Annotated in this window: 56 protein-coding genes (1 of these 56 only partly in view); 36 read left to right on the forward strand and 20 right to left on the reverse strand. The window is 63.6% G+C overall.

Going from position 1 to position 56,428, the window contains the following annotated elements; translation table 11 throughout:
- The 5 genes from JJ959_RS01235 to JJ959_RS01255 all read right to left on the reverse strand — a co-directional run.
- Nucleotides 1-1,189 carry the 5' portion of a pentapeptide repeat-containing protein gene (locus tag JJ959_RS01235; RefSeq protein ID WP_366816892.1) on the reverse strand. The gene continues 50 nt to the left of window position 1, outside the view, so the window shows 1,189 of its 1,239 coding nt (coding positions 1-1,189); the start codon lies at nt 1,187-1,189; the stop codon falls past the left edge of the window.
- Between the two features lie 126 nt (nt 1,190-1,315).
- A complete protein-coding gene (locus JJ959_RS01240; RefSeq protein ID WP_292879441.1) occupies nt 1,316-1,978 on the reverse strand; it encodes an aspartate/glutamate racemase family protein in 663 nt (220 codons plus the stop codon).
- A gap of 4 nt (nt 1,979-1,982) precedes the next feature.
- Nucleotides 1,983-4,649, reverse strand: coding sequence for an aminopeptidase N (pepN, locus tag JJ959_RS01245; protein ID WP_292879442.1), 2,667 nt, complete (start codon nt 4,647-4,649; stop codon nt 1,983-1,985).
- Nucleotides 4,650-4,686: 37 nt separating this feature from the next.
- Nucleotides 4,687-5,457, reverse strand: coding sequence for an SDR family oxidoreductase (locus JJ959_RS01250; RefSeq protein WP_292879443.1), 771 nt, complete (start codon nt 5,455-5,457; stop codon nt 4,687-4,689).
- Nucleotides 5,458-5,670: 213 nt separating this feature from the next.
- On the reverse strand, nt 5,671-6,054 hold the full coding sequence (locus JJ959_RS01255) for a GcrA family cell cycle regulator (protein ID WP_292879444.1): 384 nt from the start codon (nt 6,052-6,054) through the stop codon (nt 5,671-5,673).
- Nucleotides 6,055-6,363: 309 nt separating this feature from the next.
- Between JJ959_RS01255 and JJ959_RS01260 the strand changes: the two genes are divergently transcribed.
- Nucleotides 6,364-7,308 carry a UDP-glucuronic acid decarboxylase family protein gene (locus JJ959_RS01260; RefSeq protein WP_292879445.1) on the forward strand — a complete coding sequence of 315 codons (945 nt, stop codon included), beginning with the start codon at nt 6,364-6,366 and terminating at the stop codon, nt 7,306-7,308.
- A gap of 19 nt (nt 7,309-7,327) precedes the next feature.
- Here JJ959_RS01260 and JJ959_RS01265 read toward each other — a convergent pair whose 3' ends face one another.
- The 3 genes from JJ959_RS01265 to JJ959_RS01275 all read right to left on the reverse strand — a co-directional run bounded on the left by JJ959_RS01265 (nt 7,328) and on the right by JJ959_RS01275 (nt 11,053).
- Entirely contained in the window at nt 7,328-9,040 is a 1,713-nt protein-coding gene (locus JJ959_RS01265) for an AAA family ATPase (protein WP_292879446.1), read from the reverse strand.
- Nucleotides 9,041-9,140: 100 nt separating this feature from the next.
- Nucleotides 9,141-10,301, reverse strand: coding sequence for an acyl-CoA dehydrogenase family protein (locus JJ959_RS01270; RefSeq protein ID WP_292879447.1), 1,161 nt, complete (start codon nt 10,299-10,301; stop codon nt 9,141-9,143).
- Between the two features lie 41 nt (nt 10,302-10,342).
- Nucleotides 10,343-11,053, reverse strand: a complete 711-nt coding sequence (locus JJ959_RS01275; protein ID WP_292879448.1) for a nitroreductase — start codon at nt 11,051-11,053, stop codon at nt 10,343-10,345.
- 28 nt (nt 11,054-11,081) lie between these two features.
- On the opposite strand from JJ959_RS01275, the gene JJ959_RS01280 reads away from it, so the two are divergent.
- The 7 genes from JJ959_RS01280 (at nt 11,082) to JJ959_RS01310 (ending at nt 17,791) form a co-directional block, all read left to right on the forward strand.
- Nucleotides 11,082-12,293 carry a CoA transferase gene (locus JJ959_RS01280; protein ID WP_292879449.1) on the forward strand — a complete coding sequence of 404 codons (1,212 nt, stop codon included), beginning with the start codon at nt 11,082-11,084 and terminating at the stop codon, nt 12,291-12,293.
- 77 nt (nt 12,294-12,370) lie between these two features.
- Nucleotides 12,371-13,288 carry a MoxR family ATPase gene (locus JJ959_RS01285; protein WP_292879450.1) on the forward strand — a complete coding sequence of 306 codons (918 nt, stop codon included), beginning with the start codon at nt 12,371-12,373 and terminating at the stop codon, nt 13,286-13,288.
- A gap of 4 nt (nt 13,289-13,292) precedes the next feature.
- Nucleotides 13,293-14,612 (forward strand): VWA domain-containing protein, encoded by a 1,320-nt coding sequence (locus JJ959_RS01290; RefSeq protein ID WP_292879451.1) that lies wholly within the window; start codon nt 13,293-13,295, stop codon nt 14,610-14,612.
- Between the two features lie 36 nt (nt 14,613-14,648).
- The gene (locus JJ959_RS01295; protein WP_193180306.1) at nt 14,649-14,990 is read left to right on the forward strand and encodes an XdhC family protein; all 342 of its coding nucleotides are present in this window, start codon (nt 14,649-14,651) and stop codon (nt 14,988-14,990) included.
- 1 nt (nt 14,991) lies between these two features.
- Nucleotides 14,992-15,699, forward strand: coding sequence for an XdhC family protein (locus tag JJ959_RS01300; protein ID WP_292879452.1), 708 nt, complete (start codon nt 14,992-14,994; stop codon nt 15,697-15,699).
- A 9-nt stretch (nt 15,700-15,708) separates the two neighbouring features.
- Nucleotides 15,709-17,355 carry a molybdopterin-binding/glycosyltransferase family 2 protein gene (locus JJ959_RS01305; RefSeq protein ID WP_292879453.1) on the forward strand — a complete coding sequence of 549 codons (1,647 nt, stop codon included), beginning with the start codon at nt 15,709-15,711 and terminating at the stop codon, nt 17,353-17,355.
- A gap of 1 nt (nt 17,356) precedes the next feature.
- Entirely contained in the window at nt 17,357-17,791 is a 435-nt protein-coding gene (locus JJ959_RS01310; RefSeq protein WP_292879454.1) for an iron-sulfur cluster assembly scaffold protein, read from the forward strand.
- A gap of 8 nt (nt 17,792-17,799) precedes the next feature.
- On the opposite strand, the gene JJ959_RS01315 is transcribed toward JJ959_RS01310, so the two are convergent.
- Nucleotides 17,800-18,237 (reverse strand): flagellar basal body rod C-terminal domain-containing protein, encoded by a 438-nt coding sequence (locus JJ959_RS01315; protein WP_292879455.1) that lies wholly within the window; start codon nt 18,235-18,237, stop codon nt 17,800-17,802.
- Between the two features lie 80 nt (nt 18,238-18,317).
- Between JJ959_RS01315 and JJ959_RS01320 the strand changes: the two genes are divergently transcribed.
- The gene (locus JJ959_RS01320; RefSeq protein WP_292879456.1) at nt 18,318-19,172 is read left to right on the forward strand and encodes a hypothetical protein; all 855 of its coding nucleotides are present in this window, start codon (nt 18,318-18,320) and stop codon (nt 19,170-19,172) included.
- An 8-nt stretch (nt 19,173-19,180) separates the two neighbouring features.
- Here JJ959_RS01320 and JJ959_RS01325 read toward each other — a convergent pair whose 3' ends face one another.
- Nucleotides 19,181-20,275: a putative metalloprotease CJM1_0395 family protein gene (locus JJ959_RS01325; RefSeq protein ID WP_292879457.1), complete on the reverse strand. Its 1,095-nt coding sequence runs from the start codon at nt 20,273-20,275 to the stop codon at nt 19,181-19,183.
- Nucleotides 20,276-20,492: 217 nt separating this feature from the next.
- Here JJ959_RS01325 and JJ959_RS01330 point away from each other — a divergent pair, with 217 nt between their 5' ends.
- Nucleotides 20,493-21,716: a multidrug effflux MFS transporter gene (locus JJ959_RS01330; RefSeq protein ID WP_292879458.1), complete on the forward strand. Its 1,224-nt coding sequence runs from the start codon at nt 20,493-20,495 to the stop codon at nt 21,714-21,716.
- Nucleotides 21,709-22,293, forward strand: a complete 585-nt coding sequence (locus JJ959_RS01335) for a pyridoxamine 5'-phosphate oxidase family protein (RefSeq protein WP_292879459.1) — start codon at nt 21,709-21,711, stop codon at nt 22,291-22,293. Before JJ959_RS01330 ends, JJ959_RS01335 begins: the two co-directional genes overlap by 8 nt.
- A gap of 12 nt (nt 22,294-22,305) precedes the next feature.
- On the opposite strand, the gene JJ959_RS01340 is transcribed toward JJ959_RS01335, so the two are convergent.
- The gene (locus tag JJ959_RS01340; RefSeq protein WP_292879460.1) at nt 22,306-22,650 is read right to left on the reverse strand and encodes a DOPA 4,5-dioxygenase family protein; all 345 of its coding nucleotides are present in this window, start codon (nt 22,648-22,650) and stop codon (nt 22,306-22,308) included.
- 36 nt (nt 22,651-22,686) lie between these two features.
- On the opposite strand from JJ959_RS01340, the gene JJ959_RS01345 reads away from it, so the two are divergent.
- Complete coding sequence (locus JJ959_RS01345) at nt 22,687-23,436, forward strand: PAS domain-containing protein (RefSeq protein ID WP_292879461.1); 750 nt, start codon at nt 22,687-22,689, stop codon at nt 23,434-23,436.
- Between the two features lie 5 nt (nt 23,437-23,441).
- On the opposite strand, the gene JJ959_RS01350 is transcribed toward JJ959_RS01345, so the two are convergent.
- Complete coding sequence (locus tag JJ959_RS01350) at nt 23,442-24,776, reverse strand: sodium-dependent transporter (RefSeq protein WP_292879462.1); 1,335 nt, start codon at nt 24,774-24,776, stop codon at nt 23,442-23,444.
- Nucleotides 24,776-25,687 (reverse strand): transcriptional regulator GcvA, encoded by a 912-nt coding sequence (locus JJ959_RS01355; RefSeq protein WP_292879463.1) that lies wholly within the window; start codon nt 25,685-25,687, stop codon nt 24,776-24,778. Before JJ959_RS01355 ends, JJ959_RS01350 begins: the two co-directional genes overlap by 1 nt.
- Nucleotides 25,688-25,815: 128 nt before the next feature.
- Between JJ959_RS01355 and JJ959_RS01360 the strand changes: the two genes are divergently transcribed.
- Nucleotides 25,816-26,064 carry a DUF1127 domain-containing protein gene (locus JJ959_RS01360; RefSeq protein WP_292879464.1) on the forward strand — a complete coding sequence of 83 codons (249 nt, stop codon included), beginning with the start codon at nt 25,816-25,818 and terminating at the stop codon, nt 26,062-26,064.
- A 40-nt stretch (nt 26,065-26,104) separates the two neighbouring features.
- Here the strand turns inward: JJ959_RS01360 and paaE are convergent, their stop codons facing one another.
- Genes paaE through paaA form a run of 5 tightly spaced genes read right to left on the reverse strand, consistent with a single transcriptional unit; the run spans nt 26,105 to nt 29,814 of the window.
- Nucleotides 26,105-27,202, reverse strand: coding sequence for a 1,2-phenylacetyl-CoA epoxidase subunit PaaE (paaE, locus tag JJ959_RS01365; RefSeq protein ID WP_292879465.1), 1,098 nt, complete (start codon nt 27,200-27,202; stop codon nt 26,105-26,107).
- Between the two features lie 13 nt (nt 27,203-27,215).
- Nucleotides 27,216-27,722 (reverse strand): 1,2-phenylacetyl-CoA epoxidase subunit PaaD, encoded by a 507-nt coding sequence (paaD, locus tag JJ959_RS01370; protein ID WP_292879466.1) that lies wholly within the window; start codon nt 27,720-27,722, stop codon nt 27,216-27,218.
- A 9-nt stretch (nt 27,723-27,731) separates the two neighbouring features.
- Nucleotides 27,732-28,499, reverse strand: coding sequence for a 1,2-phenylacetyl-CoA epoxidase subunit PaaC (gene paaC / locus JJ959_RS01375; RefSeq protein ID WP_292879467.1), 768 nt, complete (start codon nt 28,497-28,499; stop codon nt 27,732-27,734).
- A gap of 24 nt (nt 28,500-28,523) precedes the next feature.
- Nucleotides 28,524-28,814, reverse strand: coding sequence for a 1,2-phenylacetyl-CoA epoxidase subunit PaaB (paaB, locus tag JJ959_RS01380; RefSeq protein WP_292879468.1), 291 nt, complete (start codon nt 28,812-28,814; stop codon nt 28,524-28,526).
- Between the two features lie 19 nt (nt 28,815-28,833).
- Complete coding sequence (gene paaA, locus JJ959_RS01385) at nt 28,834-29,814, reverse strand: 1,2-phenylacetyl-CoA epoxidase subunit PaaA (protein ID WP_292879469.1); 981 nt, start codon at nt 29,812-29,814, stop codon at nt 28,834-28,836.
- 113 nt (nt 29,815-29,927) lie between these two features.
- On the opposite strand from paaA, the gene paaI reads away from it, so the two are divergent.
- From paaI to JJ959_RS01420, 7 genes are all read left to right on the forward strand, one after another.
- Nucleotides 29,928-30,398 (forward strand): hydroxyphenylacetyl-CoA thioesterase PaaI, encoded by a 471-nt coding sequence (gene paaI, locus JJ959_RS01390; RefSeq protein ID WP_292879470.1) that lies wholly within the window; start codon nt 29,928-29,930, stop codon nt 30,396-30,398.
- The gene (locus tag JJ959_RS01395) at nt 30,395-31,345 is read left to right on the forward strand and encodes a PaaX family transcriptional regulator C-terminal domain-containing protein (RefSeq protein ID WP_292879471.1); all 951 of its coding nucleotides are present in this window, start codon (nt 30,395-30,397) and stop codon (nt 31,343-31,345) included. The genes paaI and JJ959_RS01395 overlap by 4 nt, the downstream gene beginning before the upstream one ends.
- A 205-nt stretch (nt 31,346-31,550) precedes the next feature.
- On the forward strand, nt 31,551-31,748 hold the full coding sequence (locus tag JJ959_RS01400; RefSeq protein ID WP_292879472.1) for a hypothetical protein: 198 nt from the start codon (nt 31,551-31,553) through the stop codon (nt 31,746-31,748).
- A gap of 93 nt (nt 31,749-31,841) precedes the next feature.
- Nucleotides 31,842-33,932, forward strand: coding sequence for a hydantoinase/oxoprolinase family protein (locus JJ959_RS01405; protein ID WP_292879473.1), 2,091 nt, complete (start codon nt 31,842-31,844; stop codon nt 33,930-33,932).
- 12 nt (nt 33,933-33,944) lie between these two features.
- On the forward strand, nt 33,945-35,669 hold the full coding sequence (locus tag JJ959_RS01410; RefSeq protein WP_292879474.1) for a hydantoinase B/oxoprolinase family protein: 1,725 nt from the start codon (nt 33,945-33,947) through the stop codon (nt 35,667-35,669).
- A gap of 14 nt (nt 35,670-35,683) precedes the next feature.
- The gene (locus JJ959_RS01415; protein WP_292879475.1) at nt 35,684-36,469 is read left to right on the forward strand and encodes an ATP-binding cassette domain-containing protein; all 786 of its coding nucleotides are present in this window, start codon (nt 35,684-35,686) and stop codon (nt 36,467-36,469) included.
- A 109-nt stretch (nt 36,470-36,578) separates the two neighbouring features.
- A complete protein-coding gene (locus JJ959_RS01420) occupies nt 36,579-37,316 on the forward strand; it encodes a Crp/Fnr family transcriptional regulator (protein WP_292879476.1) in 738 nt (245 codons plus the stop codon).
- 6 nt (nt 37,317-37,322) lie between these two features.
- On the opposite strand, the gene JJ959_RS01425 is transcribed toward JJ959_RS01420, so the two are convergent.
- Nucleotides 37,323-38,702, reverse strand: a complete 1,380-nt coding sequence (locus JJ959_RS01425) for an MmgE/PrpD family protein (RefSeq protein WP_292879477.1) — start codon at nt 38,700-38,702, stop codon at nt 37,323-37,325.
- A 115-nt stretch (nt 38,703-38,817) separates the two neighbouring features.
- Between JJ959_RS01425 and JJ959_RS01430 the strand changes: the two genes are divergently transcribed.
- From JJ959_RS01430 to JJ959_RS01485, 12 genes are all read left to right on the forward strand, one after another.
- The gene (locus tag JJ959_RS01430) at nt 38,818-40,377 is read left to right on the forward strand and encodes a bifunctional aminoglycoside phosphotransferase/ATP-binding protein (RefSeq protein WP_292879478.1); all 1,560 of its coding nucleotides are present in this window, start codon (nt 38,818-38,820) and stop codon (nt 40,375-40,377) included.
- Between the two features lie 72 nt (nt 40,378-40,449).
- The gene (locus JJ959_RS01435; RefSeq protein ID WP_292879479.1) at nt 40,450-41,049 is read left to right on the forward strand and encodes a hemerythrin domain-containing protein; all 600 of its coding nucleotides are present in this window, start codon (nt 40,450-40,452) and stop codon (nt 41,047-41,049) included.
- Between the two features lie 36 nt (nt 41,050-41,085).
- On the forward strand, nt 41,086-42,474 hold the full coding sequence (gene hemN, locus JJ959_RS01440) for an oxygen-independent coproporphyrinogen III oxidase (RefSeq protein WP_292879480.1): 1,389 nt from the start codon (nt 41,086-41,088) through the stop codon (nt 42,472-42,474).
- A gap of 465 nt (nt 42,475-42,939) precedes the next feature.
- A complete protein-coding gene (gene ccoN, locus JJ959_RS01445; RefSeq protein ID WP_292879572.1) occupies nt 42,940-44,379 on the forward strand; it encodes a cytochrome-c oxidase, cbb3-type subunit I in 1,440 nt (479 codons plus the stop codon).
- Nucleotides 44,380-44,382: 3 nt separating this feature from the next.
- Nucleotides 44,383-45,117: a cytochrome-c oxidase, cbb3-type subunit II gene (gene ccoO, locus JJ959_RS01450; protein WP_292879481.1), complete on the forward strand. Its 735-nt coding sequence runs from the start codon at nt 44,383-44,385 to the stop codon at nt 45,115-45,117.
- Nucleotides 45,118-45,126: 9 nt separating this feature from the next.
- Entirely contained in the window at nt 45,127-45,276 is a 150-nt protein-coding gene (locus JJ959_RS01455) for a cbb3-type cytochrome c oxidase subunit 3 (protein WP_292879482.1), read from the forward strand.
- A 2-nt stretch (nt 45,277-45,278) separates the two neighbouring features.
- Entirely contained in the window at nt 45,279-46,148 is an 870-nt protein-coding gene (gene ccoP, locus JJ959_RS01460) for a cytochrome-c oxidase, cbb3-type subunit III (RefSeq protein ID WP_292879483.1), read from the forward strand.
- 105 nt (nt 46,149-46,253) lie between these two features.
- On the forward strand, nt 46,254-47,744 hold the full coding sequence (ccoG, locus tag JJ959_RS01465; protein WP_292879484.1) for a cytochrome c oxidase accessory protein CcoG: 1,491 nt from the start codon (nt 46,254-46,256) through the stop codon (nt 47,742-47,744).
- Nucleotides 47,741-48,256 carry a FixH family protein gene (locus JJ959_RS01470; RefSeq protein ID WP_292879485.1) on the forward strand — a complete coding sequence of 172 codons (516 nt, stop codon included), beginning with the start codon at nt 47,741-47,743 and terminating at the stop codon, nt 48,254-48,256. The genes ccoG and JJ959_RS01470 overlap by 4 nt, the downstream gene beginning before the upstream one ends.
- A gap of 8 nt (nt 48,257-48,264) precedes the next feature.
- Nucleotides 48,265-50,553 carry a heavy metal translocating P-type ATPase gene (locus JJ959_RS01475; protein ID WP_292879486.1) on the forward strand — a complete coding sequence of 763 codons (2,289 nt, stop codon included), beginning with the start codon at nt 48,265-48,267 and terminating at the stop codon, nt 50,551-50,553.
- Nucleotides 50,550-50,687, forward strand: a complete 138-nt coding sequence (gene ccoS, locus JJ959_RS01480; protein ID WP_193180239.1) for a cbb3-type cytochrome oxidase assembly protein CcoS — start codon at nt 50,550-50,552, stop codon at nt 50,685-50,687. The genes JJ959_RS01475 and ccoS overlap by 4 nt, the downstream gene beginning before the upstream one ends.
- Nucleotides 50,688-50,761: 74 nt before the next feature.
- A complete protein-coding gene (locus tag JJ959_RS01485; RefSeq protein ID WP_292879487.1) occupies nt 50,762-51,604 on the forward strand; it encodes a hypothetical protein in 843 nt (280 codons plus the stop codon).
- A 13-nt stretch (nt 51,605-51,617) separates the two neighbouring features.
- Here the strand turns inward: JJ959_RS01485 and JJ959_RS01490 are convergent, their stop codons facing one another.
- Nucleotides 51,618-52,397, reverse strand: coding sequence for a DUF2189 domain-containing protein (locus tag JJ959_RS01490; protein WP_292879488.1), 780 nt, complete (start codon nt 52,395-52,397; stop codon nt 51,618-51,620).
- Between the two features lie 198 nt (nt 52,398-52,595).
- Here JJ959_RS01490 and JJ959_RS01495 point away from each other — a divergent pair, with 198 nt between their 5' ends.
- The 4 genes from JJ959_RS01495 (at nt 52,596) to JJ959_RS01510 (ending at nt 56,350) form a co-directional block, all read left to right on the forward strand.
- Entirely contained in the window at nt 52,596-52,895 is a 300-nt protein-coding gene (locus tag JJ959_RS01495; RefSeq protein WP_292879489.1) for a hypothetical protein, read from the forward strand.
- Nucleotides 52,896-53,007: 112 nt separating this feature from the next.
- Nucleotides 53,008-54,483 (forward strand): ABC transporter substrate-binding protein, encoded by a 1,476-nt coding sequence (locus tag JJ959_RS01500; protein WP_292879490.1) that lies wholly within the window; start codon nt 53,008-53,010, stop codon nt 54,481-54,483.
- A gap of 24 nt (nt 54,484-54,507) precedes the next feature.
- Nucleotides 54,508-55,464: an ABC transporter permease gene (locus JJ959_RS01505; RefSeq protein ID WP_292879491.1), complete on the forward strand. Its 957-nt coding sequence runs from the start codon at nt 54,508-54,510 to the stop codon at nt 55,462-55,464.
- Entirely contained in the window at nt 55,457-56,350 is an 894-nt protein-coding gene (locus tag JJ959_RS01510) for an ABC transporter permease (protein WP_292879492.1), read from the forward strand. Before JJ959_RS01505 ends, JJ959_RS01510 begins: the two co-directional genes overlap by 8 nt.
- Nucleotides 56,351-56,428 lie beyond the last annotated feature (78 nt).

The raw sequence follows: 56,428 nt of genomic DNA on the forward strand, positions 1-56,428 counted from the left end.
CTTTGTCTCCGGCATCGAAAATCGCGCCGTCGGTGATTGAAGTCTCGAACGACACGCCGTCCAGACGCGCACCGTCGAAATTTGTTTTCGAACAGATCGTCTTCTCGAAGATCGCGCCGTTGAGTGTCGCCGGGAAGCGCACGACGCGCCGATCGCCACGGGTGCTGAGCACGTTCACATAACCGAGATCCGCGCTGGCGATGTTTGCCGCCGTCAGATCGGCGTTCATCAGAATGACGCCGCGCATGTCGGCATTCATGAAGTTCGTATTCTTCAGATTGGCGCCGGTGAAATCCGCCATGGTGAGGAACGAGCTGCCGAAATTGCACTTCTCGAGATTTGCGCCGGTGAATTTGGCGACGCTCAGATCCGCGTTTCGAAAATCGAGCCCGGCCATGTTGGCGCCAGAGAAGTCCGCCTGCTCGCCCTCTTTTCCGTCGGTCGCCAGCCATTTCATGTGTTTCTGGACCTTGACCTTGAGGCCGTCCTCGAGATCCCGGATGCCGAGGAAGACCCGGCAATTATCGAGCCGGGCACCTTTCATGTCGCAGACCGAAACATCGACGTTGCGCAGCACGGCACCTTCGAGGTCGGCACCCCTGAGGCTGGCCCCCTTGAGATTCGTCCCGGCCATCACGGCATTCTTCATGCGCGCGAGCTCGAGATTGGCCCCTTCGAGGTCGGCGCCGGAAAGATTGACCGCGACCAGTTCTGCCTCGGACATGTTGCTGTTCCGGAGCGATGCGCCTTCCATGTTCGCTTCGGTCAGGTTCGAGCGCGAGAAGTTCGACTTGTCGAGCACCGCGTCTGACATGTCGACGCTTTGCGTGCGCTTCATCCCGGCATCGCGGATATCGCCCGGACGCATGTCGGCTTCGCGGAAATCAGACCCGCCGAGACGGGCCCCGGTGAACTTGGCGCCGCGGAGATCGGCACGAAAGAAGTTCGAACCCGCGAGATTGGCCCGGCGCATCACCGCTCCGAACAAATCCGCTCCGGAAAAATCACCGCGCACAAAGGCGGCACCCGTCATGTCTACACCGGACAACAGGGCATTGTGTAACTTGGCGTTGGGCGCGCGCAGCCCCTTGAGGCTTGCATTTCGTAAATCCGCACGCTTGCAGCCGGGCACACCATCAAGGTAGCCCCGATGGAGGACGATTATTTCTTTAAGCGCTGCTTCATCCATCGAGTTAAAGTTCCGGCACGGCCCCAAGTAAATCTATACCAGAGGGTCATTGAGCGTTCATTTTTCCGATTTATCAAGCACTAAAGATTACAATAGCGCTCTCATTTAAATCGAATTGTATTGATTTCATGAGGATTTTATCAGCGTATTGGTTAACGCATTGCTAACCGCTGCCTGAGTGGGGTCGATAACAGGTATCAATAGCTCTTCTTCGAGCGCCTGGCGGTAGCGCGCCATTCCGGCACATCCAAGCACTACGGCCTGGGCCCCGTCCTTGTCCCTGAGCTCCCTCCCCGTCTCGACGAGGCGCGCATATGCCCTGTCCTCGTCCGAGAGTTCGACGACGCCGAGGCCGAGCGCCCGTTCACCGGCCAGCCGGGACTCAAACCCGAGTGCCCGGATGTAACGCATATGCCTCGGGATCGAACGATCGAGAATAGCGATCACACCGAACTTCTCGCGAATGCTCATGGCCCGGAGCATCCCTGACTCGGCGATCCCGAATACCGGCTTGTCCGTCGCCTCGCGCGCGGCATGGATCCCCGGATCTGAATAACAGGCAATGACGAAGGCCGACGCGCTGTTCGCCCGGCGGGCAACGATCTCGCGGACCTGGACCGCGGCCAGATCCGCATCTGCCTGGCTTTCGACGCCGGGCGGGCCGTCCGGATTGGTCAGGCAGTCGATCTCCGGTCCCCCCGGGACACGGAGTCCGTCGAGCGCATCGCTCATCGATTTTGTGACGGCTTCGGTGCTGTTCGGATTGATGACGACGATCGGATCGCTCATGAAATTACCCTTCTTCCCCAAGGCCTTTGGCAACGAGTTCGGTAACGTCGGGCGACAGGCCCGGATGGCGCCGGATGCGCGCGAGACACTCCCGCATCATGCGCTGACGCGCTTCGTCATAGCGCTTCCAGCGGGTCAGCGGCGCCACGAGCCGCGCCGCGACCTGCGGGTTGAGCCCGTCGAGACGAATGATCTGGTCGGCAAGGAAGCTGTAGCCGGAGCCATCGGCGGCATGGAAATGAACCGGGTTGCCGGTCGCGAAGGCGCCGATGACGGCGCGCACCCTGTTTGGCGTGCCCAAATCGAACTTCGGATGCTGCAGCAGCCCCTTGACGGTTTCCAGCGTGCCCGGCAGCGCACTCGTCGCAGAGAGCATGAACCATTTGTCGAGCACGAGGGGCGTGCCGATCCAACGGTCATGGAAGGCGGCCAACGCCGTCTCACGCTCGGAGCATTCGACATTGTTCAAAGCCTGCAGCGCGGCCATGGACTCCGTCATCGTCGTGGCCGCGGAGGCCTGATTTGCGGCGAGCGTGCGCGCGGCGCTCTCTCCGCTTGCCACGAGATACCCGAGCGCAAGCGCCTTCAGGGCGCGCGTCCCCATGGCTTCGGTCGACATGTCGTCCGGAGCATAGGCACCCGACAGCCGGTCGTAGATCGTCCGAAAGAGCGCCGTGTGACGAAGACCGACTTCACGGCGCGCCGCATCCCGCGCCGCGTGAATGGCGTCCGGGTCCGCCGGAAGCATGGCGTCGGCCAGAACCGTCTCCCCCGGCAGCGTCAGGAGTTCGGCTGCGAAAGCCGGCTCGATCGCGGGATCGTTCAGAATCTCTCCCACTGCATCGAGGAAATCATCGTCGAGCACCGCTCCGCCGGTACCGTTCTCTGCCGCGTCGATCACGGCCCGGGTCAGATAGCTCTGCCCGGCATCCCAGCGCGCGAACGGATCGTCGTCGTGGCGGAAAAGGAAGCAGTCTTCGACGGCATTGCGGCTCGAGCGCAGTCTTACAGGGGCGGAGAACCCGCGCAGCAAAGACGGGACCGGCCGCTCGGCCACGTTCTCGAAGACAAACTCCTGCTCTTCGACACTGACGGGCAGCACGCGCGCGGCCGGTGCCGCACCGCTGTTGTCGCCACGCAGTTCCAGCGGCAGGGTCCGTCCATCCACCCCGAGCAGAGCCATCGAAAGCGGGATCAGCATCGGTTTTTTGTTTGGTTGTCCCGGCGTCGGCGGCAGGATCTGGCGCACTTTCAGCCGCGCGGTTCTTGACGACGGGTCGTGTTCCAGGGCGACCTCCAGCTCCGGCGTTCCGGACTGGCTGTACCACAGCCGGAACTGGCCAAGATCGACGCCGCTCGCGTCTTCCATGGCGGCGACGAAATCCTCGCATCGGACCGCCTCACCGTCATGACGCTCGAAATAGAGATCCATGCCCTTGCGGAAGGCGTCGGCCCCCAGCAGTTCGTGGATCATCCGGATCACCTCCGCGCCCTTCTCGTAGATCGTCACCGTGTAGAAGTTGTTGATCTCGAGATAGCTTTCGGGGCGCACCGGATGCGCGGTCGGTCCCGCATCCTCGGGGAATTGGACAGTACGCAGCAGACGCGCATCGGCGACGCGCTTCACGCCGCGGGAATGAGTGTCGGACGTGAATTCCTGATCGCGGAAGACGGTCAGCCCTTCTTTCAGGCTGAGCTGGAACCAGTCGCGGCAGGTCACCCGGTTGCCGGTCCAGTTGTGGAAATACTCGTGCGCGACGATGCCTTCGAGGCGTTCGTAATCGGCATCCGTTGCGGTCTCGGGGTCGGCCAGCACGAACTTGCTGTTGAAGATGTTCAACCCCTTGTTTTCCATCGCCCCCATGTTGAAATGGCTGACGGCCACGATCATGAAGAGATCGAGATCGTATTCGAGACCGAACCGCTCCTCGTCCCATTTCATCGAGCGCTTCAGGCTGTCCATCGTATGGCCGGTCAGACGCTCGTTGCCGTGCTCGACATAGATCCGGAGTTCGACATCGCGGCCGGACATGGTCCGGAAGCTGTCGCGCACGCAGGCGAGGTCTCCCGCGACAGCGGCAAAGAGATAGGACGGCTTCGGGAAGGGGTCGTTCCAGACCGCGAAATGCCGTCCGCCGTCGAGCGAACCGGACCCGACGAGATTGCCGTTGGAAAGCAGCACCGGAAAACGCTCCGCATCCGCCTCGAGGCGCGTCGTATAGACCGCCATGACGTCCGGGCGGTCCGGGAAATAGGTGATCCGCCGGAACCCTTCCGCTTCGCACTGGGTGCAATACATCCCTTCCGACATGTAGAGTCCTTCGAGCGCCGTGTTCTTTTCGGGCTCGATCACCGTGACAATCTCCAGCGTAAAGGCGTCCGGGACGCCGGAGAGATAGAGCTTGTCGCCCTCGACGCGGTAACCGCTCTCGGGGACGGCCGCGCCGGCAAGCGCCACGGAGAGCAGACGCAGCTCGTTGCCATCAAGTTCGAGCACGTCCGAAGTATCGTTCGACGCCGGATTGCGCCGCCCCTTCAGCACGCTCGTGACTTTGGTTTCGCCGTCGTGGAGATCGAAATCGAGATCGACCGTGTCGATCAGAAAGACTGGCGGCGCGTAGTCGGCAAGGCGTTTCACTTGAGGTCCGGCGGCGTTCTCGACGCGTGTCATGTCAGCTCCAGGTCTTGCGGGATCTCGGTCGGGCGGATCAGTTGGCCATCCAGCCGCCATCGACCATCAGGTTCTCTCCGGTAATATAGGTTGCCTCGTCGCTCGCGAGAAACAGCACCGCGTTGGCGACGTCGAGCGGCCGGCCGAGGCGCGGCCAGGGTGTGCGGGCCTCTGAATAGGCGAGGATATCGGGATCTACGGCCCGCCCGGTCTTGCCGGTAAGGATCTTGCCGGGGGCGACGGCGTTGCAGACGATCCCCTCGGCAGCGTAATCGCCTGCGATCTGCCGCGTCATGTAGACGACGGCCGCCTTTCCGGTGCCGTAGGCGAGATCGTGCGGCGACCGGACCATGCCATGCTGCGACGAGATATTGACGATACGGCCACGCACCCCATCGCGTGCCGGCTGCGTCAGCATCTGCTGCACGGCCCGCTTGCAGCCGAAGAATACACCCTTCGCGTTGACGCTCATCACCAGGTCCCACTCTTCCTCGCTGGTTTCCAGCAGAGGTTTGCCGACCCCGATCGCCGCGTTGTTCACCATGATGTCGAGCGCGCCGAACCTTGTGACCGCGGCGCCGACCGCGGCATCGACAGACGCCCAATCGGCGACATCCAGTTCCGCGAATTCGGCGCTGCCCCCGGCGCTCCGGATGAGATCCAGCGTCTTCTCTCCACCCTCGCGCGGCTGATCGGTCCGGTCCGCCACGATCACGTTCGCGCCCTCTTCGGCGAAACGGATCGCGATCGCCTTTCCGATACCGGACGCAGCGCCGGTCACAATGGCGGTTCTGTCTTTCAGTCGCATCTGCTGCTCCGGAAGGTCTGTGCCGGGAACCGGCAGGAGTGAGTGCTGATTTGGGACGGACGCCCCTCGTTCATCGAACAATAGAGAGGGGGCGGGATTTGGCAATATGCGCCCTGTCGCTTGCCCGGCACGGATATGGGGCGACGCCGGAAACAGCGAAGGGGGCCGCGGCTTCCCGCGGCCCCCTCCGGTTATCGTGACACGCCGGCCGGATCAGGCGGCCGCGGTATCCCGCATGTTGGTGTAGGCGACCGCGCAATGGGTCGTGCAATAGGGGCGGCCCGGCAACACGCTGTCGCCGCAGAATTTGAAGTCCGGAGACTTCGGATCGCCGATGGGCCAGGAGCATTTGTTCCGGTCCCATTCCTGCGCCGCGAGCGGCGAAACCTTGCGCTTCTTCGGCTCGACAGGCTTGTCGGAACGCACGATCGGCGACTGCCGCTTCGGCAACCCCATCCGATGCACCTTGCCGACGACGGCATTCCGCGAAACCCCGAGTTCGTTCCCGATCTGCGTGATCGACAATCCGTCGGCCCAGAGCTGCTTGAGCTGTTCCAGACGGTCCTCGGTCCACGCGCTGACTGCGCTTTCGGCCATTCTGCCCTCCAAGTCTGACATAATGCCGGCACTTTTCCGGTTTGAAACGGCGCGTCTCCCGGTTGAAAAGAGACGCAATATGTTGTGCCGACTTGAGTTGAGCCTACTCCTTGTTGTGGTTTCAGTTCAAGCTCCTTGCGAGAAAACTTAACGATTCGCGCCGATTCAAAGGGTTACGGCAAAGCGCTCTCAGCCAACTCAAGCTCAAGCCGGCCGCGCCTCTCCGCACAGCCCCATTTGCACCCGGTTCCGGATGAGGTATGCAGAATTTCGAGAGAATGTTGGCACTGAAGGATCGGCGGCCACCCCATGCAGACAGTTCCAAAACGCGTCCTGGTTACCGGAGGTGCCGGCTTTCTCGGCTCCCATCTCTGCGAGCGGCTGCTGGAGCGCGGTGACGACGTTCTTTGCGTCGATAATTTCTATACGGGTATGCGGCACAACGTGGCCCATCTGCTCGATCACGCAAATTTCGAGCTGATGCGGCACGACATCACCTTCCCGCTCTATGTCGAGGTCGACGAGATCTACAACCTCGCCTGCCCGGCCTCCCCCATCCACTACCAGCGCGATCCGGTACAGACGACCAAGACCAGCGTGATCGGCGCGATCAACGTCCTCGGACTTGCCAAGCGGGTGAAGGCGAAGGTCCTGCAGGCCTCGACCTCGGAGGTCTATGGCGACCCGACGGTGCATCCGCAGACCGAGGAATACTGGGGCAACGTCAACACGACCGGCATCCGGGCCTGCTACGATGAAGGCAAGCGCTGTGCCGAGACCCTGTTCTTCGACTATCTGCGCCAGCACCGGCTGCGCATCAAGGTTGCGCGGATCTTCAACACCTACGGCCCGCGCATGCATCCGAACGACGGCCGCGTGGTGTCCAACTTCGTCCTATCGGCCCTGCGCGGCGAGGACCTGACGCTCTACGGCGACGGCAGCCAGACACGTTCCTTCTGCTTCGTCGACGATCTGGTCGAAGGCCTGATGAGGCTGATGGACAGCGAGGACTCCGTGGTCGGCCCGATCAACCTTGGAAACCCGACCGAGATGACGGTGAAGGAACTGGCGGAAACCGTGACCGAACTGGTCGGCGGGAAGAACGGGATCTCCTACCACCCGCTGCCGCAGGACGACCCGATGCAGCGCCAGCCGAACATCGACAAGGCGAGACGTCTCCTCGGGTGGGAACCGAAAGTTCCGCTCCGAACCGGCCTTGAAAAGACGATCGCCTATTTCCGCTATTTCGTCTGAGCGCTGACCGTATCTGCCCTCAAGGGGTTCCGGACTTCAGGATATCCTTCAGCTTTTCCTCGAACGGAAAGGGCAATGGGGGCTCGACCAGAGAGCCCGTGGCCGGAACCGCACGGCCGTCGGACCAGCGCCTCAGCTCGTCGATCTCTTCCGCCCGGGTGACCGACAGCGGCTTGGTCTCGAGCACCGCAGCCTCGAGGTGTCTCTGCTCGAGTGACGGCAGCTTCTGGGCATCCGCGCCCTCGGAAAAGGCCGAGATCAACGCCTCGCGCACCACGGCCTCGATTTCCGCGCCACTGAAACCGCCCTCGCCCGTCGTATCGTCGGTCCCGGTCATCTCGGTCAGGGCATCAAGGTCGAACTCCTCCGGAACATGGCCCACCCGGCTGATATGGATCCGGAAGATCTCCTTCCGCTCCTCCGCGTTCGGAAGATCGACGAAAAAGATTTCGTCGAAACGTCCCTTGCGCAGGATTTCCGGCGGCAGGAGGATCGTCTCGTTTGCGGTCGCGATCACGAAGACGGGTGCTGTCTTTTCCTGCAGCCAGGTCAGGAACGTCGCCAGCACGCGCAACGAGACGCCGCTGTCGCCGACATGGCCGCGGTTGCGCGGCAAGCCCTTCTCGATCTCGTCGATCCAGAGCACGCAGGGCGCAACCGCCTCGCAGATCGCGATCGCATCGCGAATATGCTGCTCCGACGCGCCGACAAGCGAGGCGTAGACCCGTCCCATATCCAACTTGATCAGCGGGATACCCCACGACGTCGCGGTGCATTTCGCCGCCAGAGACTTGCCGCAGCCGGGAACCCCCGTGAGCAGGACCCCCTTCGGCGGGGTGATCCCGAAGGCAAGGCCCTTCTCGCTCGACGCCAGGGCGCGCTTGCGAAGCCATTCCTTCAGGGTATCCAACCCGCCGACATCGTCCATCGACCAGTCGCTGGTATCGATATATTCGAGAATGCCGCTTTTCTTCACGACATCCTGCTTCAGACGGTAGATCTCCCGGACATCGTCCCGGGAAAGCTCCTTGTCCTCGATCAGGGCATCGGAAAGCGCATTGCGGATCTCGTACATCGTGAGGCCGCTGGCCGCGTTCACCACCGCCTCTTTCAGGAAATCGACATCCTCGTCGACCTTGATCGCGGATGTCGCCTTCAGGCGCTCCAGGATATCGTCCACCCAGCCCTTGATCTCTTCTTTCGTCGGCAGGGGGAAATCGAGGCGCAGGATTTCCTTTTCGAGTTCCGGAGTAAGTTCGCCGTCGGACGACACCAGGAGAATGGTGCCGTTTTTCGTCGAGAGCCGGCTTTGCAGGGCAAAGTCGCGCAACCGTCTGCGGTGGGCCGGATTATTGTGACGCTCGACGAGGAAGGGCGAGGCATCGAGCAGGACGAGAAAGGTATTCCGGCGCTCGGAGCTTTTCTTTTCCCGCTCCCGTTCCAGCTTTCGCTCGAAAGCCTCTATCGCGGTCATGACATCGGCGTTCTGAGCCGACTTCACAAGACTTTCGGGAGCCTTGTCGGTCCGGCTCAGGAGCGAGCCAATCCGCTTCATGTGGATTCCCCGGGTGCAGGACCAGAAGATGATGTCGCACTTCTCCTTAATCGCCACGCGCTCGATGCTGTCGATCACGCGGTTCTCTTCGAAAGAATGGATGGCGATCAGCGGGTGTAGCGACGAAACGGCAAGCGTCAGGGCATGCTCGAAATCCTTCTGGGTTCTGATTTTCAACGCACGCCTCCTCCTGCACGCAACGTGTCACGCCCAAAAAGAGTAAGGCGCACACTCGTACAAATCTATCAGCACCTAAACGCGCAGGAATTGACCTGGATCAGGCCCTCTGGTTGAACCGGCGCCCCACCAATGCCGCGGCGATATTCACCTTCTGGATATCGATTGCTCCGCCGGCGATGCCCCAGCCCCAGCCATCGCGCAGCCGCTGTTCCATGCCGTAGGACTTGGAATAGCCGTAGGCGCCCATGACCTGCAGCGCGGCGCCGGTCACGTCCCGGACGATCTCGTTGGCGAAACATTTCGCCAGGCTGGAATCCAGCACCGACGGCAAGCCGTCCTCGGCATTCTTGGCGGCTCGGTATATCAGCAGGCGCGAGGCCTCAACCCGCATCGCCATCTCGGCAAGCTTCATCTGCACCGCCTGAAACTCGACCAGTTCCTTGCCGAAGGCCTTGCGTTCCTGGGTATAGGCGAGCGCGGTCTCAAATGCGGCGGACGCGATGCCGAGGCACATGGTGGCATTGCCGCAGCGCTCAAGATCAAAAGCTTCCATCAGCTGGCGGAAGCCGCCCGCCGGCACGATCACGTTCTCCTTCGGAATCTCGACATTGTCGAAGAAGATGTCCGCGCTCGGAATGCCGCGGAACCCCATCAGCCGCTCACGCTCGCCGAAGCTGACGCCCTTCATGCCTTTCTCGACATAGACCGCGCCGATCCCCTTGGCGCCGGGAGCGTCGGACATCTTGGTGTAGACCACATAGGCCTCGGCATGACCGCCACCGGAGCACCAGCGCTTCTGGCCATTGAGAACGAGCTTGCCGCCCTCGTCCTTCACCCGCGTCTTGAGGTCGGTCAGGGCGGAGCCGGCATCCGGCTCGGACATGGCGACCGCGACCGTCAGCTCACCGGCGCAGACCTGCGGCAGAACCTTCTTTGCCAGTTCGGACGAGGCGAAATGCTCGACGGCTCGGCAAGGTCCGACGGAGGATTCGAAGATCGGAAACGCAATGGCCGGCGAGACCTTGGCGAACTCCTCCAGCACGATCAGCGCCTCGAGGTTGCCGAGCCCGAGCCCGCCATATTCCTCCGCGACATTGATTCCGAGGAAACCCATCTCCGCATAGCGCCGGATATGTTCGCGGGACGGCGCCTCGTCCTTTTCCTCCAGCTCGCGGGCGAGGTCCGCCATTTCCTGGGTCGCGAAGGCACGCGCCGTTTCCTGCAGACTGCGCTGCTCCTCGGTCAGCTGGAAGTCCATCTTGTCCCCTCCGGTCCTTTATCGTTTCAATTGAAATGATCTTACCCGCGATGGAACCGGACGTAATCCTCCAGCGCCATGCGTTCGGTAATAAGTGTGTTCTCGATCTTCGACCAATCGGCCTTGCCGAGCGCCATGCCCGCAACAACAACATCCTCCTCGGCGAGGTCCAGATGCGCCCGAATTATCTTGTGATAGGTCGCGAAAGCGGCCTGCGGGCAGGTTTCCAGCCCGTGGCTCCGGGCAAGGATCATGACATTCTCCATGAACATCCCGAAATCGAGCCAGCTGCCGATCTCGAGCCCGCGATGGATGGTGAAGATCAGCCCGACCGGCGCGTCGAAGAAGGTGAAGTTCCGCGCATGCTGCGCCTTGGTCTTCTCGAAATCGCCCTTCTTGATGTCGAGCAGGCCGTAGAGCGCCCAGCCGACCGCGCGGCGGCGTGACTTGAAGGGCTCGAAAAACTCCTTCGGATAGTACTGATACTCGCCGCTGTGGCTTGCGCCCTCATGGTGCGCCTCGACGATCTCGGTGCAGAGCCGGTCCCGTGCCGCGCCGGTCACGACATGCACCTTCCAGGGCTGCATGTTGGTTCCGCTGGGCGCCCGTCCGGAGAGATAGAGAATGCGGGCGACGGTCTCTTCCGGCACCGGGTCAGGCAGGAAGGCACGAACGGAACGCCGCTGCGAGACCGCCTCCTCGACAGGGTTCAGGTTTTCGTAGCCGGTCTCTATGATCGGTGCGTCTGTCACGGTTCTTTTCTCGGGATATCTGATCGAAATGGCGGGTGAAGCTGCGACCGGCCCCCTTGCGGGGATCCGGGTACTGGATCTGACCTCGGTCCTGCTTGGACCTTATGCGACGCAGATCATGGGCGACATGGGCGCCGATGTCATCAAGGTCGAGTCCCTCGAGGGCGACGTCACGCGCAACGTCACGCCCTTCCGCAACCCGGGCATGGGCACGGTTTTCCTCAATGTGAACCGCAACAAGCGCTCGCTCTCGATGGACCTGAAAAACACCGGTGCCCGGGACGCATTGCTGAAGCTGGCGCAGAGCGCCGACGTCTTCGTAAGCTCCGTCCGTCCGGCCGCGATGCGTCGCCTCGGTCTCGGCTACGAGGATCTGAAGACGATCAATCCGAAGCTGATCTATTGCGGCGCCTACGGTTTCAGCGAACAGGGCCCCTATGCGGGCCGCCCCGCCTATGACGATATCATCCAGGCCGCCTGCGGGCTGGTCGACTATCACGACCGGGCTGACGGTGCACCGGCCTACAGCCGTACGGTGATCGCCGACAAGGTCACCGGACTGATGTGCCTTTCCGCCATCTCCATGGCGCTGGTGGCGCGCGAGCGTTCCGGCATCGGCCAGTTCGTCGAGGTGCCGATGTTCGAGAGCCTGGTCGCCTTCCTGCATCCGGAGCATCTTCAGGGCGCGACATTCCCGGACGGCGACGGCAAGACAGGCTACGACCGGGTTCTCGCCCCGCACCGCAAACCCTACCGGACCAGGGACGGGCACGTCGCGCTGCTGCCCTACACGGCACGTCAATGGGGCGATTACCTGCGCGCCATCGGCCGTGAGGATATCGCGACGGCGAATTGGGTCACCGATGCAGCGGAACGCTCGCGCAATATCGCCAAGCTCTACCAGATCGTCGCGGAGGCGACGCCGGCGCGCACGTCGGCGGAATGGCTCGCGCTCTTCGCGGAGATCGACGTACCCGCCATGCCGGTCATGGGAACCGAAGACCTGCTTCAGGACCCACATCTCGACGAGATCGGTTTCTGGCCGCTCTTCAAGCATCAGAGCGAGGGCGAGATCCGCCTGGTCGGCCAGCCGATCCGCTATGGCAGCACGCCGGCCTCCTACCGTCTCGGCGCGCCGCGCCTCGGCGAGCACAGCCGGGAAATCCTCATCGAGGGCGGCCTTGCCGCGCCAGATATCGACGCCCTGCTGTCCGCCGGCGCGGTCTTCCAGGCCTCATGATCCGGCGCCCTCCCCTTTAAACCGCCTTGCCCGCGTGCTATCTGACCATTGATCCCGCTGGATATCTGGACGTTCCCATGCCGACACCGCTTCCCGCTTCCGTCGAAGATACGCTCGCCCTGCTCGGACAAGGCCAGTACGTTGCCGACACTCCGCTCGCGACCGCCCTCCATCTCGCCCTGCAGCTGAAGCGCCCGCTCTTCCTCGAGGGCGAGGCCGGCGTCGGCAAGACAGAGATCGCGAAGGTCCTGTCGGAAACGCTCGGCCGCAAACTGATCCGCCTGCAGTGCTACGAGGGGCTCGATGTCTCCTCTGCGGTCTATGAGTGGAACTATTCGCGCCAGATGCTGGAGATCCGGATGGCCGAGGCGGCCGGCGGCGCGGACCGCAAGGCGCTCGCGGCCGATCTCTTTTCCGACGAGTTCCTGATCAAGCGCCCGATCCTGCAGGCGCTGGAACCGACCGAAGGAGGCGCGCCCGTCCTGCTGATCGACGAACTCGACCGCACCGACGAGCCGTTCGAGGCCTTTCTGCTTGAAGTGCTCTCCGACTACCAAGTCACCATTCCCGAAATCGGCCCCTTCAAGGCCGAGGAACCGCCGATCGTGATCATCACTTCGAACCGGACCCGCGAGATCCACGACGCGCTGAAGCGGCGCTGCTTCTACTACTGGGTCGATTATCCAAGCGCCGAGCGCGAGCTGGAAATCCTGCGCAAGAAAGCCCCGTCGGCGCCGGAAGACCTCAGCCGCCAGGTCGTCGCCTTCGTGCACCAGCTGCGCAAGATGGATCTGTTCAAGCAGCCGGGCGTCGCCGAGACCATCGACTGGACCCACGCGCTGGTGCAGCTCGACTATCTCGCCCTCGATCCGCGCGCCGTCGACAACACGCTCGGCGTGCTGCTGAAGTACCAGGACGACATCCAGAAGATCCAGGGCAGCGAAGCCAACCGCATCCTGACCCAAGTCCGCAGCGAACTGGCGATGGCCGGTTAAGCGGATGCCCCCGCTCGACAACCACGCCCCGCCCCCGGGCGACAGGACGGAGCTTCCGGCCACGCCGGAAGGCGGCGGCGGACGTCTGGTCGAGAACATCCTGCATTTTGCCCGCGTGCTCCGGGCCGCCGGCCTGCCCGTAGGCCCCGGCAAGGTCATGGACGCGATCGAGGCGGTCAGAACGGTCGGGATTACCGACCGCGAAGTCTTCTACTGGACGCTGCACGCCGTGTTCGTGAACAGGCGCGACCAGCGCGAAATCTTCGACCAGGCCTTCCACATCTTCTGGCGCAATCCCCGCATCCTCGAAAAGATGATGCAGATGGTACTGCCGGAGATGAAGCTTGCCGGGGACGCGGACGAGGATGATGCCGAGAAGATCAGCCGCCGGGTCTCCGAGGCCCTCACCCAGCAGCAGGAACCGGGTCAGGACGCAAATGCGCCGGACCGCGAGCAGGAGCAGGAAATCCAGCTCGATGCGGTGATGACCTATTCCGACGAGGAACTGCTGCAGGGCATGGATTTCGAGAAGATGAGCGCGGAGGAGATCCGCGCCGCCCGCACGGCGATCGAGAAGATGCATCTGCCGCTGGCGGACATCCCGACCCGCCGTTTCTCGCCCAGCCCCTATGGCCGCCGGGTCGATCTCCGCAACACGCTGCGCCAGGCGCTCCGCTCCGGCGGCGACATCATTCCGCTGCAGCTGAAGAAACGCCGGATGCGCCCGCCGCCTCTGGTCGCGCTCTGCGACATCTCCGGCTCGATGACGCGCTACTCGCGGATGCTGCTGCATTTCATGCACACGCTGACCAACGACCGGGACCGGGTTCATACTTTTCTCTTCGGCACGCGTCTGACCAATGTGACGCGCTATCTGCGCCACAAGGACGTGGACGAAGCGCTGGACAAGATCAGCGCCTCCGTGGAGGATTGGTCCGGCGGAACGCGAATCGGCCATTGTCTGCACGATTTCAACCGTCACTGGTCCCGCCGGGTACTGACCCAGGGTGCGGTCGTCCTGCTTATAACGGACGGCCTCGACAGGGAAGCCGGCAAGGGGCTCGGTGCCGAAATGGAACGACTGCATAAGTCGTGTCGCAGGCTGATCTGGCTCAACCCGCTGTTGCGCTATGACGGCTTCGCCCCCAAATCCATGGGGGTGCGGGCCTTGTTGCCGCATGTGGACGAGTTCCGTCCGGTGCATTCTCTCGACAGCCTCGAAGATCTGGCAAAACTGTTGGGAGAGCCGGCCGGAATACGCCGCAGGGGCATGGGGGACTGGCTCGGCAAACTGGCCGAGATCGAAGCGGCGGAGACAGCCTGAGGCGCTCCCCCGCGGATGGGAAGGGAGACCGGCAGGATGAACAAGTACGATCCCAGGCAGCAGGACGATATTCTCGGACGGATCGCGGAATGGCGCCGCGACGGCCGCCGCATCGCGGTAGCAACGGTCATCAAGACATGGGGCAGCTCGCCCCGCCCCGTCGGCAGCCAGCTCGCGATCGACGACAGCGGCGCGATGATCGGGTCCGTCTCCGGTGGCTGCATCGAGGGCGCCGTGGTACGCGAGGCGATGCAGTCCATCCAGGACGGCCAGCCGCGCATGCTCGATTTCGGTGTCAGCGACGAACAGGCCTGGGAAGTCGGGCTCGCCTGCGGCGGCGAGGTGAAGGTCTACGTGGAACGGATCGAAGGACAATAAGATGAAAGCCGAACTGTTCGATGCCCTGATGGCCTACCGGGAGGCGAAGACTCCCGTGGCCATGGTCACGCGCCTGGAGGGCGGAGAACAGGCGCTGGTGACCAAGGACGTGGCCGAAGGTTCGCTTGGCCTTTCGGATGCTTTGGTAACCGAAGCGCGCACGCGGATGCGGGACGACCGCAGCGGGATCAGTACGGACGGCTCGCATTTCATCCATGTGCACAACCCGTCGCTGCGCATGATCATTGTGGGCGCGGTTCATATCAGCCAGCTGCTCGCACCGATGGCCGCGCTCGCCGGATATGCCGTGACCATCGTCGATCCGCGCGCCTCTTTCGCGACGGAAGAACGCTTCCCAGGCGTCGAACTCAGTGACGACTGGCCGGACGAGGCACTGGAAGCGCTGCAGCCGGACAGCCGCACGGCAATCGTCACCCTGACCCATGACCCGAAACTGGACGATCCGGCTCTGCAGGTCGCGCTCCGCAGCGAAGCCTTCTATATCGCCTGTCTCGGCAGCAAGCGGACCCATGCAAGGCGCCTGGACCGGCTACGCGAGGAAGGCTTCAACGACAAGGATTTCGCGCGCCTGCACGGACCGGCCGGACTCGATATCGGCGCGGTATCCCCGGCGGAGATCGCGATCTCCGTGCTGGCTGAAATGACCGCGGTCAAGCACGGGGCAGAGCCGCTCAAGGCCGCGGCCTGAGGTCCTCGCATGTATTTCGGCGAACTGCCGGTGGCGAAAGCGGAGGGCGCGATCCTCGCCCATAGCCGCCGGCTCGACGGACGCAGCCTTAAAAAAGGCAGGGTGCTGGACCACGAGGATCTGGAGGCGCTCAAGGCCGCCGGGATCGATCGTGTGGTCTGTGCCCGGCTGGATGACGGCGACATTCCCGAAGACCGTGCGGCTGATCGGCTGGCCGAGGCCTGCCGCGGTGCCGATGTGCGCGCCGGCGCCGCCTTCACGGGCCGCTCCAACCTTTTCGCCGAACGCGAGGGAGTGGTGCTCTACGATCCGGTGCGGCTCGACGGGCTCAATCTGGTCGATGAATCCATCACCCTCGGGTTGGTTCCGCCCTTCCAGGCTGTTTCGGAAGGCCAGATGATCGGTACGCTGAAGATCATCCCCTTCGCGGTGCCCGACAGTCTGGTCAAGGTTGCCGAGGCCCTCGCCAGTCAGGGCGAACCTCTCGTCCGGGTCAAGCCTTACTCTACTCTGGACACGATCCTCATCCAGTCCAAGCTCCCCGGTACCAAGGAAAGCGTGCTCGACAGCACCCTGCGCGTGACCTCGGAACGGCTGGAGGCGCTGGGCTCCAGGCTGATCACGGAAGCACGCTGCGAGCACAGTCAGAACGCGCTCGCAGACGCAATCCGTCGGGCCGTCGCGGCGAAACCGGGCCTGATCCTGATCTCCGGCGCTTCCGCTGTGGTCGACCGCCGCGATGTGATCCCGGCGGCGGTGGAACAGGTCGGCGGCCAGATCCTGCATTTCGGCATGCCGGTCGATCCGGGCAACCTCATGCTGATCGGCCGCATCGGCTCCATTCCCGTCATCGGAATGCCCGGCTGCGCGCGCTCGCCGAAACTGAACGGATTCGACTGGGCCCTGCAGCGCATCTGCGCCGGTCTCGAGATCCGTCCCGAGGACATCATGCGGATGGGGGCTGGAGGATTGCTGAAGGACGTGGCGCACCGCCCCCTGCCCCGTGCCAGCGCGAAGAAGACGGAGAGCGCCGGAAAGGAAACATCCAGAGCCGGAATCACTGCGATCGTTCTGGCGGCGGGACAATCGACCCGCATGGGCGCGGCAAACAAGCTGCTGAGCCTGCTGGACGGCAAAGCGATGGTCCGCCGGGTCGTCGAAACCGCGCTCGCCTCGACGGCGGGACGCGTGCTCGTCGTGACCGGACACGAGCCGGACCGGATCCGGGCGGCACTCGCCGGTCTCGACGTCGCCTATGTACACAATCCGAATTTCGCCGGCGGCATCAGTACCAGCGTCCGGACGGGCATATCGGCCCTGCCGGAAGGCACCGAGGCTGCTCTCGTCTGCCTCGGCGACATGCCGCAGGTCAGCGCGGAGGTTCTGAACCGGATGATTGCTGCCTACGATCCTGTCGAGGGCCGGGCCATCATCGTTCCCCTGCATGACGGGCGGCGCGGCAATCCGGTTCTCTGGGACAGCCGCTTCTTTGGCGAGATGCAGGAACTCGAAGGCGATCGCGGCGCGCGGATGCTGCTGGACGAATTCGCAGATCTGGTCTGTGAGGTCGAGATCTCCGAGGCAGGCGTGCATCTCGATATCGACACGCCCGAAATGCTGAGAGATGCGGGCGGAACGCTCGAAGAGGTGAAGTGAGATGAGCGATGCGCTCTACCAGGCGGAGATCCTGCGGCTGGCAAAGGAAGGCCGCGGCAATCAGCGGCTGGAGGCGCCGGATGCCAGCGCCCGCGTGGACAACCCGCTCTGCGGCGACCGGGTCACGATCGATCTGAAACTGACAGGCGGCAAGATCGCCGCGGTCGGGCATCGTGTTCAGGGGTGCGCGCTCTGCGAGGCCTCGGCCGCTCTGATCCGCGAAAACGCCCCGGGCGCCGGTCTGGACGATCTGGAATCCGTCCGCCGTCACCTGCTTGCCTATCTGGAGGGCAGCGACGACGTCGAGCTCGACTGGAAGGAACTGGAGAGCTTCGCGCCCGTGCGCGATTTCAAGACACGGCATGACTGCGTGCGCCTGCCGTTCGATGCGGCACTGAAAGCACTCAAAGACGCAAAAGCGGAAGTGTCGGATTAGCCCTGATCTCAGGCGAGGATGTCGATCGCTTCCTCAAGCAGATCGTCGCCGGTGCGGATCACTGCCGCATTGGCTTCCAGCTGGCGCTGCGCCCCGATCAGGTTCACGGTCTCGTTCTCGATAGACACGTTCGGGATCGACGAGATGCCGTCCGCGTTCGCGTCTGCCGCGCTCGGATCGTAGATCGGGAATGAGGCAGGATCGACCAGCGTGATCCGGTTACGGACGCCCGCAGGACCAGCGGTGGTCGACTGCACTTCGGTCGGACGGAAGATCCGTTCGCCGTTGGCGTTGGTTTCAGGAATAGGCTGGTCCGGACGCAGCACTTCACCGGCCCGCGCCGCGACACTCCGGATATTCGCCAGATTGTTCGCAGCATTGCCGGTGCGGTTGCCCGCCGACACAATGCCCGAAACGGCGATGTTGAGTGCGCCTGAAATACTCATGCCTATTTCCTACCACAGATTATCTTAAAAAATAGTTTCCTGATCGCCGGTTTGCAAGCCGCGCGGCATCCGCGGGCCGCGTGACGGCTTCCACGCATGCGTGGTATGTGCGAAAAACCAGTTTGCTCCGAACGAAAGGATCGCGCTCGCCAATGGATCGACCGTCCCCTCGCCCGCGCGGCACGCAAGGCCGCCTGCGACCCGCGTTGATCTTCGCAATTGCGCTGGGTGTGCTCGCCACGTTGAGTTCCGGGGCCCGAGCCCAGACGATCCAGTGGTATGTCGAGGTCCTGACCGACCCGATCACCAAGGCGCCGGTTCTCGAAGCGCGCATCCTGACGCGCAAAGGCTACCGCTTTCATTTTCAGAAGCGTGACGACAACTCGCTCTGGGCCGAGTTCCGCATGCCGCGCCACGTTGAAAAGAACATCAGCCGCAAGCGCCTCCCGACCTACTGGATAGACGGCCGCGACCCGGTCAACCTGGAATCGCTGAAAGAGCTTGAGGTCGGCTTCAAGCCGACGCTCTACAATATCGACGAAAAAAGCGTCTATTTCATCATCTGGGGGGCGCTGAAGAAGGGCATTGTCCCGCCGCCGTTGCGCGATTTCATGCTCGGCGACACGTTGCACGTGCGCTATTGGACCGAAACCGGCGAGATGGAGCAGGCGGATATTCCGCTGAAAAGGGCCAACGAGGCCATTGCGCAAATGCTGAACGTGACGCCGCTGAACCGCGCGCCGGAAGTTGCCGAGCAGCGCCGCAGCGAGACCTTCGAAACCGTGGCACGGCATTATCTCGATTTTTGCGACGAACTGAGGTTCGTCGGCAGCGACACGGATTTCGATATCTGCCGGGATCGGTTCGTCACCTGCAGCGAGGCACCGGATCAGTCCGAGGAAAGCTTCAGAGAATGCTTAAACAAAAGCGAATAGCTATCTGATTATACTAAAATATCGAGCGTTGCGCGGCCAACTGAAGGCGTGAAGCTGAATGGCGATTGCCCACTTCCTTCAATGCCGAAACCGCCATCAGAGCGGTTCTGACCCGACTGCTCGATCCCGAATGGTCCTGTCTCGGATTGGCCGCCCAGGTTCGCCGCGACGGAGAACGGCGATCCATTCGATCCCTCGGACGCACCACTCTCCGCTGCAAACGGAGTGACCTCAATGCCTTCCGCAGGCGACGCCGGATCCGCACCGGTGTCCGGCGCAACGGGCGCGTTCACGGCGGAGGCCTCCGACGCGTCTCCGCCCTCGGTCAGTTCCTCGAGTTCTTCGGCGCTTGCCTGCGCCTGTTCAGCGCGCGCCTGCTGTATGCCCTGTGTCGCCTGCGAAGCCACGGCCCGGTCGGCACCGGACGGCTCCGCCGGCGCCAGAGCGGCACGGCGCACCTGTTCCAGCTTGCGGATCGTCGCGTCCGGATCACCCGGTATCGGGCTCGCATCGATCGGCACCTCGCCGCCGACCGCATATTGCCGTCCGTCCGGGCCCGACTGGTAGGTATAGGAAATCGAGCCCGCATATTGGCCGCCAACCGCCTTGTGCGCCTGCTCGTGACGGCGAACCTCGGCATCGCGCTGCTTCAGGTCCTGGACCAGCTCTTCCTCTTCCTGGGTCAGCTCACCCGGCCCGGTCTCTTCCTCTCCTGTTGCGGAAGTCACCGCCTGGGAGCCGCCTGCCGGATCCGACGGCTGAGCGATTCCGGCGCCGGCGTCGGAAGCGGTTCCGCCATCCTTTTCGGCTGTCCCGCCATTCTGTTCCTGGATCGCGGCGATGCTAGGAGGCGCCAGAAGTCCATTTAGGCCAGATGCGAAAAACGGCCCCTCGTCTTCACCTTCTTCGGGCTCGCCATTGCCGAAGGGACGAATGACGGAGGATCCCGACGCTTCACCAAGCGAAGCAACAGAACTCTTCCCGGCGCCCTCTCCGGCAAAGCGATCGAGCGGATTGGCACGGTCATCGCGCTGACCAAAAGCCGCGCCGGCGAACGCGCTGTTCGCCCGGATGATGAGACCTGTTTCGACGCCAGAGACCATTTCTATCCCTAGTTACCGGAAATTCTGTCCGGAGTTCTGGAAACTGGAAAGTAAGTCAACCGGGGCGATCGGTCAATCTCGTGCCGTTCACGAACGAGTGCCGGCCAAATGGCCGCGAGAATTGCATCCTCGTGAAATGAGCTTATTTATTTCGAGCGCCTTTGGACAGACATCGCTCTCCCGCCCGGCGTCGAAAAACAAGAAAAACAGGTGACCCGTGACAGCCAAGCCCAAGGCGCCGCCGATCCTCGTGCTGATCGCCGCGACTGCGACCGGTCCGCTGGCGCTCAATCTCTTCGTCCCCTCGATGCCGGGCCTCGTCGGGCTGTTCGGAACCGATTACGGGACCGTACAGCTTACCTTGACGCTCTATCTCGCCGGCGTAGCCATCGGACAGCTTATCTACGGGCCGATCTCGGACCGGATCGGCCGCCGCCCTACTCTCTTGGCAGGTCTCACTATTTTCGCACTTTCGAGCCTGGCCTGTTCCTTCGCGACCTCTATCGATCTCCTGATCGCGGGCCGGATCTTCCAGGCCCTTGGCGGATGCGCCGGCATGGTGCTCGGACGCGCCATCGTGCGCGACGTCTATGAGCGCGAGGAAGCCGCGCCGGTGATCGCCTATATCACCATGGCGATGGCGGTCGCACCCATGATCGGCCCGGCGATCGGCGGGTTCCTCGACAGCGCGTTCGGCTGGTATGCGGGCTTCTATGTTGTCGCCGCGGTCGGCGGAGCGGTGCTGCTCTATGCCATTCCGTCCCTGCACGAGACCCACCCGCAGCGGGAGAGCAGGATCGACGTCGTGGCACTGCTGCGAAGCTATGGAACGCTGCTCGGCTCGAAAGCCTTCCTCGGCTATACCCTAAATACCTCCTTCTCGATCGGCTGCTTCTTCGCCTTTCTCTCCTCGGCGCCGTACGTGACGATCAACATTCTTGGGCTGGAGCCGCAGGTTTACGGCTTCTTCTTCATCATTGTCTCGCTGTCCTACATGTCCGGCAATTTCACTGCGACTCGCCTGTCGAGGCGTCTGGGGATCGATCGCATGATCCTGCTCGGCTGCAGCGTCTCCCTGCTCGGGGCGCTGACCCTAACGACGGTTTCGACGATGGGCGTGATCAGCGCGACGGCGATCTTCCTGCCCTTCGCGCTTGTCGCATTCGGAAACGGCATGAGCCAGCCGAACGCGATTGCAGGCGCCGTCAGCGTGAACCCCGCCATCGCCGGCGCCGCGTCGGGCCTCATGGGCTTCCTGCAGATGTGCGCCGGCGGCCTTGCCACTGTGGCGGTCGGGTACTTCCAGGACGATACCGGCTACGGAGCACTCGCTTATGCCCTGATGATCGGATCCGGCGGCGCCCTTCTGAGCCTCCTGCTTGCCATCCGCGCGGCAGCCGAGGCGCGGGCCGCAACGCAGGGTGCCACGGCGAATGAGTAGCGCACCGGGACAAATCCCCCCGGCCGCCGACGCTCTGCTGGCGAAAGCACAGGCACTGCTGTCAAATGCGGTTAGCGAACGGGACGCCGCCTTCCGTTATCCGGTTCTGGCAACAGCCGACGATGAGGGCGGCGCCAATGCGCGCATCCTGATCCTGCGCGACTTCGATGCCGAAAGCTGGCGTGTCACGCTCCATACCGACCGGCGTAGCGCGAAAATGTCCGAAATCGCCGCCGGAAATACTGCAAGCCTGGTCTTTTACGACCACATCGCCGCACTTCAGGTTCGCATGAAAGGTACCGGCGAGACAGAGAAGGAAAAATCGGCGCTCAGGAACGTCTGGGAGAACCTCCCCGATGGCACCAAACCGAACTATCGAAGCGCAAAGCCTCCAGGAGCCCTCCTTGAATCTGCCGATGGCAACCCGGTTTCGCTAGGACAAACGGATGGCTTCGAGAATTTCGCCATCATTCGTTTCATCCCCGAAAGCGTCGACATCCTGCAGCTCTCGCCCCAAGGAAACAGCCGCTACCGCTTCAGCCCCCGGACGCGTCTGGGGACGTGGCTGATACCTTAAGCCGAAGCCCCTTCAACGGTCGAAAATACTGAGTTTCAGCTCTTCGGATCTGCCAAGCCAGATGACATGGTCGGTATGGTCACTCAGCTCCTCGCCGGTATCGGCGTGCACGAAAACCGTGAGCCCCTCCCGGTTGAGGGAGAGCCAGGGAATTAGGGATCCGAACATCTCCGGTGCGAAAGCGACCTGATAGCTGAAACACGGGTGCGGACCGACCGGCTTTTCATGAAACCGCCCCATCTCGATATCGAACCGGCGCTCTATCTCATCGCGCAGGCGCCGCGCCGTCTCGGCGGTCCCGGCATCGAAATAGACGTGGGCGTGGTAGCCGCGAATCTCTGAAACGTCTCTTGTCATGGGTCATTCCTCTTCCGCTCCCCGAACCGGAGCGGGATGCCAGACTGGATCAACTCTGCCACCTCCGCCAGCCGACTTTTGGGCTGCACGAAAAAGATGATTTTGACGATCGGCGAAAATGCTGCTCGACTTACCGAAGCATCCAAGCGGAATTGGACCCCGCAGACAGCGGCTTGGCGCCCGGATTTTGCGAATCCGGCAGAAAAGCGCCCGGTTCTTGAGGACGAGCGGATGAGCCATTCCACAGACGCGATCAGGACCGAGCTGAGCTCTCAGGGAAACGAATTCCTCGATTACTGGCTTTCCCTGCGTGCAGGCCGGCTGCTGCCCGACCGGGCTGAGTTCGATCCGGTCCAGGTGAAGCATCTGTTGCCGTTCATCGTGATCCACGAGCTGATCGACCCGGAGATAATCCGGCTCAGGCTTGTTGGCACCGGGGTGGTCAGCCAGTACGGCCAGGAAAGCACCGGGCGGAACTATCTCGATTTCGTCGAACCGGAGCGCCGGGCCAAGGCATCGGAAGCCATCTTCCTCGTCCGCGAGCATCCCGCCGGCATGAGCGTCACCCTCCAGTCATCAACGCATGGCGGCGGCAATTTGCTGCGCCGAACGATTGCCCTTCCGGTGGGAGACGCGAAAGAAGACCGAAAATTCGTCTATTTCTGCAGCACTCGCCATGAGGCGAGCGAACGGCCCCTGACCGAGCCGGCAAAGCTCGCCGTTCAGTCGGTTGCCAACCGGCGCTACTTCGATATAGGCGCCGGGATACCCGAATTTTCGGACTGAGCAGGCTAGAAGTCGCTGAGACCGTTGAACAGAACCAATGCGACGGATACCGGCACGACAATCCGAAGCAGCCAGATCCAGAGCCAACCCAGAGCCCCGTTCAGACCGGCAAAGAGAAAGGCATCGCGCCGCTGCAGGCTCCAGCCGACGAAAAGCGAGATGAAGATCCCGCTCAGGGGGAGAAGAACGGAGGATGCGAGAAGGTCGAACAGCCCGAAGAGATCTTCTCCGGCGATCCGCACCTCCTTCAGCAGGCTGAAGCTCAGTCCCGGAGCCAGGCCCATGCCGAGCACCAGCAAGCCCATCAAGAGCGACGCGGAACGGCGCCGGAGACCGAAACGGTCCATGCAGATGGCAACGGTAACCTCGAGGACGGAGATCATCGACGTCAATCCGGCGGCGGCAAGCAGGAAGAAGAAAGCCGCCGCGAGCACCGTCCCGCCTTCGATCTCGCTGAAAACCCGCGGCAGGGCGACGAAGGCCAGCTCGGGGCCGGAGGAAGGGTCGAGCCCATAGGCAAACACGGCCGGAAAAATGGCCACGCCCGCGAGCACCGCGAACAATGTGTCCCCGGTCACGATATAGAGAGCCGATCTCAGAACCGGCACCTCGGTTCGCATGTAGCTCCCATAGGTAATGAAGATCGCCATGCCGATCCCGATCGAGAAGAACGCCTGGCCAAGCGCCGCAAGATAGACGCTCGGACGGCCGAAGGCTTCGAGATCGACGCGGAACAGATAATCGAGACCGCCAGCGCCGTCCGGCCGTGACAAACCATAGAGCGCGAGACCGGCCAATATTCCGGCGAGCACGGGCATCATCCATCGGTTCAGATGCTCAATTCCGCCTTGAACGCCGCGCGCCACCACGATCATGGCCAGCAGGATAGAGCAGGCCTGCCAGAACAGCGGCCCCGCAACTTGCGCGGTGAAGCCGGAAAAGTACGGGGCAAATCCCGTCGCCTCGGCGTCCCAGAGCGCACCGCTGAGCGCGACGAAGAAATATCGGAAGGTCCAGCCCGCGACGACCGCATAGAAGCTCAGGATCACCGTTCCGGCAATGGCGGCGACCCAGCCCGAATGCCGGAGCGGACTGCGCGGGGCGAGCGCCGGAAAGGCGGAAACCGTATCGAGCCGCGCCGTCCGGCCGACCGCAAGTTCGGCAATCACCAGGGGAAGCCCGATGAGAAGGACGCAAAGGAGATAGACGAGCAGAAATCCGCCGCCGCCATTCTCCCCGGCGACATAGGGAAAGCGCCAGATATTCCCGATGCCCACGGCGGAGCCGATGGTTGCCAGCACGAAGCCAACCTGGGTGGCCCACTGCTCCCGTTCTGCCATCAGCCCGACTCGGCCTGTGAGCCGTCCCGGCGCACCTCGTCGAGCACCCAGTCCCGGAATACGGCAACCTTGTTGGACCGCAGCGCCTCTTCGCGGCAAACGAAATAGTAGGCAAGCAAGGCTGGCGTCTCGGTGCCGAACGGTCGGATAAGCCGGCCTGCGCGCAGATCGTCGGTGACCAGTTGCGAGCGTGCGAGAGCGACCCCCTGCCCTTCGATCGCCGCCTGCAGCACCATATCCATCTGGGTAAAGAAGGCGCCGCGCCGCACGTCGACCCCCTCGACCCCGAAATGCTCCAGGAAATGATCCCAGCTCTCGCCGGCGAAGGAGTTGACGTCATGCAGCAACGGATAATGCTTGAGATCCTCCGGGCGGTGCAGCCCGGGCGGCCGAGCGGCGACCTCCGGACTGCAGACCGGATAGATCCGCTCACTCATGATCTTCTCGACATGCAGGCCCTCATAGTTCCCGTCGCCGAGCCGGAGCGCCACGTCGACGCCATCGGTGACGAAATCCGCCTTGCGATCCTCGGCCGCGATCCGGACATCGATCTCCGGATAGCGCATGCGGAAACGCGAGAGGCGCGGGATCAGCCATTTAACCGCAAAGGAGGGCAGGACGCTGACCGTCAGCGGACGTCCCTCTTCCTGTTCCTTCAGATCGTTCACCGCCGCCAGAAGCCGGGAGAAGGCATCGCGCACTACCGGCGCAAGCCGCGCGCCTTCCGCCGACAATTCGAGCGACCGCGGACGGCGCAGGAAGAGCGAGCAGCCGAGCTCGGTCTCGAGCGCCTTGATCTGCTGGCTGACGGCCGCCGGCGTGACGAACAGCTCAGCTGCCGCGAGCTTGAAACTCATATGCCGGGCCGCCGCTTCGAAGCAGCGCAGGCCATTGAGGGGAAGACGGCTCAACATGGATTAGCCAAACTAACTTATCTCGCAAATTAACTCATTTGCTGAATGGCGAATAATAGCCCAAATACCTGAACATCGACAGACACGAATGAGCGTGTGTGACGTTTTGATTAAGGAGAGCTTTCATGTTTAAGAACCAGACCCTGAATGTTGCTCCTGCCGCCGTCATGACTGCAGGAACCAACGGGACCTTCGCGCTGAAGCGCGCCAAGGGCAGCGTACTGCAGACCCTCGTCGCACTTCTGTTCACCTGGGAAGACCGCATCCGCCAGCGCCAGGCGCTGCGCGAGATGGATGCGCGGGCCCTGGCCGACATGGGGATCACCCCGTCCGATGTCGATTACGAGACGAACAAGCCGTTCTGGGCCGCCTGATCTCTAGCGGAAAGCCGTGCCCCTCGGGGCGCGGCCGCCCCTAGCGGGCATCGAAGTCCAGCACCACGCGGTCGCTCGCGGGGTGCGCCTGACAGGCCAGCACGAATCCCCTCTCAACCTCTTCCTTGGCGAGCGTGTAGTTGAGATCCATCTCCACGCGGCCCTCGATCACTTTTGCCCGACACGTGCAGCACATCCCACCCTTGCACGCGTAGGGCATATCCGGTCGGCCCCCAAGGGCCGCGTCGAGAATGGACATGCCGTCCGGCTCCAGCGTGAAATCGGTGCGCACCCCATCGAAGATCACGGATACCTCGGACCCCGCGGCCGGCACCTCGCCCTCTTTCTTCGCCATCCTGGCCCGGCGCGCGGCGGCGGCTTTCGCCGCCGCGTCGCTGGACGGCGTGAAGAGCTCGAAACAGATCCTCTCCGGATCGACCCCATGCTCCCCGAGCACAGCGCGCACGTCATTGATCATGCCTTCCGGCCCGCAGAGGAAAAACCGGTCGACCGCATGCACGTTCAGCATCGAGCGGAAGAAGGTCTCGCATTTCTCCCGGTCGATCCGTCCGTTCAGCAGCGCCACTTCCTGTGGTTCGCGGCTGAGGATATGGAGCACGCTGAAACGCGCGGGAAACCGGTTCTTCAGGTCGGACAGCAGGTCGCGGAACATGATGTCGCGCACAGTCCGATTGCCGTAGAACAGTGTGAAACGGCTTTCCGGCTCGGCCTCCAGAACGGACTTGGCAATCGAGAGGATCGGCGTGATCCCGCTTCCGGCGGCGAAGGCAACGTATGTATGCGCCGCACCCGGCTCGACCTCGGCAGTGAACCGCCCTTCCGGCAGCATGACCTCAAGGCTATCACCCGCCTTCAGCTCATCATTCGCGAAGCCGGAAAACGCCCCGCCCTCGACGCGCTTGATGGCGACCCTCATCTCACCGTCGCCGAGACCGCTGCAGATCGAATAGGAGCGTCGGACGTCATGCCCGTCGATTTCCCGGCGCAGCGTCAGATACTGTCCCGGCAGATAGGCGAAATCGGCCTTCGCGTCCTCCGGCAGATCGAACGCGATGGAGACGCTGTCCGCGCTTTCCGGGCGAACTTCACGGACGGTCAGAGTGGTGAAGCGTGCCATGACCGCTTTCCTCCTAGATGCATTTGAAATAGTCGAACGGTTCCGCGCAGTCGGTGCAGCGGTAGAGCGCCTTGCAGGCCGTCGAGCCGAACTGGCTGAGGATCTCCGTGTTCTCCGACCCGCAGCGCGGACAGGCGACAACCGGGTCGATCCCCAGGAGGGATTGCTTGGAGGTCGAAACCTCGGCCGGCGGCGCGATGCCGATCCCCTTCAGCTTTTCCCGGCCGGCCTCGCTCAGCCAGTCGGTGGTCCAGGCCGGCGAGAGCACGGTCTTCACCTCGACATGCTCGAATCCTGCCTTCAGCACCGCGTCGCGCACCATCATCTCGATGTAGGACATGGCCGGGCAACCGGAGTAAGTCGGCGTGATGGTCACCTTGGCGGCGGCGCCGTCGACTTCGATCTCCCGGATCACGCCGAGATCGACGACGGACAGCACGGGAATCTCAGGATCCGAGACCTCCTCGAGCGCGGCCCAGAGCCGGGATTCTTCAGCGGAAGCGGCAGCGTGTGGTTGCATCACCCGCCCCTACCATTGCGCATCCGGATAGGCGCGCGGCAGGAACTGCATCTCGGCCAGCAGGAAGCCCAGATGCTCGGAATGAATCCCCTTCTTGCCGCCGCCGATCGACCAGTTCGCATCCGGAACCGTCAGCGTCGCCTCGGCGAGCACGGCGCCGACCGCCTGCTTCCAGTTCTCCTCGAAATCGCCCGGGTCCGGGGCGATACCCGCCTGCATCATCATCTCGTCGATGGCGTCGCCCTCGAAAAGCTCGCGGGTATAGCCCCAGAGCGCATCGAGCGCGGCCTGGGCCCGTGCGTGGCTCTCTTCCGTGCCGTCGCCAAGCCGGATCACCCACTGGCCGCTGTGACGGCGGTGGTAGAGCGCTTCCTTCAGCGCCTTGGACGCGATGCCGGCGATCTCCTGATTGGCGGACTTGCTCAGCGCCTGAAGCAGCTCGACATGGAAGCAGTCGAACAGGAACTGGCGGACGATGGTGTGGGCAAAATCGCCGTTCGGCTGCTCGACCAGCAGAAAATTCCGCCAGTCCAGCACATCGCGCTTGAAGGCGAGCGCGTCGGCGTCGCGCGCACCGCCTTCCACCGTCGCCGCGAATTCGAGCCAGAGCGTCGACTGGCCGACCAGGTCGAGGGCGATGTTGGAGAGCGCGATATCCTCTTCCAGCACCGGCCCTTTGCCGCACCATTCGGAGAGGCGGTGGCCGAGGATCAGGGCATTGTCGCCAAGCCGGAGCAGATACTCGAAGAGGGCTTCGCGCTGCGCTTCAACGGTCATGGATCAGACTCCAGAAGGAACCGGTCAGAGGCATTCGACCTCGTCCGGCACTTCGTAAAAGGTCGGGTGGCGGTAGATTTTCGAATCCGCCGGATCGAACAGGCTCTCCTTATCCGCCGGCGCCGAGGCGACGATGTCGGTGGACTGCACCACCCAGATGCTCTCGCCCTCGCGCCGCCGCGTATAGACGTCGCGGGCATGTTGCAGCGCCATCTCGGCATCGCTCGCATGGAGCGAGCCGACATGCTTGTGGCTGAGCCCCTCGCGGGCCCGGATGAAGACTTCCCAGAGCGGCCAGTCGTGCCCTGCGGTCATTGCCTCTCTCCCAAAAGAATTATTCCGCGGCGATCTTCGCTGCCTGCTTGCGCAGACGCTGCTTCTCGCCGTATGCGGCCGCCGCCTCGCGGACCCAGGCACCGTCCTCGTGCGCCTTTACGCGCGCGGTCATGCGTTCCTTGTTGCAGGGCCCGTCGCCGGAGACGACGCGCTTCAGTTCCGCCCAGTCGATCGCGCCGAAATCGTAGTGGCCTCGTTCCTCGTTCCACTTCAGATCGGGGTCCGGCATCTTCAGGCCGAGATAGTCGGCCTGCGGTACCGTCATGTCGATGAACTGCTGGCGCAGATCGTCGTTCGAGACCCGCTTGATCTTCCATTGCATCGATTGAGAAGAATGCGCCGACTCCCGGTCGCTCGGCCCGAACATCATCAGCGACGGCCACCACCAGCGGTCCAGCGCACTCTGCGCCATCCGCTTCTGGTCCTTGGTGCCGAAGGCCATCGACATCATGATTTCGTAGCCTTGGCGCTGGTGGAAGCTCTCCTCCCGGCAGATCCGCTCCATGGCACGGGCATAGGGCCCGTAGGAGCAGCGGCAGAGCGCGATCTGGTTGATGATCGCCGCCCCGTCGACCAGCCAGCCGATGGCACCGATATCGGCCCAGGACAGCACCGGGTAATTGAAGATGTTGGAATATTTGGCGCGCCCCTCGTGCAGGGCATCGATCATTTCCGCGCGGCTGGTCCCGAGCGTCTCGGCGGCACTGTAGAGATAGAGACCGTGCCCGCCCTCGTCCTGGATCTTGGCCAGCAGCTGGACCTTCCGGCGCAGCGACGGCGCCCGCGTCACCCAGCACCCTTCCGGCAGCATCCCGACAATTTCGGAATGGGCATGTTGGGAGATCTGACGAACCAGCGTCTTGCGATAGCCCTCCGGCATCCAGTCGCGCGGCTCGATCTTGATTTCGCGATCGACCTTGGACTGGAAGCGGGCGGCCTCGTCGGCTTCCGAAGCGTTACCCGTAATCTGGCTTTGCACCATTGCGTTTCCTCGCTTAACTCGGACGTTGCCGAACAGCATTCTTTAAATGATACAAAACAATTCCTTCGTCCAGAAAAATTTGTATCATATTGACCGAAAGGCAGGAAATCATGAAAGACCGGCACCCCGTCGCATCCGCCCCGGAAAGCGCCCAGAAAACGGCGCAGAGCGTGGCGGATTGGATGTATGAGAACGATCCCGCGACGCGTGGCTTCGGCATGAGTGTCGAACAGGTCGGTCCGGGCTTTGCCCGGCTTCGGATGACGGTACGTCCCGAGATGCTGAACGGCCACAAGACCTGCCACGGCGGAATGATCTTCACTCTCGCCGACAGCGCGTTCGCCTTCGCCTGCAATTCGGCAAACGCCCTCACGGTGGCGCAGAGCTGCGACATCGACTTCGTCAATCCGGCCCGCGAGGGCGACGAATTGATCGCCACCTGCGAGGAACGGTTCCACCGGGGCCGCTCCGGGATCTACGACACGGTGGTCACGCTTGCGGACGGAACCGTCGTCGCGCATTTCCGCGGACGCTCGCGCACGGTCGGCGGCGAACTGGTCGCAACCGGGACGTCTGCATGAGCATTGCGGCCGAAAATGTGCCGTCCCCCACCCTCGTCCAGTCTCTGCTCGAGGACCTGAAGCCGCGCGCAAAGTCGCTCATCGTCACGGTATTCGGCGATGCCATCCTGCCCCATGGGGGTGAAGCCTGGCTCGGCGACCTGATCCGGCTCATGGAGGTCTTCGAGATCGGCGAGCGATTGGTCCGCACCTCGGTCTTCCGCCTGACGCAGGACGGCGTGCTGGCCCCGCGGCAGGTCGGGCGCCGCAGCATCTACGCGCTGACGGCAGGCGGCCGCCGGCAATTCGATGCAGCCCAGCGCAAGATCTACGCACCGCTCGGCGAACGGCAGGAGCCGGAAAGCGACAGTCCGTGGACCATCGCACTACTGAGTGGCGCGGTCGATGCCACCGCGCGTGAAACCCTGCGACAGGAGCTGGGGTGGGCCGGGTTCGGAGCGCTCGGCACGCACGTCCTCATCGGCGCCGGCAACGATCTGAAACGGGCGAAGCAGACCGTCTCCGCCCTCGGTCTCGATCGGCGTGTCGCCCTCTTCGAGGCCACGTCCGGCAGTGCCGCGGACAGCCTGCGCGCCCTTTGCCACGATGCCTGGAATCTCGACGAGACCGACCGCCAGTACCTCGCCTTCATCAAGCGCTTCACGCCCCTGGAGGAACAGCTTTACGCCCGGGATGTCCTGCCGTCGCCCGAGGGAGCATTTGCGCTCAGGACCCTGATGATCCATGCCTATCGCCGCACGCTGCTGAAAGACCCCGGACTCCCGCCCGCGCTGATGCCGGACAATTGGAGCGGCCGGACGGCGCGACAATTGGCGGCACGGATCTATGCCAAGCTGCAATACAGCGCTCAGGACTTTATCGAGGCTTCGATCGAGGGAACCGACGGCCCCCTTCCCGCGGCCACTCCGCAATTTTCCGCACGCTTCATACGGATAATTCCGGACTGACCATCCTCGGCCCGGGCGGCCTAGTCGGCTCCGAGCGCAAATAATCCCGCCGGCTCAATTGGATATTCCCAGCGCAGGGCTGCATGGAAAAACCACACTCGCCTTCCGCCGTGCCGGGATGATTAAATGGCTTTCCCGGTGCGGCATCCGCCTGCCACCGATGCGTTTGAAGTCCATCCCGGCAACCCGTTCTGGATTCGAAGTCATGATCGAGATCTATATCGAGTGTTGGGCAAGCCCCGAGGGAGTCCGTTACCCTTGGTCCATCTGGAAAGATGGGCGTCAGATGGACTCCTCCCATGCGACAGCGCTTTACGAAGACCCCGATCAAGCGGAGGCCGCGGCGCGAGAATACTGCGCGGATGTGCTGAAAGCGTCGCCAGATAATGTGGTTCGCCTGTGATCCCCTCACAAACGTTGACGCTCGCGAAATGATAGGTTCAAGTGGTTCCGGTTTCGCTCCGAGACCGCATTCTGCACAAAAGATTGATTAGATATGTCCGAGACCAGCAAGCGTGGCCGCCTCGCGGTTGATGTTGGCGGCACCTTTACCGATGTCGCCCTCGAATTCGGTGCCAAGCGGTTTACCGCAAAAGTGCTGACGACGCCGTCGATGCCCGAACGCGGCGTGATGAGCGGCATCGAAAAGGCCCTCGAGGTCGCGAATGCCACTCCGGCCGATATCGGGCTGCTGATCCACGGCACCACGCTCGCGACCAACGCGCTGATCGAGCGCAAGGGCGCGAAGACAGCCCTGATCACCACCGAAGGCCTCCGGGACTCGGTCGAGATGGCGTTCGAAAACCGTTTCGAGCAATATGACATCAACATCGACCGGCCGGATCCGCTGGTCCCGCGCAACCTCCGCTGGCCGGTGCGCGAACGGCTTAACTTCAGGGGCGAGGTCATGATCCCGCTCGACGAGAGCAGCGTCGAGGCCCTGGTACCGCTGATCGACAAGCATGGGATCGGCTCGATCGCCGTCGGCCTGATCCATTCCTACGCCAACGGAGCCCACGAGCAGCGCGTCGGCGAGATCCTGAGCAAGGCGCGGCCGGATCTCAGCATCACCCTGTCCAGCGAGGTCTGCCCGGAGATCCGCGAATACGAGCGCCAGTCGACCGCCTCGGCGAACGCCTATGTCCGGCCAATCATGTCGCGCTATCTCGGCATCCTGCGCGAGGACCTGAAGAAGCGCGGCTTCGACTGCCCGGTCCTGCTGATGACTTCCGGCGGCGGTCTGACCACGCTCGACACCGCGATGCGCTTCCCGATCCGCCTGGTTGAGTCCGGCCCGGCCGGCGGCGCCATCCTGGCGAGCGAGATCGCCCGCGAGTGCGACCTCTCCAGCGTCGTCTCCTACGACATGGGCGGCACCACGGCGAAGATCTGCCTGCTGGACGACTTCCTTCCGCAGACCACGCGCACTTTCGAGGTTGCGCGCGTCTACCGCAACATGAAGGGAAGCGGCTGGCCGGTGCGCATTCCGGCCATCGAGATGGTCGAGATCGGCGCCGGCGGCGGGTCGCTCGCCAAGATCGACAAGCTCGGCCGCATCGCGGTCGGTCCGGAGAGCGCCGGCGCCGATCCGGGCCCGGCCTGCTATGACCAGGGCGGCACCCAGCCGGCCGTGACCGACGCCGACGTGGTGCTCGGCAAGATCGATCCGGAAAGCTTCGCGGGCGGCTCCGTGACGCTTGACACCTCCAAGGCCGAAGGGGCCCTGAAGAGTGAGATCGGCGAGAAGATGGGTCTGACACCCGCCCTCTCCGCCTTCGGCGTCTGCGAGATCGTCGACGAGAACATGGCGAACGCGGCCCGCGTCCATGCCATCGAGTGGGGCAAGGACATCGCCGCCCGCGCGATGATCGCCTTCGGCGGCGCCGCGCCGCTGCACGCAGCCCGGCTCGCCGAGAAGCTCGACATTCCGACCATCGTGGTGCCGACCGGCGCCGGCGTCGGCTCCGCCATCGGCTTTCTGCGCGCGCCGATCTCCTACGAGGTCGTCCGCTCGCGCTACATGAAGCTCTCCGCATTCGACGCCGGGGCGGCGAATGCCCTGCTCGGCGAAATGGCGGACGAGGCCCGCGCCATCGTGGAAAGCGGCGCAGGTGGGGCCAAACTCACCGAAAGCCGCACCGCCTTCATGCGCTATGTCGGACAGGGCCACGAGATCGCCGTGCAGCTTCCGGCCGGCGCACTGAACGCAGGCCATGCCGACGAGATCCGCGCGGCCTTCGAGACCGAATACAAGCGCCTTTACGGACGCATCATCCCGGGACCGGAACCCGAGATCCTGAGCTGGACCCTCAACATGACGGCGCCGAGCCCGGAGATCGAGACCGAACTGGTGGCGCCGAAAGGTGGCGCCGCGAGCCCGACGGGCAGCCGCAGGCTCTTCGACCCGGCGACAGGCGACTATGTCGATGCGGCGATCTACTGGCGCGACGACCTGCCGGTCGGAGCCAAGGTCGCCGGCCCGGCCCTCATCTCCGAGACACAGACCACGACGGTGGTCACCTCCGTGTTCGACGCGACGGTGAACGAACTCGGCTATCTCGTCATGACCCGCAAGAAATCGGCCTGAGGGAGAAGACACATGAGCACAACCTCCGCCCTCGACCAGATCCGCATGCAGATCCAGTGGAACCGCCTGCTCTCCGTCGTGGAGGAACAGGCCCAGACCCTGATCCGCACCGCCTTCAGCACGTCCGCCCGAGAAGCCGGCGACATCTCCGCCGGCGTCTATGACACGCGCGGGCGCATGCTGGCCCAGGCCGTGACCGGCACTCCTGGCCACGTCAACGCGATGGCTGCCTCGGTCGGCTTCTTCCTCGAGAAATATCCGCTCGCGAAAATGAAGCCCGGCGACGTGTTCGTCACCAACGACCCCTGGCTCGGCACCGGTCACCTGAACGACTTCACCGTCGTCACGCCGACCTTCCGCGGCAACGAGATCGTCGCCCTCTTCGCCTGCACCACCCACGTGGTCGATGTCGGCGGCAAAGGCTTCGGCCCGGACGGACGGCAGATCTACGAGGAAGGCATCAACATTCCCATCATGCGGCTCGCGGAGAACGGCGAGTTTTGCGAGCCCGTACTGGAGATCATCCGCACCAACGTGCGCAATCCGATCGAGGTGGAAGGCGATCTCTACTCGCTCGCGGCCTGCAACGATGTCGGCGGCCAGCGCCTGCTCGACATGATGAAGGAATTCGGCCTCGACGATCTCGGACCGCTCGCCGACTACGTTATCGAGAGCGCCCGTGCCGGCATGGCGGCGGAGATCCGCGAACTGCCGAACGGCACCTATCACAATTCCATGCGGATCGACGGCTACGAGCGCCCCATCGACCTGGTCGCGGCGCTGACCATCCGCGACGAGGAGATCGCGGTCGATTTCTCCGGCACCTCCGGCGTCTCGACTTACGGCATCAACGTGCCGCTCACCTATACCCAGGCCTATGCCAGCTTCGGCGTGCGCTGCGTCATCGGCGGGGCGGTACCGAACAATGCGGGCTCCCTCGCCCCGGTCATCATCACAGCGCCGAAGGGCAGCATCCTCAACGCGCCGCATCCCTGCGCCGTCACCGCGCGTCACGTGATCGGCCAGATGCTTCCCGACGTCGTGCTCGGCTGCCTCAATCAGGTCATCCCGGACCGGGTGCCGGCGGAAGGCACCTCCTGCCTCTGGAACCCTGTACTGCTCGGCGGTCACGGCTTGACGGACGAGGATTACGGCGACGCGACACCCTTCGCGATCAACACCTTCCATGCCGGCGGCACAGGTGCGCGACCGGATAAGGACGGGCTGAACGCCACCGCCTTCCCGTCAGGCGTCCGCAATACCCCGATCGAGGTCAACGAGACCATCGCCCCGCTGGTGATCTGGCGGAAGGAGTACCGTCCCGACAGCGGCGGCGCCGGCAAGTTCCGCGGCGGCGTCGGCCAGGTGATGGAAATCTCCCATTCCGAGGACGCGCCCTTCGCCATCAACTGCATGTTCGACCGTGTGACCTATCCCGCCCGCGGCCGTAACGGCGGCGGCAACGGCGAGGCCGGGATCATCGAGCGCAAGGTGAAGGGCGACCGGCTGAACGCCAAGGGACGGCAGCCAATCGGCAAGGGCGACCGTCTCGTCGTCTCGATGCCCGGCGGTGGCGGCCTCGGCAATGCGTTCGAACGCGATCCGGCAGAGGTCGCGCGCGACGTCGTGCTCGGATTTGTCTCTCCCGATGCCGCCCGCTCGGTCTATGGTGTCGCCGTCGACGAGGACGGGCGCATCGACGAAGACCGGACACGGGACCTTCGCGCCGCCCGCTGAGGGGAGCAGCAGGAATGGCGTCTGGCGCCGCAAAGGCGATCGAGATCGAGGGGCTCGCGAAGAGTTTCGGCGACAAGGAGGTCTTGCGCTCGATCTCTCTGACCGTACCCGCAGGCGAATCCACTGTGCTGATCGGGCCGTCGGCCACCGGCAAGTCGGTGCTGCTGAAATGCCTCCTCGGTCTCATCCCCATCGACCGCGGCAGCATGAAGTACGACGGTGAGGAACTGCACGGGCTCGACGCGGACGGATGGAACGATTTCCAGGCGCGCGCCGGCATGCTGTTTCAGCAGAACGCCCTCTTCGACAGCCTGCGCATCTGGGAGAACGTCGCCTTCCGGCTGCTGAATCACGAGAAAGTTCCCCGCAAGGAGGCCCGCCAGCGCGCCCTTCGCCGTATGGCCGAGGTCGGCCTCGGCGAAGAGATGGCCGACCTCTACCCGGTCGAGCTCTCCGGCGGCATGCAGAAGCGTGTCGGCGTCGCGCGGGCGATGATCGGCGATCCGGAGCTCTTGATCCTCGACGATCCCACCGCGGGCCTCGATCCGATTCTGACCAACTCGATTCTCTCCCTGATCGAGCGGGAGACCGCCGGCAAGGACACCACGGTTCTGGTCGTCACCGGCGACATGAAAGCCGCGCGCAGCCGGTTCGACAATGTCGCCATGCTGTTCGACGGCGAAATCAAATGGGCAGGCCGGCGCGAGGACGTCGCACATGCGGGCGACCCTTATCTCGAACAGATGATCAATGGCCGCGCCCGCGGCCCGATCAAGATGCGCCTCGCCGCACGCGACTGAAGCTCCCTGCAATCGAATTGACTTAGATCAAGGCACGCTCGCAGCGCCGCACGCATCTTGGTTCGGCTTGTCTCCCGAAATGCGATCGCGATGGGAAAGCGAACTGGCGATGAACATGATTGCTGCATTGAACGATGAATCGGTGAGCAAACTGCCCTGCACCGGGTGCGAAGACCGGGATTGCCCGATCAGAAACGCGCTCGGCGACGCGGGTCTGAAGCGATGCGCCGGTGCCATCCGGCAGATCTCGGCGCGCCCGGGCGAGCGCATAGAGATTTCCGGATATCAGCAGGACACCGTGTTCAGGGTCGCTTCCGGAATGCTCATGCAGGAACACGTCCTCGGCGACGGACGCCGGCATGTTTCCGCCTTCAAGACCGACGGGGAAATCGCCTGGCCCCTGTCCAACGGCAGCATGGGCGAGATCCGCGAATTCTACGAAGCTGTCAAACCTTCCGATATTTGCGTTATTTCCGTCGATTCGGTGGCAGAGGCGACGTCCCATCCGGCGGAACTGATGGAAACGCTCTATAGCGCCGCAAAGGACGAAGTCGCCCGAGACCAGACCCGGATGCTGACTCTCGCGCGGTCTTCCGCAGCGGAACGTCTTGCCGGCTTCCTGGTCGACCTTGCCGGACGGACCGGCAGGCAGACACGTCGCGGCATCGAACTGAAGCTCAACATGCGGCGCGAACGGATCGCCGATCACCTCGGGATGCAGCCGGAAACCATCAGCCGGATCATGTCGACCTTCAAGAAAGACGGCGTCATCCAGCTGCCCCGTCCGACCGTGGTCATCATCCCGGATATCCGCACGCTCGCGAATATCGCCTACGGCACCAGCTGATCGGCATTACTCGGGCTGCGCGAGCGCCGAAAGCAGGCTCGCGTCTTCCATATCCGCCAAAGTGAAGATCCGGCCGGCAAGCTCGTCAGCCCGCGTCGCTCCCAGCACCGGCGCGCCGAGAATTCCGAACTTCTCCAGCAGGCGGGCGCGCTGGGCCGGCTGGTCGGCCGCCGGCACCCCGACGTCGCGGGTTTCCTCGACCACCGTGCCGTCCTTCAGTTCCGCCCTGACCCGCCCCATCGTGCGGCTGTCATCCTCGATGCCGACAACGACTGTGCGCCGCCCGAGGTCTCTCAGACCTGCATCCTGTGCGATCTCGTCCGTATAGGCACCAAGATCGGCAGTATCGAGCCCGTTCAGCGCCATGGCAACCGTGTGCCTGAGGCTGAACTTGACCTGCAGTCCGGTCTCCGGCCGCTCGATATTGCAGACCGTCAGCGTGTTCTTGTTCACTTCGATGGTCAGCCGCTCGATCGCCTCCGGCGAGACGCCACGCGTCCGCCGCAACTCCCGCGCCGCTTCGATCGGCGAATGGGTGAGATAGCAGGCGGCGTGATACTTGAAGAGATTTCCCTCGACCGCATAAGGACTGTTGCCGCCGGGCGAGATCTCGATCGGCGTGAAACCGTCCGATTGTGTCGCTGCGAGGCCCTGGGCACATTCGAGCGCATCCGTCCGCGACGTCATCCCCTTCAGGGCGAGGCGGGCCGCAAGCAAGCCGTTGGAGGCCGCCTTTCCGACCTGGAACGGCTTCGACATGGTGCCGAACATTGATTTCAGACCGGCCGCCTGCGCCACGGCGAGCCCCAGCGCGTTCGCCGCCTGCTCCGCATCGAGGCCGAGAAGGCGCGCGGAAGCCGCCGCGGCGCCCAGAGTGCCGATGGTCGCGGTGGTGTGCCACCCCCGGTCGTAGTGGCTGTATCCGATCATCTCGGCGGCAAGGATCTCCGTCTCGTAGCCGACCACGAAGGCATCGAGAAACGCCCGTCCGGAAACCGGCTTTGTATCCGCGATCGCCAGCAGCACCGGGACGAGCGGCACGGTCGGGTGTCCCATCATCCGGGAATTCACATCGTCATAGTCGAGCGCATGGGACGCGGCGCCGTTCACCAGCGCGGCATTCAAAGTGCTGAGAGCATCCCTGCGACCAACAAGACGGGCGGGGCCGGTCCCCTCTTCCCGAGCGGTTTCCGCCAGCATCAGGCTGAGCGGCTCGCGGCTCCCCGCGAGCGTGACTGCAAACCAGTCGAGAATCGCGTCAGCCGCCCAGTCATGCGCGGTTCCGCCGAACGAGTCGGGTCCTGCCGATACCGCCCAGGCCGCGAGGTCCTTCGTCGGGGATCCGGGGTTTTCGGTCCGTTGGCTATCGATTTCGGCGCGTCCCACCTGTTCCTCCAGTTTCCGTCCGGTACGATTGAGGCATGTCATAGTCGTGACCAAAGTCATCGGCATGATCGGTCGTGACTTGGATGAGTGTCCGGATTCTGCGAGTTATCGAACCATGGAACAAACCGAGGACCAAAGTGCGGCTTTGGAATTTCTCGCGCGCCGCGACAGCTACGATCCCGCGCCTGAGACAGAGCCCTTGCATGTCGCGACCCATGGCAGCCACGTCTTTCTCGTCGGAGATCGTGCCTACAAACTGAAACGGGCGGTTGCCTTTCCCTACATGGATTACGGCACACTCGAACGCCGCAAGTGCTTTACCGAAGCTGAACTGGAGCTCAACCGGCGGACTGCTCCCGACCTGTACCTCGGCATCCGCCGCCTGACCCGGACCGAGGACGGAGGCCTTGCCTTCGACGGCGCAGGCGAGACGATCGAGTATGTGCTTGAGATGCGTCGCTTCGCAGAGGAAACACTGCTCGACCGGATGGCCGAGAGCGGAACGCTCACGCCAGCCCTGATCGAACGGACGGCGGAACGGATCCGCGCCTTTCACGACAGCGCCAAGAGCCTCTCCCCCAATCAGGCACCCGGAGCGGGATCGGCCGGTGTACGGACAGTCCTCGAAGAAAACTTCGAGGAGTTCGAGGCTCAGCCCGAGCATTTCCCGCCAGGCGAAGTCGCCGCCTATGCCCGGGATGTCTGGTCCGCTTTCGAGCGTGTCGCGCCTTTGCTCGACAGCAGGGTGGCCGGGGGGCAGGCGAAGCATTGCCATGGCGACCTGCATCTCCGGAACATCTGCCTGCTCGACGGCGAACCGACACTGTTCGACGGGATCGAGTTCAATCCGCTCTTCGCCTGCATCGATGTCCTCTATGACCTCGCCTATTTCCTCAGCGATCTGATCATCCGGGGCCGAGCCGATCTCGCGAACCTCGCCTTCAACCGGTACTTCGTCGATGGCGATTACGAGGGTCTCGCCTGCCTGCCGCTGTTCATCTCAACCCGTTCGGCCGTGCGGGCCAAGATCATGGTCAGCGCCGCCGAAGTGCAGGACGACCCGTCCGCGCGCGCCGAAATGCTGACCCAGTCGCGGCTTTCTTTCGCAGCCGCAGCGGAACAGATCGCCGAGATGAGTCCGCGTCTGATCGGGATCGGCGGTTTTTCCGGGTCGGGAAAATCGACCCTCGCACGCGCCCTCGCCGCCCGCCTCCGGCCGGCGCCCGGCGCGCTGCATCTGCGCAGCGACATCATCCGCAAACACCTCTTCGGCTATACGCCGACCACGCCCCTCCCGCCGGAAGCCTACAGCCCCAAGATCAGTGCCCGGGTCTATGCCCTGATGCTCGAACGCGCCGAGGCGGCCCTCAAGGCCGGCTATCCGGCAATCATGGATGCCGTGAACGACCGCCCGATTGACCGCGATGCAATGGAAACGCTTGCCGTTTCGCTTGGAGTCCGATTTGACGGATTTTGGCTCGATTTGCCTCCGGAGGTCATGGCGAAGCGGATCGCCCGACGCCAGGAGGATGCCTCGGACGCCACCGAATGCGTAATGCTTGAGCAGGTGGCACATGGCCACGGACCGCTCGAATCCTGGGCAGAGATCGATGCCTCAGGCTCCCCGGACTCCGCGCTGGAAGCCGTCTTTGCCCTGCTGCCCGCCTGCTATTGACATACATCAAGGCCCGAAATTCCCGACTTTCATAGACTCGTGCACATAAAGACCTGAACAGGGATGGTCGATATGCCGAGAATTCTGGAAATCCTGCAGAAGGACCATCAACAGCACGATCTGTTGCTGTCCATTCTCGAAAAGCAGGTGAAAGACGCGCATCTGACAGGTGAGCCGGACTACGACGTGGTCTCCGAGATCGTCGATTATTTCCTTACCTATCCGGCCGAATTCCACCACGCGCGCGAGAACAAGATGTACGAGAAGATACTTGCGCGCGATCCCTCTGCAGCCGACGAAATCGGCCATATCGAGGAAGAGCATGAGGCTGGCGAAGCCTACATAAAAGCCTTTGCAGGCGCCTTGGCGAGTGTCCTCGGCACGGGCATCGTGACCCGCAAGCAATTCGCCAATGCGGCGCTCGAGTTCATCGAGTCCCAGCGCCGCCACATCCGCATGGAAGAGAGCATGTTCTTCCCGACCGCGCTAAGGGTGCTGACGGCGGAAGACTGGAACGCTCTGGACGACGAACTGTCCGACCGGGCGGACCCGATCTTCGGCAGCCAGCGCGAAGCACAATTCGAGGCTCTGCGGCAGGAAATCGTCGAAATGCAGAACGCGCGGGAGCCGGCCAACGACCGCTTTCCCGCCGGACAGGAGATGAGCGTCTGAACGGACGCCCGAGAACCCCGATACTGGTGAATTCCGATGAACATGTTGCGTAAGGAGCCCTCGCGGAAGGTCTGCGAGTTCGGGCTGATGCAGAAATATGGCGGACGCAATGTTCCGCGCTACACGAGTTATCCGACGGCGCCGCATTTCAGCGAAGCAGTGGATGCCGGCAACTACAAGCAATGGCTGACGGAACTCACCTCCGAGGACGCGCTCTCGCTCTATATGCACGTGCCGTTCTGCGACGTGCTTTGCTGGTATTGCGGTTGCGCGACCCAGGTTGCGCGCAATTACGGTCCCGTTGCCGAATATGCCCGGATTCTGGAGCGCGAGATCGCGACCGTCTCCCGGCATCTCCGGTCGCCCGGCCCAGTGCGCCATCTGCACTGGGGCGGCGGCTCGCCCAATCGTCTCAACGCGGCCGACTTCTATTCCCTGATGTCGCTCTTGCGGCGCAATTTCCCCTTCGCGGACGATGCCGAACTCGCCATCGAGATCGATCCACGCACCCTCGAAGAGAGCCAGATCGACGCCTATGTCCGTTCCGGCATCAACCGCGTGAGTCTCGGGCTGCAGGATTTCACACCGAAGGTCCAGAAAAGCATCAATCGGGAACAGCCGTTCGAGCTGGTCGAGCAACGCGTCCAGGCCCTCCGGGCCGCCGGGATCGACAAGCTCAATTTCGACCTGATGTACGGCCTGCCATATCAGAGCGCCGCCGATGCGGAACACAGCGTTGCCCTGGCCCTCAGCCTGGAACCGAGTCGCATTGCCGTTTTCGGCTATGCGCATGTTCCATGGATGCGCAAGCACCAGAAGCTGATCCCGGAAAGCGCCCTGCCCCGCACCCTTGAGCGGCGCGAGCAGGCGGAGCAGATGGCGCGCCTGATTCAGGACGCCGGATACGTACGGATCGGGCTCGATCATTTCGCGCGGCCCGACGATCCGATGGCAATCGCCGCTGCCTCCGGAGCGCTCCGGCGCAATTTCCAAGGCTATACGACTGACGATGCGAATGCCCTGATCGGGTTCGGTGCGTCCTCGATCGGCGCGCTGCCCCAAGGCTACATCCAGAACATTCCCGACGCCCGGCTCTACGAGAAGAGCGTGCGGGAAACCGGCTTCGCTGTCGCTCGGGGAATCGCCCTCAGCGACTCGGACAGACTGCATCGCCGGATCATCGAAAAGCTGATGTGCGATGAACGGGTCGACCTGGTTGAAACCTGCGCCGAATACGGCGTCGAGGTAAAGGACGTCCAATTCGATTCCGCCGCGCTCACCGAGATGCGTTCGGAAAGCCTTGTCGAGTGGGATGGCCGGCGGATCGAGATGACGCCGGAAGGGCGTCCCTTTATTCGCGTCGTCGCCGCCCTGTTCGACGCCTATCTGGCGACCGGGAAAGCGCGTCATTCAGGCGCTGTCTAAGCATTTCGCAAGTGCAATATTGTCATGTTGCGGCGCGATGTCGCTGTGCGTTCCCGCCACATGCCGGTTTTGCCCTTCATGAGAGATCCTGAGTTTCGGCTCAGGTGCCGCTGGAATTTGACCTGAATCAATGTCGATGCCGGTCAATGCTTCTAGCTTTGGGATCAAGGCTGTTCCCGGAGGGGGGATGGTCACTCGAGTGTGTTCAGTATCGCGAGGGAAGACATGAACAGCACACTAACCGCAAACCGCCATACAGGCGGCGCATGGACCATGGGGGTGCTCTTCGCCCTCGGGGCCATCGTCAGCCTGCTTTGGATGGCAAAAGCGCCGAGCCCCGAGATGGGCTTTCACGCCTTTATCTTTTTCGCCTTTTTCACGCTCGGCTGTTTCGCCCTGGTGAAACGCCAGTACGACTTGGCCGGTGCGCCGGCAGTCCCGACCGCGGATGACGATGTCGGCTATATGGACGGCGTGATTCGCGCCGGTGCGATCGCCTCCACTTTCTGGGGCGTGGTCGGCTTTACCGTCGGTCTCGTCATCGCCCTTCAGCTGGCTTTCCCGGTTCTGAACTTCGACCTTCCATGGACGAATTTCGGCCGCCTGCGCCCGCTGCACACTTCCGCGGTGATCTTCGCCTTCGGCGGCAACATCCTGATCATGACTTCCTTCCATGTGGTGCAGCGGACCTGCAAGGCCCGCCTGGCCGGTGGTCTCGCCCCGTGGTTCGTGTTCTGGGGCTATCAGCTCTTCATCGTGCTGGCGGCGACGGGCTACGTGCTCGGCATCACCCAGGGCAAGGAATATGCGGAACCGGAATGGTACGTGGATCTCTGGCTGACCATCGTCTGGGTGGTCTATCTGCTGGTCTTCCTCGGCACTATCTGGCGCCGCCGGGAGCCGCATATCTATGTCGCGAACTGGTTCTACCTCGCGTTCATCCTGACCATCGCGATGCTGCACATCGTCAACAACCTGTCGCTGCCGGTCTCCCTTGCCGGTGCGAAGAGCTATTCCGCCTTCGCCGGGGTGCAGGATGCGTTGACGCAGTGGTGGTACGGCCACAACGCCGTCGGCTTCTTCCTGACCGCCGGCTTCCTGGCCATCATGTACTACTACATCCCGAAGCGGGCGGAGCGTCCGGTCTATTCCTACCGGCTCTCCATCATCCACTTCTGGGCGCTGATCTTCCTCTACATCTGGGCCGGTCCGCACCACCTGCATTACACGGCACTGCCGGACTGGGCGCAGACCCTCGGCATGACCTTCTCGATCATGCTCTGGATGCCGTCCTGGGGCGGAATGATCAACGGCCTGATGACGCTTTCAGGCGCCTGGGACAAGCTCCGCACGGACCCGGTCCTGCGCATGCTGGTGACCTCCGTCGCCTTCTACGGGATGTCGACCTTCGAAGGCCCGGTCATGTCCATCAAGGCGGTGAACGGCCTCAGCCACTACACCGACTGGACCGTCGGCCACGTGCATTCCGGTGCGCTCGGCTGGGTCGGCATGGTCAGCTTCGGCGCCCTCTACTGCGTGGTTCCGATCCTCTGGAACCGTGAGCGGCTCTACTCGCTGCGCCTCGTCGGCTGGCACTTCTGGATCTCGACCATCGGCATCGTGCTGTACATCACCTCGATGTGGGTCTCTGGCATCCTGCAGGGCCTGATGTGGCGTGCCTACGACACTCTCGGCTTCCTGGAATACTCCTTCGTCGAGACTGTCGAGGCCATGCATCCCTTCTATGTGATCCGGGCTCTTGGTGGCGCCGTCTTCGTCGCCGGTTCCCTGGTCATGGCTTACAACCTCTACCGCACCATGCGGGGCGATCTTCGTGACGAAGCCCCGTTCGTGGGCGCGCCGGTGCGCGCACCCCAGCAGGGCGCGGTTGCGGCGGGAGAATGATCGATGTCGCTGCTCAATAAACACGCCATCTTCGAGAAGAACTCGATCCTGCTCTGTGTCGGGATCCTGATCACCGTCGCCATCGGGGGCCTGGTCGAGATCTCGCCGCTCTTCTACCTGGAAAGCACCATCGAGAAGGTGAAGGGCATGCGTCCCTACACCCCGCTCGAGCTCGCGGGCCGGAACATCTATATCCGCGAGGGTTGCTACAACTGCCACAGCCAGATGGTGCGGCCTTTCCGGGACGAAGCCGAGCGCTATGGCCATTACAGCCTCGCCGCGGAGAGCATGTACGACCACCCGTTCCAGTGGGGCTCCAAGCGGACCGGCCCGGACCTCGCCCGGGTCGGCGGCCGCTACTCCGACGACTGGCACGTGGCACATCTGGTCAATCCGCGCTCCGTGGTGCCGGAATCGATCATGCCGGGCTATCCGTTCCTCGCGAACAAGGAGCTCAAGATCGACGACATGGCGGGTCACCTCGCCGCCAATCGCGGCGTCGGCGTCCCCTACACGGACGAGATGATCGAGAACGCCGTTCTCGACGCGCAGGTCCAGACCAATCCGGACGCCGACGAGGTGGACGCGTTCATGGCCCGTTATCCGAAGGCGCAGGTGCGCGACTTCGATGGCAATCCGGACAAACTCACCGAGATGGACGCGGTTGTCGCCTATCTCCAGATGCTGGGCACGCTGGTCGATTTCGACCTCTACGCCCAGGATCCGGCCCTGCGTTAGGAGGCGGCTATGGATTATCACACAGTCTCTGCCTTCGCGCAGACCTGGGGCCTCGTGTTCCTGGTCGTCATGTTCCTCACCGCAGTCGCCTACGCGCTGTGGCCGAGCAACCGGGGCAAGTTCAAAAAAGCCGCGCACATGCCGCTTGAGGAGGATTGACCGTGGCTCACAATGTCGAAAAGGACGCGGTGACCGGCGTCGACACAACGGGTCACGAATGGGACGGTATCAAGGAACTGAACAACCCGCTTCCGCGCTGGTGGCTCTGGACCTTCTACATCACCGTCATCTGGTCGATCGGATACTGGATCGTCTATCCGGCCTGGCCGCTGGTTTCCAGCTATACCGAAGGCATGTTCGGCTATTCCTCCCGTCAGGAGGTCATGGACCGGATCGCCGAGGCGAAGGAAGCCCAGTCCGCCTATCTCGGAAAGATCGAGTCCGCCTCGCTCGACGAGATCCGGAACGACAGCGAGCTGCTGAACTTCGCCCTCGCGGGCGGGCGTTCGGCCTTCGCGGTCAACTGCTCCCAGTGCCACGGTCAGGGCGCCCAGGGTTTCGTCGGCTATCCGAACCTGAACGACGACGAGTGGATCTGGGGCGGCAAGCCGGAAGAGATCATGCAAACGATCAATTTCGGCATCCGGTCCGCACATGACGACACCCGCTTCAGCCAAATGCCGGCCTTCGGCAAGGACGGCATTCTCGAGCGTCCGCAGATCAACGCGGTCGTGGAATATGTCCTGAAGCTTTCCGGTCAGGAGCACGATGCGGCTCTCGCCGGAACCGGACAGGAGGTTTTCGTCGAGCAATGTGCCGCGTGCCACGGCGAAAACGGCGGAGGCATGCGCGAGCTGGGAGCTCCGCGCCTGTCCGACTCGATCTGGCTCTATGGCGGTGATCGCGAGGCCTTGCGCGAGACGGTCACCAATGCCCGCTACGGCGTGATGCCGGCGTGGACCGGCCGGCTCGACGAGGCGACCATCAAGCAGCTTGCCGTCTACGTCCATTCGCTCGGCGGCGGCGAATAACACCTCCGCGTCCCCGCCGGTCTTCCGGGGGTAACGCACCCCACACCCCTCCGGACAAGGGACCGACCCGGAACTTTTTCAGCAAGAGCGCAACACAGGTCACCCATGGATCAGGCCAGCCAGGTTTCGAGCCCAGCCACCGCCCTCCGCGACACGGTCGAGAAGATCGATGTCGATGCGGTCAACAAGAAAGAGGAGCGGTCCCTCTACAAGGCCCGGGTCAAGATCTACCCGAAACGGGCCACAGGCACGTTCCGCAAGCTGAAATGGCTCGTCATGGCCGCCACGCTGGCGGTCTATTACCTCGCCCCCTGGATCCGCTGGGACCGTGGCCCGAACGCGCCCGACCAGGCGATCCTGATCGATTTCCCGGCACGGCGTTTCTATTTCTTCTTCATCGAGATCTGGCCGGAAGAGGTCTATTATCTGACCGGGCTGTTGATCATCGCCGCCCTCGCTCTCTTCCTTGTGACCAGTCTCGCCGGACGCGTCTGGTGCGGCTACACCTGCCCGCAAACCGTCTGGACGGATCTCTTCATCTGGGTCGAGCGTCTGGTCGAAGGCGATCGCAGCGCCCGCATCCGGCTCGACAAGTCGCCGCTCTCTCTGAACAAGGTCGCGCGCAAGGCAACCAAGCACGCGCTCTGGCTGCTGATCGGTGCCGCAACCGGTGGCGCCTGGATCTTCTATTTCGCCGACGCGCCGACCCTGCTGATGGAGGTGGTGACCGGCACCGCCCCGACCGTCGCCTACAGCACGATCGCGGTGCTGGCCGGCTCAACCTACATTTTCGGCGGCATGATGCGGGAGCAGGTCTGCACCTTCATGTGCCCCTGGCCGCGCATCCAGGGCGCGCTGGTGGACGAGGACTCCCTCATCGTCTCCTACAAGGACGATCGCGGCGAACCGCGCGCACCGTTCCGCAAGAACCAGGATTGGTCGGCTCGCGGCGACTGCATCGACTGCAACCAGTGCGTCGCCGTCTGCCCGATGGGCATCGACATCCGCGACGGGCAGCAGCTTGAGTGCATTCACTGCGCGCTCTGCATCGATGCCTGCAACGAGGTGATGACGCGGATCGACCGGCCGCTGAACCTGATTTCCTACGACACCTACGTGAACCACGAGCGCAGGGCGGCGAACCAGCCGACGCAGAAGCCGCGCCTGATCCGGGCACGGACCGTCATCTATTCCGCGCTGATCGCCATCGTCGGCCTGATCATGCTGGCGACGCTGCTGACCCGCTCCACGCTCGACATCAACATCCTGCACGACCGCAACCCGCTGTTCGTCACGCTTTCCGACGGCAGCATCAGGAACGGCTACACGATCAAGATCCTGAACAAACAGCACGAGGTGCGCCGGTTCGAGATCGCGGTCGAGGGTCTGGAGAACGCCACGATCTCGGTGGTTGGCCACGAGGGCACCAGCGGGCTCGAAGTGCCGGCGGACCGGCTCGCCCAGTTCCGCGTCTTCGTCGCGGTGCCCGCGAGTTCGATTACGGACGAACAGACGGATTTCGACTTTGTCGTCACCGATCTCGTTGACGGAAACCGCGCGGTCAACGACACCATATTCAGAGGTCCCGAGAAATGAGCGATCTGACCATGAACGCACCGACGAAGCTCACCGGAAAGCACGTGCTTTTCACCCTGCTCGGCTTCTTCGCCGTGGTGATCGGCGTGAACGTGGTCTTCATCGTCGTCGCGCTCGACAGCTGGACGGGCCTCACGACCTCGACCTCCTATCAGGAGGGTCTGCATTACAACGCCGCCATCGAGCAGGCGGCGGAGCAACGGGCGCGCGGATGGTCGGCAGACCTGACGGTGGTTCGCGACACGGCGAAGGCCGACAGTATTTCTGTGACCGTTTCGGCTCTGATTGCCGACAAGGACGGCAAGCCGCTCGCGCTGGAGAACGTGACCCTCAGCTTCCGGCACCCGATCAACGAGAAATACGATCAGGTGCTGGTTCTGACGCCCGCCGGTGCCGGCCGGTTCAACGGCGCCGCCGACCTTCCTGTCGCCGGCAACTGGGACACCCGCCTGACCGCAACGGCCGATAACGGCGTCGGCTTCCGGCAGGACGGCAGTCTCTGGATAAAGTAGGCAGCGCCATGAACACCGCGACGGACAATCCTCAAGACAGGACCGCAGGCGCTCCGCTCGCAAGCTGCTGCGAGATCGCGGCCGCGATGGACCTCGCCGACGACGTCATTCGCCCGGCCGATGTCGGGAGTTATGTGACAGCCGGAGAGGATGGGATCTCGGATCTCCACCTCATCGTCCGCAACATGCACTGCCCCTCCTGCGTCCGCCAGATCGAGGGCGGCCTCGGCGCCGAACCCGGCGTGCTGCTTGCACGCCTGAACGCCACGACCCGCCGTCTGCATCTACGCTGGAAGGACGCGGAGACAAGTGCTTCCGCTCTGGTCGAGAAGCTTGCCGATCTCGGCTACGAGGTCAGTCCCTATGACCCGGTGAAGCTCGCGGCATCCGCCAATACAGACGACAGGGAACTGCTGAAGGCGATGGCGGTCGCCGGCTTCGCCGCCGCGAACGTCATGCTGATCTCAGTCGCCGTCTGGGCCGGCCTGGCGCAGGACATGGGCGAAGCGACCCGCGCGCTGATGCACTGGGTCGCGGCGCTGATCGCCCTGCCGACGGTCGCCTATGCAGGACGTCCGTTCTTCCGCTCTGCGCTCTCCGCCGTCAGCCACGGCCGCACCAACATGGACGTGCCGATCTCGCTCGCCGTGCTGCTTGCGGCGGGGATGAGCCTCTTCGAGACCACGCGGGGCGGCGAGCATGTCTATTTCGACGCCTCGGTCAGCCTGCTGTTCTTCCTGCTGATCGGCCGGTTCCTCGACCGTTCGCTCCGGCGCAAGGTCGAATCCGCGGCGCAGAACCTGCTCGCTCTCAAGGCCGTTTCAGCGACGGTGGTCGGACCCGACGGCGCATATGTCTCGCAGCCGATCGATGCGATCCGTCCCGGCATGAAGGTTGCGGTCGCCGCCGGTGAGCGCTTTCCGGTCGATGGCGTCGTGACGTCCGGCCGGACCGAAGTGGATACCTCGATGGTCACCGGCGAGTCCGTTCCGCGCGCCGCCGGGCCCGGGGAGAAGGTTTTCGCCGGAACGGTCAATCTCGGCGCTGCCGTCACTGTGACCGTGACCGCGACCGACGAAGGCACCCTGCTCTCCGAGATCGTCGGACTTATGGAAGCGGCGGAACAGGGTCGCGCCCGCTATGTCCGCCTCGCCGACCGCATGGCGCGCTGGTACGCGCCGGTTGTGCACGCCCTGGCGCTCGCGACCTTCGCAGGCTGGATGCTGTTCGGCGGCATGAGCTGGCAGGCTGCGCTCCTCATCTCCATCACCGTTCTGATCGTGACCTGTCCCTGCGCGCTCGGCCTCGCCGTGCCCGCAGTGCAGGCCGGTGCGGTCGGCCGCTTGCTGAAGGCCGGCATCCTTGCCAAGTCCGGCGACGGTCTGGAACGGCTCGCCGCGATCGATACCGTGGTCTTCGACAAGACCGGGACGCTGACCCTCGGCCGTCCGGAGCTGCTGGACCGGCACGACATCGCTCTCGCGGACCTGAAACGGGCCGCCTCGCTCGCCGCCGCGAGCCGTCACCCGCTGTCGCTTGCCATTCGCCGCGCCGCCGGCCCGGTCGGTGCGATGAGCGGAGTCGAGGAGATCCCCGGACAAGGCCTCCGCGCTGTGGACGGAACCACCGAGATCCGTCTCGGCCGCCGGGAGTTTGTCGGCATTCATCCGGAGGACGGCATGTCACATGACGGGCCAGAGCTCTGGCTTGCCGTCGGCGCACACCGGGTGCAATTCCGCTTCCGCGACACACCGCGTGCCGATGCCGCCGCGACTGTTTCCGCACTCAAGGCACTCGGTCTCTCGGTCGAGCTGCTGTCGGGTGACCGTCCTGCGGCCGTGGCCCGTCTGGCCGAAGACCTGAACATCGGCGTCTGGCGCGACAGCTGCAGCCCGCAGGACAAGATCGCGCGCCTTGAAGAACTGGCCGCCGAGGGTCGCAAGGTCTGCATGGTTGGTGACGGCCTGAACGATGCCCCGGCACTTGCCGCAGCGTTCGCCTCCATCTCCCCCGGCAGCGCGGCCGATGCCAGCCAGACCGCGGCCGATTTCATCTTCCAGGGCGACCGCCTCGCACCCGTTCTGGAAGCGGTGAAGACCGCGCGTTCGGCGCGGGTACTGGTCCTGCAGAATTTTACCCTTGCACTCGCTTACAACCTGATTGCCGTGCCCATAGCAGCCGCCGGCTTCGCCACGCCGCTGATCGCCGCCATCGCAATGTCGGCCTCATCCCTCGTAGTGACCCTGAATGCACTCAGGATCAAACTGGGCCAGGCTACGCCAGGAGTCGAAAGATGACCGCTCTCGGTTTCCTCATTCCCGCCGCCCTGTTGCTCGGTCTGATCGGTCTGGTGGCATTCCTCTGGGCCCTCAAGAACGGCCAGTTCGAGGATCTCGACGGCGCCGCGCACCGGATGCTCGACGAGGACTGAGCGCCCCATCACGTCAGCGTGACAGGCATAAATGACGGATGAGTTGATCCTTGAGATCAGTCACTCTCCGGTTCATGAGATGGATCAGAAAACCGCTGGCGGCGATGTGTCTTGCCCTCATTGCCCAGCACGCTGCCACGGCCGATGACCGCGCTCAGCCTTGCGGAACCGAAGAGCCCTGCCACATCGCCAGCGGCAGCTACTACGCCAAGCCGCCGTCCGGGTGGGACGGTGAGAGCACGCTTCCCGTGGTGATCTATTTTCACGGCTACAAACAGAGCGGACGCACCGTCCTCGGCATGAAAGCCCTCATGCGAGCTGCAGACGAGTCCGGGATCCTGGTCGTGGCTCCGAACGGGACGGAGGGGCGCTGGTCCGTCAGGGGCGCGCCGTCAACACTCCGGGACGACATCGCGTTTGCCCGCGATCTGGTGCATGACATTTCCACGAAATGGCCGGTGGACCTTAAACGGCTCTGGGTCTCAGGCTTCTCGCTCGGCGGGTCCATGGCCTGGGACGTCGCCTGCCTCTCCGGCGACCTCTTCACCGGCTTCATGCCTGTCTCGGGAGCCTTCTGGCGCCCTCACCCCACCGACTGCCCGAGCGGGCCGGTGACGATGCTGCATGTACACGGCCGGGGCGACAAGGTGGTCCCGCTCGAAGGCCGGACGATCCGGGACCGTTGGCGGCAGGGCAATGTGCTGGAGGGTTTCGAGTTCTGGCGCGCGCATGACCGGTGCAGCGACGACGAGGTGGAGAGCACCGGCGACAGGGGACTGCATTGCCGGGAATGGCGCAGCTGCTCTGGCGGAAAGCGCCTCACACTCTGCCTCTATGACGGCGGCCATGCCGCGCCGAATGACTGGTACCCGAAAGCCTTCAGATGGTTGCAGGAAACGGTGCCGCCCCGAGGTTGAAGCTATCCCCCCGCTATTCCGGCCGGATGCCGTCGAACGCCCTGCGGTAGGCATGCCAGGTCGCGTGGCCGATCAGCGGGAAGGTCACCGCCAGACCGACAAAGCAGGTGACGATACCGACCGCCGTCAGCATGACGATGAGCCAGGCCCAGACCATGAGCGGCCAGAAATTGCGCCGCACCATCTGAACGCTTTCCACGACCGCGGTGACGGCATCGACATCGCGCACCATCAGCATCGGCACGGAGAAAGCCGTGACGGCGAAAACCGCCGCCGCCAGCACCCCGCCGAAAGCGGTCCCGAGCACGAGCAGGCCGAGGCCGTCATAGGTGAAGAACAGGATGCTGATGGATTCCTCCAGCCCCGGAAACGGCTGGGTCCCGAGAAACAGCGCGTAGAGCAGCGTCGCGATACGGATCCAGATCAGGTGCACGACCATGAGGATCACGCCGAGATAGGCAAGCTGGGTCGGATTCTTGACGGGCACGAAGAGCGCGGTCCTGAGCGACACCGGCTCGCCCGCTTCCCGGCGCCGGCTGGTCTCGTACAGCCCGACCGCCAGCATCGGTCCCATCAGCATGAAGCCGGCCGAGAGCGGCAGCAGAAGATGCGGAACGTTCAGGAGAAACAGCGTACTCGCCAGACCAAGGCTGGCGAGGGTGAAGCCGACGCCGTAAGTGAGGCTGATTCCCGGCACGGCCAACATGTCGCGCCATCCGGCAGCGAGCCATTCCCACGGCTCGTCCGGTTCCATTCCAGCGCCGCTAATATGTGCCGTATCCGCAGACACCATAGGGATCCTCCAATTCCACCGCTCTTTATCGTCGACGTCCCGAGAGGGATCGTTTGGCGGCGGCATGTTCGACACCAGTGTCACCTTCAATTTCGCCCGGAAACAAGTCAAAAACATTGATCCAGATCAATGTTTGCGTTGGCTTTTTGCCGAGAATCGCGAATGCCCGGCGGGCGGCAGAGGCGACAGGATCAGGTCATGAAAAAACCCATCAACGACGGCGCGGAAGTCTCGATCGAGTTCCCGGACAAGGCCTATCTCGGCTATTTCCGCAGCGACAGCTCGTTCGAGGTCGAGCGGGAACGGGACAGCATCGCGCTGAAGCTGGTCCATCCCGGCGACGACAAGAGGATCGCCTCCTTCCATCTGCATGATTATCTGCTTGCCGATGTCCTCGCCGCGACGGCCGATTGCCTCGCCGAAGCGGAGATTGCCCCTCCCCAGCGCGCGGCCCTCTTGGAGGCGGCGAATAAACTGGCAGCGGTCCTGAAGCGGTAAAACCTCCGGCCCGGCCGAAGACCGAGCCCATTGCGGAGCATTGGCGAGCATGTAACGCTGCCCTATCGGGCGGAGACTGTATTGCGGTCCGCCCCGAGGAGGGAGACTCAAGATGAAATCGAAGCTCGTTGCCGCCGCATTTCTGGCCGCCACGTTCGGTATCGCCGGCACTGCCGCCGCCAAGGACACCCTGACGCTCGGAATCGGCCTCGAACCGCCGCACCTCGATCCGACCGCGGGCGCCGCGGCGGCGATCGACGAGGTGGTCTACGCCAATGTCTTCGAGGGCCTGACGCGGATCGGCTCCGACGGTGCCGTGTTGCCCGCGCTGGCCAGCTCCTGGACCGTGTCGGACGACGGCCTGAGCTACCGCTTCACGCTTCGAGACGGGGTCGCCTTCCATGACGGTACGAGCTTCGACTCCGCCGACGTCCTGTTCTCGCTGAACCGCGCGATGGCCGAGGATAGCACCAACGCCCAGAAGGGCCTGTTCGAACCGATCGCGACGGTCGCGGCGCCGGATGCGAAGACGGTCGTGATCACGCTGAAGCGCCCGACCGGCCATTTCCTCTTCAATCTCGGCTGGGGCGATGCCGTCATGGTCGCGCCCGAGAGCACGGAGAACAACAAGTCGGCACCGGTCGGCACCGGTCCGTTCAGCTTCAAACGATGGGCAAAGGGCGCGGAGATCAGTCTCTCCCGTAACGATGCCTATTGGGGCGAGAAGGCGAAACTTTCCAGCGTCAGCTTCAAGATCATGCCGGATGCCGCCGCCTCCGCCGCCGCGCTGATGTCCGGTGACGTCGATGTCTTCCCGAACTTCGGTGCGCCCGAGCTCCTGGAACAGTTCCGCGCCGATCCGCGTTTCGAGGTCATGGTCGGAACCACGGAAGGCGAGACCATCCTCTCGATGAACCACGCCAACAAGGCGCTCTCTGACATACGCGTGCGCCGGGCGATCTCCCATGCGATCGACAGGCAAGCGATCATCGACGGCGCGATGTTCGGCTCCGGCACGCCGATCGGGAGCCATTTCGCCCCGCACCACCCGGCCTATGTCGATCTGACGGGCATGTATCCGCACGATCCGGCGAAGGCAAAGGCGCTACTCGCGGAAGCGGGCTATGCGAACGGCCTGAAACTGCGCCTGACGCTGCCGCCGCCGAGCTATGCCCGGCGCGGCGGGGAGGTCGTCGCGGCCCAGCTCGCCGCGGTCGGAATCCAGACCGAGATCATTCCCGTCGAGTGGGCCCAGTGGCTGGAACGGGTGTTCAAGACAACGGACTATGATCTGACCATTGTCTCCCATACCGAGCCGTTCGATATCGGGATCTATGCCCGCGACAAGTACTACTTCAATTACACGAGCGACCGTTTCAACAAGGTCTATGCGGACCTGACCGAAGCGGTGGAGCCGGAAAAGCGCAATGCCCTTATCGGCGAGGCGCAGAAGATCCTCGCCGAGGACGCAGTCAATGGCTTCCTCTTCGAGCTGGCGCAGAACGGCGTCTGGCGCAAAGGCATCAAGGGTCTCTGGGCGAACCGGCCGGTGCAGGCGAATGACGTGACCGGAGCCTATTGGGAGTAACCGGGGCCGGTCGGACGTTCTGCAATGCTCGGATATGCCGTTCGGCGGCTGGCGGCTCTGGCGGCGACCCTCGCGGTCGCCGCCCTCGTTATCTTCCTCGTGATGGAAATCCTCCCCGGCGACCCGGCGGAGGTCATGCTCGGACTGAACGCGCAGCCAGACACGCTGGCCGCGCTGCGCGCCCAGATGGGTCTCGACCGTCCGGCGCCGGAGCGGTTTCTCACCTGGGTAGCCGCCTTCCTCTCCGGCGATCTCGGCATCAGCTACACCTATGACGTTCCCGTTTCGGATCTCATCGCCGAACGCATGGTCGTCACCCTGCCGCTCGCCCTGATGGCGATCCTGATCTCGACTGCTATCGCCCTGCCCTGCGGCGTGCTTGCTGCACGGTATCGCGGCCGGTTTGCCGACAGCTTCATCATGGGAGTTGCCCAGCTGGGTGTCGCGGTGCCGAATTTCTGGTTCGCGATCCTCCTGATCCTGCTCTTCGCCGTAACTCTCGGCTGGACGGGTGCCGGCGGCTTTCCCGGTTTCGAGGATGGCATCCTGCCGGCGCTCGGGGCCCTGCTGCTGCCGTCCATCGCGCTTGCGCTGCCCCAGGCCGCGATCCTCGCCCGCGTCACCCGTTCGGCGGTCGTCGAGGTGCTGGGCGAGGACTATATCCGCACCGCCCGCGCCAAGGGCCTGTCCGGCGGCGCCGTCCTCTGGCGCCACGCGGTGCGCAACGCGCTGGCGGCCCCGCTCACGATCATGGGGCTTCAGTTCAGCTTCCTGCTCGCCGGGACGGTCATCATCGAGAATGTCTTTTATCTGCCGGGGCTCGGCCGTCTGATCTTCCAGGCCATCGCCCAGCGCGACCTGATCGTCGTCAAGGACGTCGTGGTGCTGCTTGTCGCCCTCGTGATCACGGTGAATTTCATCGTCGATCTGCTCTATGCCTGGACCGATCCGCGGCTCCGGAAGGCCGGCAGCGATGTCTGAGCCCCAGCTTCTCACGGCAGTCCCGACCCGTACCCCCTTCAGGCGCCGTGCCATACGGCATCCGGGCTTTGTCCTTGGCGGAGCAATCAGCCTGCTGGTCCTGCTGACCGCCATCCTTTCCCTCTTCTGGACCCCCTACCCCGTTACCGAGTTGAACATCGCCGCGAAGCTCAGGCCGTTCTCCACCACTTACCTGCTTGGTACCGATCATTTCGGCAGGGACATCCTCTCCATGCTGATGGTCGGGGCAGGAAACTCGGTACTGGTCGGGATCGTCGCCGTCGGGCTCGGCGTCGGCGTCGGCGCGCCGCTCGGGCTTCTGGCCGCGATGCGCCCGGGGCTGATCAGCGAAGCGGTGATGCGGGCGAGCGATCTCGCCTTCGCCTTTCCGGCCCTCCTCACCGCCGTCATGATCACCGCGATCTATGGACCGGGAACGGTGAACTCGATCATCGCGATCGGGATCTTCAACGTGCCCGTGTTTGCCCGACTGACGCGCGGAGTCTCGCTCTCGATCTGGCAAATGGAATATGTCTCCGCCGCACGTGCGACCGGTGTGCCGCCGCTGCAGATCGCGCTCCGGCACATGCTGCCCAACATCGCCAGTCCCCTGATCGTGCAGGCGACGATCCAGTTCGCGCTCGCCATTCTCGCCGAGGCCGGCCTCAGCTATCTCGGCCTCGGCACGCAGCCGCCGCAGCCAAGTTGGGGCAAGATGCTGCACGAGGCACAGACCATGCTGTATTTCGCCCCGATGCTCGCGATTCTGCCGGGGGCGAGCATCGCCGTGACGGTCCTCGGCCTCAATCTGCTCGGCGACGGTTTGCGCGACCTGCTCGACCCGAAGCTCCGCGGAGGCTCGAAACGGCGGCTTTCAAGCACCTGACCTACAGGATTGGCTGTTGGCGCGCAGCCGCGCAGAAATTATGCTTTTGACACCCGGGGATACTGCCTATCTATGACC

It is taken from the genome of Nisaea sp. (genome assembly GCF_017640745.1).
Taxonomy (GTDB): Bacteria; Pseudomonadota; Alphaproteobacteria; order Thalassobaculales; family Thalassobaculaceae; genus Nisaea.

Coding starts and splice junctions, on each gene's coding strand:
- JJ959_RS01240 (WP_292879441.1), bottom strand. CDS start 1,978: ATGAGCGATCCGATCGTCGTCATCAATCCGAACAGCACCGAAGCCGTC.
- pepN (WP_292879442.1), bottom strand. CDS start 4,649: ATGACACGCGTCGAGAACGCCGCCGGACCTCAAGTGAAACGCCTTGCC.
- JJ959_RS01250 (WP_292879443.1), bottom strand. CDS start 5,457: ATGCGACTGAAAGACAGAACCGCCATTGTGACCGGCGCTGCGTCCGGT.
- JJ959_RS01255 (WP_292879444.1), bottom strand. CDS start 6,054: ATGGCCGAAAGCGCAGTCAGCGCGTGGACCGAGGACCGTCTGGAACAG.
- JJ959_RS01260 (WP_292879445.1), top strand. CDS start 6,364: ATGCAGACAGTTCCAAAACGCGTCCTGGTTACCGGAGGTGCCGGCTTT.
- JJ959_RS01270 (WP_292879447.1), bottom strand. CDS start 10,301: ATGGACTTCCAGCTGACCGAGGAGCAGCGCAGTCTGCAGGAAACGGCG.
- JJ959_RS01280 (WP_292879449.1), top strand. CDS start 11,082: ATGGCGGGTGAAGCTGCGACCGGCCCCCTTGCGGGGATCCGGGTACTG.
- JJ959_RS01285 (WP_292879450.1), top strand. CDS start 12,371: ATGCCGACACCGCTTCCCGCTTCCGTCGAAGATACGCTCGCCCTGCTC.
- JJ959_RS01290 (WP_292879451.1), top strand. CDS start 13,293: ATGCCCCCGCTCGACAACCACGCCCCGCCCCCGGGCGACAGGACGGAG.
- JJ959_RS01295 (WP_193180306.1), top strand. CDS start 14,649: ATGAACAAGTACGATCCCAGGCAGCAGGACGATATTCTCGGACGGATC.
- JJ959_RS01300 (WP_292879452.1), top strand. CDS start 14,992: ATGAAAGCCGAACTGTTCGATGCCCTGATGGCCTACCGGGAGGCGAAG.
- JJ959_RS01305 (WP_292879453.1), top strand. CDS start 15,709: ATGTATTTCGGCGAACTGCCGGTGGCGAAAGCGGAGGGCGCGATCCTC.
- JJ959_RS01310 (WP_292879454.1), top strand. CDS start 17,357: ATGAGCGATGCGCTCTACCAGGCGGAGATCCTGCGGCTGGCAAAGGAA.
- JJ959_RS01315 (WP_292879455.1), bottom strand. CDS start 18,237: ATGAGTATTTCAGGCGCACTCAACATCGCCGTTTCGGGCATTGTGTCG.
- JJ959_RS01325 (WP_292879457.1), bottom strand. CDS start 20,275: ATGGTCTCTGGCGTCGAAACAGGTCTCATCATCCGGGCGAACAGCGCG.
- JJ959_RS01335 (WP_292879459.1), top strand. CDS start 21,709: ATGAGTAGCGCACCGGGACAAATCCCCCCGGCCGCCGACGCTCTGCTG.
- JJ959_RS01340 (WP_292879460.1), bottom strand. CDS start 22,650: ATGACAAGAGACGTTTCAGAGATTCGCGGCTACCACGCCCACGTCTAT.
- JJ959_RS01345 (WP_292879461.1), top strand. CDS start 22,687: ATGCCAGACTGGATCAACTCTGCCACCTCCGCCAGCCGACTTTTGGGC.
- JJ959_RS01350 (WP_292879462.1), bottom strand. CDS start 24,776: ATGGCAGAACGGGAGCAGTGGGCCACCCAGGTTGGCTTCGTGCTGGCA.
- JJ959_RS01360 (WP_292879464.1), top strand. CDS start 25,816: ATGTTTAAGAACCAGACCCTGAATGTTGCTCCTGCCGCCGTCATGACT.
- paaE (WP_292879465.1), bottom strand. CDS start 27,202: ATGGCACGCTTCACCACTCTGACCGTCCGTGAAGTTCGCCCGGAAAGC.
- paaD (WP_292879466.1), bottom strand. CDS start 27,722: ATGCAACCACACGCTGCCGCTTCCGCTGAAGAATCCCGGCTCTGGGCC.
- paaC (WP_292879467.1), bottom strand. CDS start 28,499: ATGACCGTTGAAGCGCAGCGCGAAGCCCTCTTCGAGTATCTGCTCCGG.
- paaB (WP_292879468.1), bottom strand. CDS start 28,814: ATGACCGCAGGGCACGACTGGCCGCTCTGGGAAGTCTTCATCCGGGCC.
- paaI (WP_292879470.1), top strand. CDS start 29,928: ATGAAAGACCGGCACCCCGTCGCATCCGCCCCGGAAAGCGCCCAGAAA.
- JJ959_RS01395 (WP_292879471.1), top strand. CDS start 30,395: ATGAGCATTGCGGCCGAAAATGTGCCGTCCCCCACCCTCGTCCAGTCT.
- JJ959_RS01400 (WP_292879472.1), top strand. CDS start 31,551: ATGATCGAGATCTATATCGAGTGTTGGGCAAGCCCCGAGGGAGTCCGT.
- JJ959_RS01405 (WP_292879473.1), top strand. CDS start 31,842: ATGTCCGAGACCAGCAAGCGTGGCCGCCTCGCGGTTGATGTTGGCGGC.
- JJ959_RS01410 (WP_292879474.1), top strand. CDS start 33,945: ATGAGCACAACCTCCGCCCTCGACCAGATCCGCATGCAGATCCAGTGG.
- JJ959_RS01415 (WP_292879475.1), top strand. CDS start 35,684: ATGGCGTCTGGCGCCGCAAAGGCGATCGAGATCGAGGGGCTCGCGAAG.
- JJ959_RS01420 (WP_292879476.1), top strand. CDS start 36,579: ATGAACATGATTGCTGCATTGAACGATGAATCGGTGAGCAAACTGCCC.
- JJ959_RS01430 (WP_292879478.1), top strand. CDS start 38,818: ATGGAACAAACCGAGGACCAAAGTGCGGCTTTGGAATTTCTCGCGCGC.
- JJ959_RS01435 (WP_292879479.1), top strand. CDS start 40,450: ATGCCGAGAATTCTGGAAATCCTGCAGAAGGACCATCAACAGCACGAT.
- hemN (WP_292879480.1), top strand. CDS start 41,086: ATGAACATGTTGCGTAAGGAGCCCTCGCGGAAGGTCTGCGAGTTCGGG.
- ccoN (WP_292879572.1), top strand. CDS start 42,940: ATGGACGGCGTGATTCGCGCCGGTGCGATCGCCTCCACTTTCTGGGGC.
- ccoO (WP_292879481.1), top strand. CDS start 44,383: ATGTCGCTGCTCAATAAACACGCCATCTTCGAGAAGAACTCGATCCTG.
- JJ959_RS01455 (WP_292879482.1), top strand. CDS start 45,127: ATGGATTATCACACAGTCTCTGCCTTCGCGCAGACCTGGGGCCTCGTG.
- ccoG (WP_292879484.1), top strand. CDS start 46,254: ATGGATCAGGCCAGCCAGGTTTCGAGCCCAGCCACCGCCCTCCGCGAC.
- JJ959_RS01470 (WP_292879485.1), top strand. CDS start 47,741: ATGAGCGATCTGACCATGAACGCACCGACGAAGCTCACCGGAAAGCAC.
- JJ959_RS01475 (WP_292879486.1), top strand. CDS start 48,265: ATGAACACCGCGACGGACAATCCTCAAGACAGGACCGCAGGCGCTCCG.
- ccoS (WP_193180239.1), top strand. CDS start 50,550: ATGACCGCTCTCGGTTTCCTCATTCCCGCCGCCCTGTTGCTCGGTCTG.
- JJ959_RS01485 (WP_292879487.1), top strand. CDS start 50,762: ATGAGATGGATCAGAAAACCGCTGGCGGCGATGTGTCTTGCCCTCATT.
- JJ959_RS01490 (WP_292879488.1), bottom strand. CDS start 52,397: ATGGTGTCTGCGGATACGGCACATATTAGCGGCGCTGGAATGGAACCG.
- JJ959_RS01495 (WP_292879489.1), top strand. CDS start 52,596: ATGAAAAAACCCATCAACGACGGCGCGGAAGTCTCGATCGAGTTCCCG.
- JJ959_RS01500 (WP_292879490.1), top strand. CDS start 53,008: ATGAAATCGAAGCTCGTTGCCGCCGCATTTCTGGCCGCCACGTTCGGT.
- JJ959_RS01505 (WP_292879491.1), top strand. CDS start 54,508: ATGCTCGGATATGCCGTTCGGCGGCTGGCGGCTCTGGCGGCGACCCTC.
- JJ959_RS01510 (WP_292879492.1), top strand. CDS start 55,457: ATGTCTGAGCCCCAGCTTCTCACGGCAGTCCCGACCCGTACCCCCTTC.